Genomic DNA, 57,508 nt, shown 5'->3' on the forward strand with positions numbered 1-57,508 from the left:
TCGATATTTCGTTTATGCCGGATCCCCATTCGTTCTCTGATCACGACGTCAGCGGTCATTTTTAATTTAATTGTCTAGAACAAACGAGGGGCTGAGAAAAACTTTTGCTTTTTCTCAGCCCCTCGTTTGTTCTTAACTTTTCATAGAGCAATCACGCTCCTAGTGCCTAAGTCGGAGTGCGCTGCTTTTCCCAGCTTTTTGTTTTATTTCCACCAATGCCGGCTGACCATGAAGATGGCTGAGATTGCCATCAAAATGAGGGTGATGATGATGGTGAACACCCATGAATACTGGCCATTGGCGAGGGGGAGTTTGACGTTTTCCCCATAGAAGCCAGAGACGATAGTCGGGACCGAGAGGACAATGGAGTAGATGGTCAGATACTTCATCGTCTGGTTCAGGTCACTGTCGATCACCTTACTGTAGGCATTGGAGACCCGTTCAGAAACATCCGAGGTCATCTGGGCCATTTCCAGCCCCTGCTGTGCTTCGACAATGACGTCATCAAGGTCGTTATTCTGCCGGGTCGACATCTTGGGAGCATAGCGACGCTTGAATTCCTCCAGCAGGGAGACATTCCCCTTGAGCGAGGTCAGAATATAGACCAAGCCGGTTTCAATTTCCATGAACTCACTGATCGCCTTGCGTCCCGTTCGCCGTTGCAGGTTGCGCTGAATCTGCTGCCGTTGCTGGTCCACCCGTCGCAGGGGACCAAAGTAGTTGGTGGACAGACGGTAAAGAATCGGGAAGACCAGGTTGAGTTTGTCGGTGATCGGAGCCCGCCGCTTCAGGATCCGCAATTGGTTCGCAATGATTCCGTTGACGAAGTTGGTCTTAGCGTTGGTGAAGGTGATGATGTTGTTTGTCGTCAGCATGATCCCGATCGGAGCGGTCTGTGGAGCGGTGACGGCGTGGGTGGGCACGTAGACGTCAAAGATCAGCAGGGTTACCCCAGCGTCCGGGTCAACTTCGACCCGCGCCTTTTCGTAGGGGTCAATTGCGTAGTCAAGCAGTTCCTTGGTAACCTCATACTTCTTGATCAGGTCTTCACGCTCACGGGGGAGTGGTTCGAAAACACTGATCCATTTACTGCGGTCGTTAATTTCTTCGGTACTCAACAACGCAATTCACCTTCTTCTTTCACAATCTTATACTTACTATTCAACTCTTTTTGCCCGGAAAAGTAAAGGCGGCCTAGCAAGGCAAGGTAAAATGCTGGCGTATTTCCCGGGAAATAAATTAGAATAGAGAAAATATTTGATGGGAGGAATGAGCTGTAATGTGTACCAGTATCTATCAAGTGACCCGCGACCACACGCATCTGTTGGCCCGTACCATGGACTGGCCGGTCCTGGCCGTCTCGCCCCTCTTCGTACCGCGCCACTTTCGCTGGGCGACCGCCTTCGACCACCGGGTGTATGAGAACCGATATGCGATGGTCGGCGGGGGCAGTCTGTCTGCCGACCGGATTGACGTCTCGGACGGGGTTAATGAGCACGGCCTGATGGCGCAGAAACTGACCTTTGACAACGGGGCCCGCTACCAGGATGCGCGTCGGGCCGGTAAGGTGCAGCTGGCCGCTTACGAATTCATCTTCTGGGTGCTCGGCAACTTCCGGTCGGTGCAAGATCTAATTAACCACCTGGATGAGGTGGAACTGATGAGTGAGCAGAATAGTGATACCAAGTACGGGAACCCGGAGCTCCACTTTGCCCTGGCCGATCGCACCGGCCGGATTGTGGTGGTTGAGCCGAGTCAGACCCCGCTGAAGGTGATCGACAATCCCCTCGGAGTGGTGACCAATAGTCCAGATTTTGACCGACAGCTAGCCCAGATGGAACGTTACGTGGAATTCACCCCAGAATTTGAGCACGGTCGGGTACCGCTCAATACCCCCCGGGTAACGACTGGTCGGCTTTCGGGGAAGACCAACCCGCCTGGTTACTACTCACCAAGCGCCCGCTTCGTCCGGGCGGCCTACCTGAAGGAACGGTCTGACGTCCCGGCCGATGAGGCAACCGGCCTGATTAGCGAATGGCACCTGCTGGACAGTGTGACTGTCCCGCAGAATCGGCGCCACCAGCGGACCTACTCCGTTTATCGGGCCGTAACGGTAGCAGAGAGTCGTAGCTACTACTTCCAGTCCTACCACCGGGGTGATATCACCAAACTCCAGCTGACCGACGACATGCTCGAGTGGACCAAGCCTAAGGTCTATCACGTGCCGGATCGGCTGACTGTCCGGGAGGTGAAGTAGATGTCTGAAACGATTCGCTGGCACCTCACCGAAACACTGCCGGAAGATCAAATAACGTGTTCGCTACGGGACCTGTTGCATCAACAGTGGCTGCTACCCGACCGGCTGATTCATTATCTGCGTCGGCGTCAGCACGTCTTAGTAAATGGCCGCTACCAGCCGGTTAATGAGCCGGTTGCTGCTGGGGACCGGGTGGAGATGTTCTTCGTCGGGGATGAGGTACGCACCCCGGCTGCCAACGATTACCGCCCCACCGAAGATCCCCACCTGACCGTCCTGTTTGAGAATCGGGACCTCTTGGTAGTCAACAAGCCGCAGGGGCAGAAGAGCCACCCCAACGAGGAAGGGGAAACCGGGACGGTGATGAACGACGTGGCTGGCTACTTGGCTGGGAGCAACGACGGGGCCTACATGGTGCACCGCCTAGACCTCCAGACCAGCGGCGCCATGATTGTTGCCAAAAACCCGATTGTCGTTCCGGTCCTGAACCGGCTGATTGCCGATGGCCGGATTCACCGGGAATACGTAGCGGTGGTCGAAGGGCGCCTGGAAGGGACCGGATGCTGGGACTGGCCGATTGGACGGGACCCCGAGGATCCGCGGTGGCGGGCGGTGAATGGTCTGCATGCCCAGCCGGCTCGAACCTATTACCGGAGCCTGGCTGCGAACGACCAACGTTCTTTGGTTCAGTTGCGACTGGCAACGGGGCGGACCCACCAACTCCGGGTTCACCTTGCCCACAGTGGGCACCCGATCGTCGGGGACCCGATTTACAACCGGGCTTCTGCTGAACAGATGCTCCTTCATGGGGAATGCCAGCGGTTGGTAGTCCCGTTCACTTTTCAAAAACTAAAAATAGTGGCCCCTCGACCAACATATTTCGAAAAATATCTGGTAAAATACAAGTTGAGTTAGGTAGATAAAAATTTATTCAAAGGGGGACACTAATTGTCACTTTTAGAGAAGTTATATGGACCGTTCTTTGATCCACATAACTGGGCAACTGTCATCACATCCGGCCAGGACTGGCTCATTATTTTTTCACTGGTAATGATTGAATGTCTGCTGTCGGTCGATAATGCGGTCGTTTTAGCTGCCCAAACACGAGTACTACCGACGTTAAAGGAACAAGAAGAATCATTGTTCTACGGAATCTGGGGGTCCTACCTCTTTCGTTTCCTGATCATTGGGGTGGGGACCTACCTGATCAACTTCTGGGAGATCAAGGTCATCGGGGCTGCCTACCTGATGTATCTGGTCTACCGCTTCTTCCACAATAAATTCTTTGGCAAGCGACCGATGCGTAAGGTCCGCAACCGGGCCACCAGCCTGACGGGGCGGAAACGCTTTTGGTCGGTTGTGGCCCAGATCGAATTCATGGACATCATTTTCTCCGTGGACTCCGTACTGGCCTCACTGGCAATTTCACCGAATCCGGTGATTGTCTTGATTGGGGGCCTGATCGGGATTGCCTGCATGCGAGGGGTCGCGGAGATTATCATGCGTTTGATGCGCAAGATTCCGGAGCTGGAACCGATGGCTTACGTGCTGATCTTTATCATTGCAATCAAGCTGTTCCTGACGATTCCGGCCATTGACGTTGAGATTCCGGCCGACATCTTCGGGATGTTCATGCTGGCAGTATTCGTCTTGACAATTATTATCCACTTTGTTCGGCGTAAGCCTAAGCAGAAGGGGGAATAACGGATGGCAATTGAGGCGACGGCGACCGACTTTGACCAGCAGGTGATCGGCCCGCTGACGGTCGTTGACTTCTGGGCCCCGTGGTGTGGTCCCTGCAAGATGATGGATCCCATCATGGAGAAGCTCGAGCAGACATACGGTGACCGGATCAAGTTTGTCCGGTTCAACGTGGATGGCAACCAGGAGATTGCCCAGCGTTACCACGTCATGAGTGTCCCGAGCCTGGTCCTGTTCCGCAACGGGCAGGCCAAGGAAAAGGTGACGGGGGTCTACCCGGAAGCCAAGCTGGCCCACTACTTTGAGCGTAAAATTGCGGAATAATTGTTTTGAATATTAATGAAAAGCCTTCAGCGGTAGTGTGCTACTGAAGGCTTTTTGTGTTATTTTGAGAATTGAATTATTTAACGTTTATCAAATTGCGACCTACAATAGAAATAAGAAGGGAGCGGTGAAGTAATGACAAGCAAGGATTTGATGACCATCATGAAGAACAACCACGTCAAGATTGACCAGGAGAAGACCGGGGAGTGTGCCGACGTTTTTGAGATCGATCACCACCGGTTTGGTTACCTGGACCGGTACGGCAACCTCTACCTCAACGAGTACGGGGAGGAGAAGTCGCGGCCGTTAAGCCTGGGAAAGACGTTCTTTGGCAGGTGGATCCACCGGGCTGCGGAAGGCTTTCGGACCAACCTTCGCCGCCTTGATAAGTGGCAGGTGGCCTGATTTGAATTAAAATAATGCACTAAATGATAGAAAAGACCCGCGCTGGAAATTACTCAGCGCGGGCCTTTTCTGATTAATCCTCAAAGTATTGGTACAGCCGGTCGACGGTCAGGGCCTGCTTTTCTGCTCCCGAGAAGTCCGCCTTAATCTGACCATCCTTGAGGACGATCAGCCGGTTGCCGTAGGTGAGGGCATCTTCCAGGTGGTGGGTGATCATCAGGGCGGTCAGGTGGTCGTGGGTGATCCGTTCATTGGTAGCGTGCAGGAGGTTCAGACTGGTGTGCGGGTCCAGTGCCGCCGTGTGTTCATCCAAGAGCAGGATGTCCGGCCGCTTCAGGGTGGCCATCAAAAAGCTGAGCGCCTGCCGCTGCCCACCGGAGAGGGCTCCGGTCGCAGTAGTCATCCGGTTTTCCAGCCCGTTGTTCATTGTCGCGGCCAGCTTAGTGAAGCGGGCCATGTTGGACTTGAGCTTCCGGAGGACCAGGTGCCGGCGTTCACCACGCTTGGTGGCCAGGAACATGTTTTCGGCAACGGTCATCCGGGGGGCGGTGCCGAGTTTGGGGTCTTGAAAGACCCGGGCGAGGAAGGCCGTCCGGTCTTCCTCGCTGGTTCGGGTAATGTCCTGGCCGTTGTGGAGAATTTGGCCGTTGTCGGCCCGCAGGTTCCCGCCAATTACGTTGAAGAGGGTCGACTTCCCAGCCCCGTTAGTTCCGACAATCGTGATGAAGTCCCCGGCGTTGATCTGGAGGTTGATCCCCTTTAAGATCATTGTTTCGTTGGCAGTCCCTTTATTTACTAGGGTCTGTACGTTTTTAAGTTCCAAAATTGGTTTATTCATGTGGCCGGACTCCCTTCAGAATAGGTTTCTTGATGTTGAGCCGCTGTTCAAACTGCGGGATCATCATGCAGATGGCGAGGACAATGGATGAAATCAGGTTGAGATCGTTTGCGGAGAAGCCGAGCTGGAGCACTGCCAGCAGGATAATCCGATAGATGATACTGCCGAGGGTCACGGCCACCAGCCGCTGGTTCAAGGTCAGTTCGCCGAAAGCCACTTCACCGATGATGATTGATGCCAGGGCGATGACGATGGTCCCAATCCCCATGTTGATGTCGGCGTAACCGTTGTTTTGCGCGATCAATGCCCCGCAGAGACCGACCATCCCGTTGGAGATCATCAGCCCGATGATTACCATCTTATCGGTGTGAATTCCCAGAGACTTGGCCATCGTTGGGTTGTCCCCGGTGGCAATGAAGGCTTGACCATAATCGGTGGCCAAGAATAGGACCATCAGGATGGTGACAATCACGATGACGATCAGGCCAAGGGTCACGCTGTCAAAATACTGGGGAAGATTGCGGAGAGCGCCGTTAAAGAGGGTCGGCTGGCCCAGCAGGGAGATGTTGGACTTGCCCATGATCCGCAGATTAACGGAGTAGATCGCGGTCATGGTCAGAATCCCAGCCAACAAGCTGGGGATCTTTCCCTTAGTGTAAAGCAGGCCGGTGATCAACCCAGCAACCATCCCGGCCACGACGGCGAGCAGGGTGGCCAGCAGCGGATTTACCCCGTTGGTGATGGCGGTCACCGCGGTGGCGGCCCCCAGGGGGAAGGTCCCTTCAACCGTCATGTCACAGAAATCGAGGATACGGAAGGTCAGGTAGAGGCCCAGGCCCAGGAGTGCCCATAAGAGCCCCTGACCGATTGCGGAAACGACGAGATTCATTTGTAGATCACTCCTTCAGTTTTTGCTTCGTGTTCAAAGTGCTTAGGAACGTTGAGGCCAAGCTTGCGGGCCTGCTTGAGATTTAAGACCGGCTCACCGTGGTGGACAAACTGAATTGGCATGTTACCCGGCTTCTTGCCCTTCAGGATCGCGACGGTCATCTTGGCGCCGCGGACCCCAAGATCATATTGGTTAACGCTGTAAGTGGCGACCCCACCCTGCTTGACCATCGTACCGGCCGCCGGGAAGACCGGCTTATTGGCGGCGTTGGCGTTCTTGACGAGGGTTTGCATGGCGCCGGCAATCGTGTTATCGGTTGGGACGATGACAGCGTCGACCTGACTGAGCATCTGCTCGGAAACCTGGTTGAGGTCGTTGCTATTGGCAATGGAGTAGGCCTTGAGGCTGATGCCCATCTTCTTGCATTCCCGGACGATCTGGTGGTAGCCAGCAACCGCCGAGGAATCGCTGGAGGTGTAGATCACCCCGAGGGTCTTGAGGTTGGGCATGAACTCCTTAATCAACTGGAGCTGTTCGTTGATCGGCGCCTGATCGGAGACCCCGGTGATATTGCCGCCGGGATGCTGATTGTTCTTGACCAGTCCCGCCCCCTTAGGATCCGTTACTGCCCCGAGGACGATCGGCGTGCGGCTGGTGGAGTTGGCAACCGCCTGCGCTGCCGGGGTTGTGATCCCAAAGATTACGCTGGAGTTATCGTCCACGAGCTTGGCGGCCATCGTCTTGAGGTTGCTCTGATCACCATTGGCGTTTTGATACTCGATCTTGATATTTTTGCCGTTGTGGTAACCTTCCCGGGCCAGCTCATCGACGTAACCCTTGTAGATCTGATCGAGGGCCGGGTGGTGCATCAGCGTCAGCACCCCGACCTTGGGGATGCGCTGGCGGCTAAGCTGGTTGTTCTCGGTGAAGAAGGCAACCCCGAGAAAAACAAAAATAATAGCAATAAAGGTATACATTCTTTTCATCTTAAAGTTTTCACACCTTTCCAAACAAAAAAGCGGGGGCCCACATTAGGACTCTCGCTTTGGTCAGCCAAATAAAAAGTCCGCATGTGGATCCATGCGGACTGAATGCCATTCCAACTTCAGCCGGCACAGATGCAATCTGCTCTCAGGTTGCATCGATGCCGAAACAACCCGAATTACCGGCTTTGCCAACGAGTGTTAACGTTGTGAAGTTGAAATTGGTTCATTGTACTTGCTCCCTTGTCATTTGTTGCACCTAGTATAACCAAGGACAGGGAGACTGTCAATGCTTTTATTAAAATTTTCTAATGATTACTGGTTCATGCTGATGTAGAAGTTTGGCCGGTAGTACTGAATATTACCTTCCTGAACATTCTGACCCGGAGTTGGTGCCTGGATGTAGTTACCGTTACCTTCCGCGATGGCGACGTGGTATGGAGCACTTTCCGTTCCCCAGAAGTAGAGGTCCCCGCTCTGGGCGTTTTCAACGTCGTACTTGTGCTGCCCCAGATTGGTCTGTTGGTAGGTGGTCCGGTAGTCTGAGCCTAAGTTGTAGGAATATTGAACCAGGCCGGAGCAGTCAAAACCGCTTGGCGTGTTACCGCCCCAGACGTAAGGAACCCCGATCATTGATTTCGCAGTGGCCACGGCGCTTGAAGTGTTGGCACTTGTAGTATCGCTGGCACTGTTAGTAGCAGTCTGGGCTGGTTGCGCGCTTGATTGGTCGGTGGTGTTGTAGCTGGCTGCCGTTTCTTCCACCGTTCCGTATGAAATAGCGTAGCTGCTCATGGATTGAAGGGCAGCGGCAGAGTTGGCTTCGTAGCTGGTTTGACTCGTGGCTGCACTGGTGGTGTTGGTTGCAGTCGCAGCAGCGAGGTTGCTGGTGATAGTCGCACTCAGTGGCGTAGCCAGGTCGAGGTCGACTGAACTGGTGCTACCGCTCGTCAGGTTGATCGAATTAGCACTTAGCGGGGATACCGAGCTGTCGCTGGCAGCCGTAGCATCACTGGCGGCAACAGTGCTCGTCAGGCTTGCTGAAGAAACACTGGCAACCGTACTGGTGGCACTAGCGGCCGCGGTGTTGTCCGCAACGGCGGCGGTATCACCGGTTACCTGGCTGACGGCGCTGGTAGCGGAGTCAGGGATGATCAGCTGTTGGCCGACCTGAATGAAGTTAGGGTCAGCCAGCTGGTTGCGCTGGGCGATAGCGTCAACAGTGGAATTGTACTGTTGGGCAAAATTCCAAACGGTGTCACCTGATTGGACCTGCACCTGGGTGTCGGCACTAGCACCGGTAGCGATGGCCAGGGCACCGGCAGCACCAAGGGTTGCGATTAATGTTTTCGATACAATTGCTTTTTTGATAATAATTCACTCCTAAAATACGTTGTACATCTTTTTAGTACAATCTTAACTATATGGGGATAATATGAAAATAATATGAAGAGAATCTGAAAGAACAACGATGAAAATTGTCAGCAGATTGTAACAAAGAGTACCGATTGCTGGAATGGTGCGCTTTGTGATACCATTGATCACAGTTTATTTATATAAGATGAGGTGAAAATAATGGCAGTGTTAGATGTTGAAGGCCTGACGATGAGCTACGCCGACAAAAAACTCTACGAAGACGCCAGCTTTCAATTGGAAAAACACGAACATATGGGGATCGTTGGCCAAAACGGGGCCGGCAAAAGTACCCTGATCAAGATTCTGATCAGCAAGGTCCTGCCGGTCGACGGCAGCGTTAAGTGGCAAAAGGGTGTCAAGATCGGCTACCTCGACCAGTACGTCGATATTCCGGCGGGGATGACCCTAATCGAGTTCCTGCACACGGCCTTTCGGGAACTCTACCAGCTAAACGACCAGATGAACAAGTACTACGCCGAGTACGCCGACAAGATGGATGATGACTTGCTGACCAAGGCGGGACGGATCCAGGAAAAGCTCGACGCTAACAACTTTTATGAGATTGAGACCCGGATTGAGCGGGTAATGAACGGGCTGGGCCTGACTGATATTGGCAAGGACCATGTTGTCTCTGAGATGAGTGGCGGTCAGCGTTCCAAGATCATCCTGGCTAAGATGCTTTTGGAAAATCCGGATGTCATCCTGCTCGACGAACCGACCAACTACTTAGATACTGCCCATATCGAGTGGCTGATCGACTACCTCAACGACTTCGATGGGGCAGCGATGATCATCTCCCACGACTACGATTTCTTGGAGAAGGTTACGAACACCATCTGTGACGTTTCATTTGGTAAGATCACCAAGTATCGGGGAAGCTTCCAGCAGGCAATGCGCCAGAAGGAAGAACGTAAGGAGGCCCAGGAACGGGAGTACGAAAAGCAACAGGTCGTAATCGAAAAGGCGGAACGCTTTATTCGCAAGAACAAGGCGGGATCTAAGTCGACCATGGCGAAGTCCCGGGAGAAGATGCTGGCCCGGATGAAGAAGATCGATCCGCCGGCCGACAACCTGAAGGCGACCTTCCATTTCCCGTACGAAAATACTGGTTCGGCCAACGCGCTGCGGGTTGAGAAGCTGTCCGTCGGCTACGGTCGGCCGCTGCTGGCTCCCGTGACCTTCTCGATGACGATGGGCGAAAAGCTCCTCTTCACCGGGTTCAACGGGGTTGGAAAGTCCACTTTGATCAAGTCGATTTTGAAGAAGATTCCCGCCCTGGCTGGGACGGCGACCTTTTCACCATCGGCTAGGATCAATTACTTCGATCAGGACCTGGTCTGGGACGATCCGTCGCTGACACCGTTGCAGACCATCCAGAACATGTTCCCAACCATGCAGCCGCGGACGATCCGGACGAAGCTGGCCCGGGCAGGAATCAATGCTGCTAATACGATGAAGCCCCTTCAATTGCTTTCCGGGGGTGAACAGACGAAGGTCAAGCTGGCCATTCTGGAGTTGACCCCATGTAATTTCTTAATCATGGACGAGCCGACCAACCACCTGGACGATGAAACTAAGGAAGGGCTGAAGAAGGCCCTTCAAGAATTCCCTGGTAACTTAATCTTGGTCAGCCACGAGGAGAGTTTCTACACCGGATGGCTGGACAAGATCTTAAACGTCGAGAAGCTGAGCCTGAAGTCATAACGGGAGGGAACCATGCCCTATACTATTTCGGAAATCATTGTCCTGTTCTTCACCTACTCGGTAGTGGGGTGGTTATGGGAAACGTTCTATTGCTCAATCAAGGATCATCACTTCGCCTACCGGGGCTTTTTATTTGGCCCTTATTGCCCGGTGTACGGGTTTGCGGTGACCACGATCCTGATTGCGACCTACCGGGTTCAAAATAGTCTGGTACTCTTATTCTTGGTCGGAATTGTTGTTGCCACCATCTTTGAATATGTGGCGAGCCTGTTTTTGGAAAAGGTGTTTCACATGAAACTTTGGGACTACTCCAAACTTTGGGGTAACTTGCAAGGTCGGGTGGCACCGGCGATCTCGCTTTTCTGGGGAATCGGGATAGTTCTGCTGGTCCGGTTTATCCAACCCTTCATCCAACGGGTGATCAACTGGGAAGAGGCTCATACGCACGGAATGCTGGCGCTCTTGGTTGTCCTAGTGATGGGAACCGATACGATTCTGACGATCATCAGCGTTCGCCACTTCCACACGACTACTCAGCAATGGGAGCAACGGTCGGTGGCCTACCGGGAGAAGCTTAAGCAACGATTGGCCAGTGCCCTGCCTGATGAGCGGCCAGGCCTGATCCAACAATTGGATAACTGGCATACAGACCTGGTAAAGCGACGTGAGGAGTTGCACCTGCACCGGCTGAACTGGAATGAACGGCGGCTGGTTAAGAGCTTCCCAAGACTTAAGGTGCTGGACGCTAAGCACTTTGATGAACTGAAGAAGGACCTGCTGAAGAAAGAATAGTTAATGATTAAAAAGCGAAGTTTTCGTGAAGATCTCACCAAAACTTCGCTTTTTTGCTGGGAAAAAATTATAATGAGGGAACCAAACGAATGGAGGCGAATTTATTTGAAAAAACGCCGATCAATAATTATTGCTGCAGCCCTTGGCATCATCCTCGTTGTTACCCTCACCTTGGGAGCCTTTGAATTTAACGAGCGGCCGACGACTACCCACCACCGCGAGACCCACTCGTCTAAGATCACTGTCAAGCAGTTCGTCAAGCAGGTGGCCCCTGCCGCCCAGCAGGAGCAGCAAAAGTACCACATCCCGGCCAGCATTACGATCGCCCAGGCCGGCATCGAGTCCAATTGGGGACGGAGCAAGCTAGCATACAAGTACAATAATCTCTTTGGAATCAAGGCTAACTCGAAGAAAAATCGGGTGCGGATGTACACGACCGAAAACATCAACGGTAAGAACAAGGAGGTTAAGCAATACTTTCAGGTTTACGATAGCTGGAGCGCTTCGATCAAGTCACACACCTACCTGATCGTACGCGGTACCGCCGATAATCACCGGCGCTTCCGCGGGGTGCAGAAGGCTAAAAACTACAAACAGGCGGCCTATGAGCTTCAAAAGAATGGGTATGCGACTGACCCAGACTATGCAAGCAAGCTGATCTATGCGATTCAAAAGTTTGACCTCAATAAGTATGATAAATACTAAAAAATGACGATCACCGAAATGATGATCGTCATTTTTAGTATTTAGTTGAGATCCGTCTGTGGAGAGGACACCCGTTGACGGCGGAACCAGTGGAAGAGCAGGCCAACCACCGCACCGACAAGTGCTGGCACCAGCCATGACAGTCCCATTGCGGCAAGCGGCAGGTGGGCACGCCAAGCAGCGACGGTGAGGCCAAATTGACTTTGGCTAACGACAGCTGGGAAGGCCACCACCATGTCACCGAGTGCCGGTACGACCGTGAACAGGACCACAAAGAGGTAGACAACGCCATCGCGATGGAAAAGCGGTGAAGCGACGGACAAGAGGATCAGGACCATTGCCAGTGGGTAGAGGAACATCAGCATTGGCGTTGACCAAGCGATGATCTGGTCAAGGCCGAAGTTGGCGGTCAAGAATGAGGCCAGGCAACTGAGCGCTAACCAGGTGTGGTAGCTAACCTTTGGGAAGTGCTTGTGGAAGTCTTGGGCAAAGGCGGCAACCAGACCAACCGCGGTCGTCAGGCAGGTAACCGTCAGCAGGAAGGCTAAGACGACCTGACCGAAGGCACCGGCGTAGGCATTAACCAGTTGGGTGAAGGCCACCCCGCCATCTGCGGAGACCTTGAACCGGCCGAGGGACATTGCCCCGAGGACGATCAGCAGGACGTAGATAACGGCGATGGCAGCGACGGCGAGGACCCCGGACTTGGCGACGACACGGGAGACGTCACTGGCCCGGCGCTGGCCCATAGAGCGAACCGCCGTAACGACGGTGACCCCAAATGCCAATCCGGCTAGGGCATCCATCGTGTTGTAACCTTCAAGGAAGCCGTTGACCAGAGCGTGGTGGACGTAGGTAGTCGTTACTGGTGCCACAGCAGGGTTACCAAGCGGGCTAGCAAAAGCAACTACGAAAACCAGGAATAACAGGGCTAAGAAGACGGGATTCAAGACCTTGCCGACATTGGCCAGGATGTTGTTTTCACGGTAAGAGAAGGCAAAGGCAGCCAAGAAGAATAAAGCCGAGAAGACAAAGAGGGCAACCGTCGTGTATTGCTTAGGCAAAAACGGTGCCACCCCGACCGTGAAGGATACCGTTGCGGTCCGGGGCGTCCCGAAGAGGGGACCGATGGTGGCATGGATGAGGACCATAAATACCAGGGCAAAGCCAGCACCGAGCGGTCGGCCGATGTCATAGACCCCCTCGGCCCGGGTAACGGCGACGGCGAGAACAGACAGCAGGGGAAGCAGGACCCCAGTGACTAAGAAGCCCAAGGCGGCGGTTCCCCAGTGGGCACCAGCCAGTTGACCCAGGTGGAGCGGGAAAATCAAGTTCCCGGCTCCGAAGAACAAACCAAAGAGCAGTGAAGCGACGACGAGATACTGTTTCCACGTTAATTTTCGTGATGTGAGATCTTGCATAAGACTCTTCCTCCTAAGAATAGAAAATTAGAAATAATTGCTTGATCACAACAAAAAAGTCCCTTAACCAAAATTACTTTGGTTAAGGGACGCCTTAGCGTGGTACCACCCTATGTTCGTACCGTCATCGCTGACAGTACCTTCCACGTACGGCCGATCTTCGGCGATACGCTGACACGATAATGGGTGTAACCACCGGAACTTACTGGATTTAAGAACCGGACTCGAAAGTGATTTTCACCGGGCAAGCTGAACTGTCCCCTCACACCGAAAAACGGGACTCGCTGAAGCTGCTTGCTGGGCTACTCTTCTTTCTCATTGCGATCGAATAATTAAATTGTTGTTTATTATTCTAATGATTTACTCAGAAAAGTCAACATGAAATTTGAATTTTTTAATTTTGGCTAATTTTCTCACTGGAAGCAGCGTAGGCCGGGTCGCCATTAAGGGCCCGGGCCACGGCACGTTCTACTGCGGTATTGGAGGTCACGTTGGCGATGGCCAGCGGTTTTTCGTAGCGCTTAGCATGGTGGTTAGCCAGCTGACTGATTCGATGGTGGATAGCGTCGATGCAGACGATGACGAAGTCGGCATCGCGGATCTCCCGCTTGAGTTTGCTGCTGGAAACCTTCTCTTCAGCTGAAGCATCGAGACCATGGAAGACCCCGTGGTGCTTGGCGATGACGGGCTTGAGCCCTTGGACCTTGTCACGCACCCCGGTGATCACCAGGACAGTCCGCTGCTTGAGGTCGTAATCAAGCTTCTTTTCGTAGTCGTGTTTTGTGTTGGAAACTTTCTTGACGGTCTTAGGCTTGGCCGGTTGCCGGGTGGTGTCGTAATCCTGCTTTTCATGAATCCAGCGGATGCTGCCGGCGTTGGCATCCTTGAGGCCGTTGCCGTGGTCGAAGTAGGCGAAGTCGATAACCATGCCGGCTTTCAGGTCACGGCCTGGGTACTTGAATGGATCAACCACCACAGTGTTGGCTGGGGCCTGGTCCAGGATGGAGTCGCCCTTCATGGTGTTGGCGATTTGGAGAACGTCGGAGCCGGGCACCGGCCGCAGTTCGGCGTACTCGATCACGTTGATTTTAACTGGTTCGTAGTCGTCGAGGCGGTCACTGGTTACCCGGCGAATGCTAGGCAGCCCGCGGACCAGCTGGTGGGGGTCGAGTTCAACGATGTCACCATCTTCAACGGGGAAGTGGAGCTGGTGCAGGATGGCCTCTGAGTAGTAGCGGTGGTTAATCTCGGCCCCGCTCAGCTTCCGGTGAACCAGGTACAGGTTGTCGGCCGCTAACCGTTCCTCAGCACTGATTTCTTTGGGGGCTTCTGGTTCCGCTGAAACATGGACCCGCGGCGTTTTTTGCGGAACGTCAGTTTCACCAGGCTGGTTGGATGGCCCCGTCAGCAGGGAGTGGAGCGTCCGGCGCGCCGCGGGTGAGATCGGCTGCTCATTGCGTTGGCGAGCTTGGTAGCGCCGGTGAACGGGTTTCTTCTCGTCGTGCTGGGGAGCAGGGGTTGCGACCGGCTCGTCGTAGTGATTAAGAATATTGATGACGGTGGAGAGACTGCGCAGGGTCTGTTGGAGACTGTGCTGGTCGGCACCGGTATTTTCAAGCAAGGTGATTAATTCTTGCCGATAATCGTAAATCTTCATACTGATCGATTCCTTTCAATTCATGACTATCTCAATAATACCAAGATGTCCACTAGATGTCAGTTCAAACGGTCATCCGGGCAGTGAAACGACGGAAAAATCCTGTATAATGGCTGTAGGATAAACTTTTGATAAGGATGAGGCGAGTAGAATGGCAAGACGAACGATAAAATTATTTTCCCATAATGACCTGGATGGCTTCGGTGCCCCTCTGTTGCTGAAAACCGTCCAGCCGATCATGTTTGACGATGTTGAATTTGACATGACCAACTGCGGGGCCGGGCGGATTGACGATGAGTTTGCTCGCTGGATGCGGACCCCTGAGGCCAGTCGCTTCACGGATGTTTACATCATGGACATGACGCCCGACAGCGAGTACACCTTCCAGCAGCTCAACGCCAACTTCGCCAATCACTGGCTGGTATTTGACCACCATGAGAGCGAGGAGGCATTGCGTAATAAATACGCTGCTAACAGTGTGACGGCGGCCGATGACAAAATCAACCCGAGTGCCACCAGCCTGGTCTGGGACTGGCTAAAAAAGCAGCTGCACTTTAATGACCTGCCGAGTTCACGGCAGGATGAGTTGGCTTACCTGGTTGAACTGATTCGGGCCTATGATACCTGGGATTGGCAGAATGATCCGGATATGAGTGCTGAGGAACGGACAGCGGCTGATAACCTTGACCAGCTGTTTTGGTTCTACCCACTTCAGGATTCAGAATCGTTTGTTCAGGATGTTTTAGCAGCGGGCTGGCCGAAGTACCAGCAGGCTAACCAGTTGTTGATTCATACCTTAAATGAGCGGCGGACGAAGTACTTGAAGAGTCACCTCAAGGATCTGATCAAAACGACGATTGCGGGGCATAAGTTTGGGGTGGTCTACGCCGACGATTACAAGTCCGAGATTGCCCATGAATTGTTGGAACAGAATCCCGATGTAGATGCTGCTTTGGTTGTGAGTCCGGTCAGTGTTTCCCTGCGGAGCAACGGAAAGTTGGATGTTGCTAAGTTTGCCGAAAAGTACTTTAACGGTGGTGGTCACGCCGATGCTGCCGGTGGTCGGTTAACCGTCAATCCGGTTCAAGTTGGGGAGCAGGCCGTAATTGACGACCTTACTCAGACGATCAAGAACCAACAAGAAGAGCAAGAGTCCACGGAGAGTACGCTGGCTGATAATCTCGATCCCGAAGTGGCTGCCAAGATGGCGGCCCTGTTTAAGAAGCAGGATTAGTAATTTTAAACGCAAGAAGGTGCCATTCAGGACAACTAAAATCCTGAATGACACCTTTTTCATTGGGAAGGAGCATCAGTTCATGGGGTAGGGAACCAGGTGCAACCGGCCGTGGATGTACTCCCCCAAGAAGATGTCTCGAACATCATTATAGCCGGCTTGGGCGACCTGGTTTCTGACCCACTCTTCATCATGGTGGATCAGTTCGAGGACGTCCTGGTTGATCCGCCCGTCATTGATCAGCGGGAAACGGATATTTTCCTCATCGTTCTCGATTACCACGAGCTGACCGTTTTGTTCTAAGACTCCGCTTTTGACCCGGCTGACCTCGTAGATTCCCCGGCTACGGAGCTGGAACATCAGGTCGTTGGCCGAAATTCCGGCGCGGATGCAGTTGTTGACCAGGACCTGACCGTTGCGGATCAGCAGCTTAGGTTGCCCATCGACGACCCGCTGGACCAGAGAATTATGCTCCTTAGCAAACTTCACCACGAAGACAATCAACGTCCAGATCAGCAGGACCATGATGAACTGTAGGACGGTGATGTTGCTGTTGTAGATAATCCCGCCGATGATTCCCCCGAGGACGTAGTTTTGGACCTGGTCGATCGGGGAGGTGGGTGCCAGGGGACCCTTGCCCAGAATGTTAATTTGCAGGATTAGACAGAGCATCCCGAGAATAAACTTGATTGTGATTAAACCGTAATCCATCTGGATGCCTCCCTAGTCTTGAATGTTGACGCGATGATCGACGACGTGGGTCCTGGTGAGGGTATAGTTATCCTCATTGGGGCTGAAGTTGACTCGGTAGTCCTGCTTCTTAAAGCGGACGATGATCCCATCGTTTAGGGTCGTTGAGTTGACCAGCACCTGGCTGGGCTTGAGATGGTGGTCGCGGGCAACCGCCCGGATGAAGGGGCGCATCTGCGTCGACTGAAAGTACTGCGCCTGGCTCTTTTCCATGTTGGTCACCTGGAGGCCGCAGAAGATGAGCAAAAGCAAGAGGATGATGATCCCCAGGTCGCGGTACTTAGTCTGCAGCTGGTGGTGGAAGTAGTAGAGGAGGGTCCCGAGCAGAAGGACGAGGAGGGTCAGAATGATCGTGTAATTGATCAGGGTGTCAAACTGCTGGTGGGTGGCCAGGTAGTGATCAGTGTAGAAGGTCATAGTACTAGATCTTCAGCAGGTCGGCAGGGGTGGTCAATGGGAAGTCCGCGTTTTTGATGGCATCCGGATTGGCGGAACCGTAGAGGGCCCCGGCAAACTTGATCCCAGCGGCCTTGGCAGCCTTGAGGTCATTGATGGTGTCACCGACGTAGACAGAGGTTTCTGGATCAGCGCCCATTTTGTCAATTGCTGCCAGGATCGGTTCCGGATCCGGCTTGTGCTTGCTGGTATCGTCCGAGGTGATTACGGTATCAAAGAGCTTGGCAAAGGCAAACTGCTGCTTGAAGTGATCGTACTCCGACTGGAGCTTGGATGTGGCAACCGCCAGATTTTTGCCCTGGTCGGCCAGCGCTTGCAAGGCCTCCGGGATGCCGGGCAGGATCTTCGTCCGGTCCTCACGCTGGTAGGAGAGGGCAAACCATTCCTTGACCATTGGAGCAATGTCCTCTTCCTTGACCCCGAAAATTCGCAGGGCGTCGACCCCGGTGATCCCGAACAGGCGGTGCATGGTTTCTTCTTCGTCTTCGGGAGCGACGTGGTAGCCGTGCTTGCGGAGCGTCTGGATCATTGCTGGCATATACATGTCGAGGGTGTCGATCAGGGTACCGTCGATATCAAAAATAAAGTTTTGCATTTTCTTCGTCATTAGGGAGCTTCCTTTCGTTCAATGAACATTATTAAGTCAATTGTAGCAAAAAAACGTGGTGGCTCAAGGCTGAGCTGCCACGTTTTTAGTTTAGTTAGATTTCGCATTCGTCGTGCGTTGCCGCTGGAAACGGATCAGCTTGTCAAATTCCGTACACAACATGATCAAGGCTGAAATGATAATCACTGCCAGCCATTCGAGCGGGCTGATCCCCGCAACGTGGAAGGCTTCCTGCATGAACGGCACGTAAGTGAAAATCAACTGGAAGACAATCAAGAGGGCGATTACTCCCCAGGCCTTACCGCTGATTGACTTGATCTGGCCCAGACCGTACTGGTCGGTCCGGATAGAGAAGAAGTAGAAGATCTTGCTGATAACGATGGTGTTGATCATCATGGTGGTAGCGTTAGTGATACTAGAACCGGAGCCCACGAACCACTCGTAACCGATCAGCGAGAAGATCGCGATCAAGGCGGATACGTACCCCATCTGAATCAGGTCGTGCCGGTTCATCAGCCGTTGGGTAACCGGCCGCGGTGCACGCTCCATGATCCCCTTTTCGGCCCGTTCGAAGACGAAGGCAAACTGGATCGTGATGGCAGCGATCAGGTTGATCCATAACAGCTGCACCGGCATTAATGGCACTTCCTGTCCAGTCAGAATGGAGAAGGCCACCACCAGCCCTTCGGAGAATGAGGTTGGCAGAAGGAAGAGGATACTCTTCTTGATGTTATCATAGATCCGCCGCCCTTCCTTGATAACGGCAGACATCGTCGCAAAGTTGTCGTCACCGAGGATCATGTCCGCGGCATCCTTGGCCACGTCGGTCCCCTTGATTCCCATGGCAACCCCAATGTCGGCACGCTTCAGAGCGGGAGCATCGTTGACCCCGTCCCCGACCATGGCGGTCACCTGCTGCTTGTTCTGCAGGGCCTCGATGATCTCGAGCTTGTTCTGCGGCGTCGTCCGGGCAAAGACCTGGGTATTCATGGCGACGTCACCCCGGTCCTTCTCGTCTAAGGCGTCCCACTCAGCGCCGGTGATGGCGTGGATTGGGCCGTTCGTCAAGCCGAGCTGCTTACCGATTGCCCGCGCGGTCTGTGGGTCATCACCCGTGATCATCTTGACGGAAACGCCCGCCTGGTTCATTTGCTTGAGGGCCGCAATGACTTCCTCACGCGGGGCATCCTGCAGGGCAGCCAGCCCGAGGAGGTGAATTCCCTGGTAGAGGTGGTCATGTTCAACCTCCATCAGGTTCTTACCCTTCACTGGCTGGTAACCGACGGCGATGACCCGCTTACCCTGCTTGGACCATTGGTCAACTCGGCCTTCCCACTTCTTGAGGTCGAAGTGCGGGTCTTCCTTGGCAGCCATTTCGAAGAGTTTGTCCGGCGACCCCTTAACGAAGATCACCTGCTGACCGGTCTGAGAATCCGCCGTCAGCTCCGCAATGTAGCGGTAGTCGGAATCAAACGGCAGGAGGTCGATGGCCTTGTACGGGGATTTGAAATCGGCACCAAAGGCCTTGTGGTAGAGGGTCAGGAAGGCCCCATCGGTTGGTTCCCCGTTGATGTGCCACTTGCCATCCTCCTGGCTTAAGACCGTATCGTTAGCCTGGTAGCCGGCCTCCACAAAGAGCTTGAGCTGGTCCGTCAGTTCGGCCGGTTGACCGTCCTTCAAAATCTGGCCATCTGGGGCGTACCCGGTTCCGGTAACCGTGTAGTGATTGTCGCCAACCCAAAGCTCGATCGCGGTCATCTCGTTCTTGGTCAGGGTCCCGGTCTTGTCGGTCGCAATGACGTCGACGGAACCCAGTGTTTCCACGGCCGGCATTGACTTGATGATGGTCTTATACTTCTTGGCCATCTTGCTAACCCCAAACGCCAAAATCACGGAAGTCGTGGCTGGTAAACCTTCTGGGATTGAACCCACTAGCATGGCAACCACGGCCAGCGCCAGGGCAGGCAGGGAGTAGATCTGGAGAATGAAGCCGACGATGAAGACGATCACGGAACCAGTGATGGTGATGTAGGAAACCACCTTACCAACATGGTCAATTTCCTGTGTCAGCGGCGTCTTCTTCTGCTTGATGTGAGCCACTTCCTGGGAGATCTTCCCAATCTCGGTGTTCTCGGCAGTGGCTATCACAACCCCGATTCCACTACCACTGGTAACCATGGTTGAGGCGTAAGCCATGTTGACTCGGTCGGCCAACGGCACGTTGTCGTCAGTGAGGGCCGTGTCGGTTTTGATCACCGAGTTGGTTTCCCCGGTCAGGGCCGATTCCTCGATTCGGAGATTGTCGGCCGAAACGATCCGCAGGTCAGCCGGCACATTGTCCCCGGCTTCAAGGAAGACGACATCTCCCACCACCAGGTTGGCGGCATCGATGTCCTGTCGCTGACCGTCACGGTAGACGGTCGCCCGCGGAGCCATCATCTCCTTGATCTTTGCCAAGGCGTTGGCCGCGCTGGTTTCCTGGAAGTAGCCGATCAGCGAGTTCAGGACCACAACGGCGGCGATAACGATAGCATCGGTGTAGTGACCGATTAGAATGGTCAAGACCGTTGCCACCAGTAAGATATAAATCACGATGTTGTTGAACTGCCGCAGGAAGATCTTCCACTTTGGCGTGGGCTTGACCTCCAAGACATTGGGGCCGTTCTTTTGTAGCCGCGCCTGGGCCTCCTGTTGACTTAGTCCAGCTGTGAACTTTGTCAGGCCGTATTGTTGCTTTATCTCGTCCTTTGTTAATTGGTAATCTTGTCTCATTTTTCACCCTTTTTCCAAAAAATCCTTAGTAGTAATAGAGCCAGGTTCCTGAAACTAATACCCCATCAGGAACCGTCATCAGTGAAGCCAAATTGTTTTTTACTTTAATCAGTCCTTCTTATTTTTCGTAAGAATATCATACCATATTTCACATGCTGAAATAGCGAAGTTAAGGTATTTTTAAGAATTAATTCACAAGCGTTTTAAAAATAAAACAGCTTCTTTTCTGCAGGAAAAGAAGCCGTTAAAAATTACTTGTTGAAGGTATTATTTTCCACCTGCCGGATGAAGTCGGCGAGGTGCTTGTAGTAAACGTCTGGGTTGTCGACCATGTGGTGGTGACCACCTTCTGGCGTGGTGACGAACTTAGCGTTAGGAATCAGTTCGGCCATCTTCTTTCCGGTAGCCAGGGGCATCGATTCGTGTTCCCCAAAGGTGATCAGGGTTGGCGTCTTGATCTTCTTCAGCTGGTCGCGGAAGTGCCAGTCCTTCAGCTTCCCGGTGATGACGAATTCGTTGTCGCCCTGGAAGACGTTGTAGACCGCGTCGCCGCCGAGGTCCTTTAAGTGGTAGAGCTTTGATGGCTGGCGCCGGTCAATGTAGTTTTCGTTCATGACCTGGACGTATTCCTGGTACTTTGGGTTGCTGTAGTCGTTATTAGCCTCGCACTGCTTCATGAAGGCCACGGCCTGTGGAGAGAGGGTCTTCTCGCGTAAGGCGTTGATGTGGTCGACGTATTCGTCGATCTCATCGACCATTGATGAAATGATGGCACCCTTGAGGTGTTGACCGTACTTGACGGCGTACTCCTGAACCAGCAGGCCACCCCAGCTCTGGCCGATCAGGTAGAAGTTATCCAGACCGAGCTTTTGCCGAACTTCTTCGACCTCGTCTAGGAAGTAGTCATAGGTGAGGTACTTCTTGGCGATGGCGGGGTCGGAGTAGTCGGGCTGGTCGGAGTAGAGGGAACCCAATTGGTCGTACATCGTGACCTGGACATTGAGTCCTTGCTTAGCCAATTGCTCAGCAGCATCTTCCCAGTATTCGTGGTTGCCGCCGGGACCGCCGTGCAGGGCGAGCAGGTGGATATCCCCTTCGCCCTGGGTGTTGGTCCAGAGGTGGTAGCCGTTATCCAGCGTTAAAATCTTGGTTCCTTGTTTCAAATCTCATTCTCTCCTTAATATTTACTAAGCGAATATTAAGATTATTCTAACGCAGATCCGCAACTTAGTTCAAGTGATTAACGCCGGGGACCGTTAAAATAGCGTTTTCAAGGCTAATTTGGTAGTTGATATCCTCGTTGCCCTGCAGGGTAAATGCATAATCGGTTGCATAAATAATCAGTCCCAAGCGGTGGCCAGCAACCAGCCGGTGGAAGATTGGTTGAAGATCAAAGGAAACGTTAACCAATTCGTGGGGATTCAAGGGATCAACTGTTGCCGGGTCGTGCCGATTTTGCAGGTTGATGTGGCCTCGGGCGATCACCTTGTAGTCGGTAGGCTTCTTTTCTAAACGGAACTCGCGGAGGTCGTCGCTTGCCCAGTGGTAGCCCAGCCGGAGTCCACCGCGGTTGATGATCACGGGGCTGGCGGTGAGTCGCCGGTCTGTTCCTAAGTCGATGAGTTCCGCACTGAGCAGGCCGTGGTCGCTGGAACTGGCAACGGCTAGACTGACCCGTGGGGTTCCCCGCAGTAGGAGATCGTGTTCGACCGCCTGGGAGGTGAAGCGGTGGCTGAAGCGGCCTGGATCGGCGAACAGGGCTGCCTGCCACTTAGCCGGATCCTTGCACCATGCCTGATAGGTAGCGTCATCGTGGTGGTCATTGAAGATGACGTCCTTGGCGACGTGGACATTGCCATCGATCAGGCTATTTTCATCCATGTGAAGGGTCAGGGCTTGGCCAGCCGTCCAGTGGTCATAAGCCGTCCAGGTCTCGGGCTGGGCATTGTCTTGGACGAGGACCTTTGGGAGAACCTGGTCAGCTTGGTTGTCGATATCCCAGAGCTTGTTAGCTAGCCAGAGGTTAACCATCTCAGAGAAGTCGAGTGACTGGAAGGCGTTGATGTAGATGTGCTGTCCCTGGTGGAGGACTAATTTGCTGGTGACGGGCAGTTCTTGTAGGGCATCGTACAGGGCCTTAACGTTGCTAGGCTTAACGTTGGTGTCGTTTAAGCCGTGGACCATCATCACGGCCGCCTTGATCCCCTTGATGTCCTTGCGGTAGTTGCGCCGGTCCCAGAAGGCGTTGTAGTTTCCCGTCTGCCGGTCCATGGCTTGAGCCAGCTGGTGAATGTATTTATCATAGGTTGGCTTGATCCGGGCAAAGTCAGCGGGGCGCTTGGTTCGGCTGAAGGTCTCGTCGGCTAGGGTATCGGCGTCTTCACCTTGGAATCCCCCGGCGGCCCGGACTAGGCCGTTTTCCCGGTAGTAGTCGTACCAGCTGGAAATGGCGGCCTCACTGATGATGGCCCGCAATCCAGGAACGCCCGTAGTGGCAACGGCGGTGGCCAGGGTCCCGAGGTATGAACGGCCGGTCATGGCGACGTTGCCGTTGCACCAGTCGGCATCGACGGTGATCCCGCCGGTCCGGTCAGTGAAGGCCCGCCGGTCGCCGTGGAGCCATTCTACAACGGCCTTCATCGAGTCCGTCTGCTCTGGGGAGCCGCAGGTCTGCAGGCCGTCGGAATCCTTCGTCCCGATGCCGGCGGCGTAGACAATCGCGTAACCGCGGACGGCCAGGTAGTTGTTGAGAGTGTAGGCGGGGCTGTCACTGAAGTGCTGGGTTGCCTGCTGGGCGTGTCCCGTCACGGTCCGGTGACTAAATTCGGTTGGGAAGGTCATTTCAACTGGTTCGGTTTGTCCTGCTTCTTTGTGGGTGATCGGGTGGTTAACCTTGTGGGTGGCCTGGTCGCCCCACTCGTCGTTGGTACCCTGGTTGTACGGGCTGGCGGTAAAGATGGCGGGAACTCGCAGGCCATGGCTGGATTCAATCGGCCGGATGATCTCCGCCTTGACGAGGTCGGCTTGGCCATCGAAGTCGGTGTCCATGTCGGTCTCAACGTAGACGACCTCCCGGATGAACTGAGCGGGGTCGAAACTGGCCAAAGGTTTACCGTTGAAGAAGAGCGGCTTTTGGTCGGCCGGCAGCTGGTAGGACCAGGCCAGAAAACCATCCGCGGTCAGCTGGTCAACGAAGATCTGCCCACCCTTCCCACGGGTGTTTAAGAGGAGGTAGTAGGCACTGGCGACGTCCCGTGCGGTCCACTGATCATGTTCTTCCGCTGGGAGACCAAACTTGTGCCAGGCCGCTAGCGGGTCGGCGAGTTGGAAGTCGACGCCGGGTTCAAAGCCTAACAGCTGGAGGGCAAGTCGGTAGAAGACCGCATTCGTCAGTGCTTGGTCACTGGTAAACCAGTCATCGAGGGCGACGGTCGGGGTAGCCAACAGGTCATGGAGCCACTCCTTGCCGGTTAGTGGCATGGCACAGGAGAGGTGGGTGCGGACCAGGAGTGTTTCAAGCAGTTCCTTAGCGCCCATTGTGGCCTGCTCATCACCTTTGAGCAGGCGGAGTTCTTTGAGCTCGGCCTGCCGCTGGGCGGGGCTGGTTGGTGCGATACTGAATTGGTTGATTTTCATAATAAACACCTCGCAAAGTTTTCTATCCTTATTATCGCACTGATGGCGAAATTAATCAGTTTTGGCGGGCGCTTTTCCGGCCCAGAAAGGGTATAATTTATCTGTTTGCAAAGTTTTAGATAGGAAAGATGGTGAGCAGCAATGAGCAATAACATCATGGAGTTTCGGCATGTCTCTCAGCAGTTCGGCGATAACGTGGTCCTGCGCGACATTGACTTTGAGATTGAGGCCGGCAAATTCTACACCCTGCTGGGTCCATCCGGCTCCGGGAAAACCACAATTCTGCGCCTGATTGCCGGCTTTGACCAGCCGACCAGCGGTGATATTTACTTCGACGGGCGGCGGATCAATGACGTCCCGGCCAACCGCCGCCAGGTCAACACGGTCTTTCAGGACTATGCTCTTTTTCCGCACATGAACGTGGCGGAAAACGTGGCGTTCGGCCTGCAGATCAAGGGGGTTAAGAAAGGTGAGATTGACCAGCGGGTGAAGGAGGCCCTCCACCTAGTTCAACTGGATGGTTACGGCCAGCGGGAGATCACTGCCATGTCCGGTGGACAAAGGCAACGGGTAGCGATTGCCCGAGCGATCGTCAACCGGCCAAAACTCCTGCTCTTAGATGAAGCCCTGTCCGCCTTGGACCACAAGCTGCGGGTACAGATGCAGACTGAATTGCGACAGCTTCAACGGCAACTAGGAATCACCTTTATCTTCGTCACCCACGATCAGGAAGAGGCGCTGGCGATGAGTGACCAGATCATGATTATCAACGACGGGACGATCCAACAGAGCGGAACCCCGGTCGACATTTATGATGAGCCCTTGAACCACTTTGTCGCCGACTTTATCGGGGAGAGCAACATTGTCCCCGGCGTGATGAAGGAAGACTACCTGGTGACGATCGATGGCCAGGACTTCGAGTGCGTCGACGCCGGGATGCGGCCTAATGAACGCGTCGAGGTGGTGATCCGGCCTGAGGACCTGGACATCACCACGGTTGATCAGGGCAAGCTGACGGTCACCGTCGACACGCAGCTCTTCCGGGGCGTCGATTACCAGATCACCGCCCACGACCAGCGCAACCACGAATGGCGGATCAACTCCATCCACAAGACCACGGTGGGGGCCCAGGTTGGTCTGGCCTTTGACCCAGAAGACATCCATGTGATGCGTTACAACGAAAGCGAGGAGGACTTTGACGCCCGCCTGGATAGCTATGAGGAGGACGACTGATGCGGCAGAAAGTACTCTTCACCCTTCCTTATACGCTCTGGATATTGCTCTTTGTGATCGCCCCGCTCGTGCTGATCTTCTACCAATCGTTCTTCAACATTGATGGTCAGGCGACCCTGAGCAATTACGCGACCTACCTGACCTCGCGGGTCTATCTCAAGATGACCCTCAACTCGGTCTGGTACGCCTTTTTGATTACCCTGGTAACGCTGGTGATCAGCTACCCGACCGCCTACGTCTTGAATCGGTTGCCGAACAAGCAGTTCTGGCTTCTCTTGGTGATCCTGCCAACCTGGATCAACCTCCTACTGAAGACCTACGCCTTCATCGGCCTCTTCAGTCAGACGGGGACGGTCAACCAGTTCCTGCGCTTTGTCGGCCTGGGCAGCCATCAGTTGTTGTTCACCGATGCCAGCTTCATGTTTGTGGCGGCCTACATTGAGATCCCCTTTATGGTCCTGCCGATCTTTAACTCACTGGCTGAGATCAGCCCGTCACTGATCAATGCCAGCAAGGACCTCGGGGCGAGCCAGTGGCAGACCTTTACCAAGGTTGTCTGGCCGCTGTCTTTACCGGGGGTCAAGGCCGGGATTCAGGCCGTCTTCATCCCGTCGCTCTCCCTCTTCATGATCACCCGGCTGATCGGCGGAAACCGGGTCATCACCCTGGGGACCGCGATCGAGGAGCACTTTTTGACCACCCAGAATTGGGGAATGGGCTCGACCATCGGGGTGATCTTGATCTTGGCAATGTTTCTGGTCATGTTTGTCACCGGTGAGGGCCGGCAGAAAGGAGGTCACCGCGGATGAAAAAGCACCGTTTTACCTGGGGCGGCCTGTACCTGGCCCTGGTTTTTGTGATCCTGTATGCCCCGATCCTGTATCTAATGATTTTTTCCTTCAGTGCCGGCAAGACGATGGAGAAGTATCACGGCTTCTCCTTCCAGCACTACGCGGACCTCTTTGCCGACGGGCGAATGATCACGATTGTTATCAATACCCTGATCGTGGCCCTGCTGGCGTCGCTGATTGCGACCATCATCGGTACGATAGGAGCACTGATGATCAAGAATAGCCGGGGAACCTGGCGTAATAGTCTCATGTCCTTGAACAACGTCCTGATGGTTTCACCAGACGTCATCATCGGGGCCAGTTTTCTGATCTTCTTCACTGTCCTCGGCATTCGGCTGGGCTTCATGTCGGTCCTGCTCAGCCACATCGCCTTTTGTATCCCGATCGTAGTGCTGATGGTGCTGCCCAAGCTCAACGAGTTGTCGCCGACCCTAGTCGATGCCGCCTATGACCTGGGGGCTTCGCGTTGGCAGGCCCTCTCCCGGGTCGTTCTGCCGGCCATTGCGCCGGGGATTTTCGCCGGCTACTTTATGGCCCTGACCTATTCGCTGGATGATTTTGCCGTGACCTTCTTTGTCACTGGGAATGGCTTCTCAACTTTGTCGGTGGAGATCTACTCCCGGGCGCGGCAGGGAATCAACCTGGAGATTAACGCCCTGTCAACCCTGATGTTCATCGTCTCGCTAATGCTGGTAGTCGGTTACTACTTCATCAGCAAGCATAGTGGCCGCCGCAATCGGATCGTGGCCGTAAAGGAGGGGGATGCCCAATGAAAAAGCTGTTTGCTGCCATGGCGGGGATCCTGGCCCTCTGCCTGCTGCTGGCCTTTGGCGAATACGCCTTGAACCGGCGGACTGACCAGGCCGGCCGGCGCACGGTTACCATCTACAACTGGGGGGACTACGTTGATCCGGCCTTGATCACCAAGTTTGAACACCAGACCGGCTACCACGTCGATTACGAGACCTTCGACAGTAACGAGTCGATGCTGACTAAGATTCGCCAGGGTGGGACCAACTATGACCTGGTGATTCCCAGCGAGTACACGGTTCAGCGGATGAAAAAGGAGCACCTGATTGCGCCCCTAGACCACCGGAAGTTGCCGAACCTGCGCTACATCGATCCCCAATTCTTGAACCGGTCCTTTGATCCGGGCAACCGCTACTCGGTGCCGTATTTCTGGGGGACGCTCGGGATCATCTATAACGACCAGATGGTGGACGGGCGCGACGTCCAGCACTGGGCCCAGCTGTGGAACCCGCGATTGAAGAACAACGTGATGCTGATCGACAGCGCCCGGGACGTCTTCGCTATGGCCCTGATCACCCAGGGGGACTCGGTCAACACTACCAACTATCACCAGCTCCGGCGAGCCCAACGCCACCTCAAGCAATTGACTCCCAACGTCAAGGCGGTCATTGCCGACGAGATGAAGATGTATATGGAACAAAACGAGGCGGCGGTCGGGGTGACCTACTCGGGGGATGCCCGCGAGATGATGAGTGTCAACCACCACCTTCACTACGTCGTACCGAGTGAGGGAAGCAACATCTGGTTTGACAACATGGTGATTCCAAAATCTGCCCGGAATAAGAAAGCTGCCTACCAGTTTATCAACTTCATGCTACAGCCTGCCAACGCGGCGCAAAATGCCCGTTATGTTGGCTATGCGACCCCTAACCGAAAGGCCAAGCAATTGCTGCCTAAGAGCGTGACTGAAAATCGGGCGTTCTACCCGCCACAAAGCACGATGAAGCACCTGCAGACGTATCGCGACCTGCCGCTGCACGTGTTGGGCGAGTACAATGACCTCTTCCTTGAGTTTAAGATGTTTGCCAAGTGACCTGAAGCTATTTAAGTGGCCCCATATCCAACTTCTTTGGATGCGGGGCCACTTTTTTCACTGCCTGTTTTACAATATTTCAAAAAGACTTGAACAAATGTAAAACGAGTGCTACAATCATTTTGTAAACAAAGAGGAGGAATTAATCATGGAATTTAACAAGTACATCGACCACACCTTATTAGCACCCGACGCAACTGAAGAACAGATCGACACGGTCATCAAGCAGGCCATCGACAACCACTTCCACACGGTAATGGTTAACCCATACTGGGTTGCCAAGGTTCATAAGGCGCTGGCCGGCACTGATGTTGTTACGGCATGCGTGATTGGTTTCCCACTCGGGGCCAACACCACTAAGATCAAGGTTGCCGAGTCCGAAGATGCCATTGAAAATGGGGTTGATGAACTCGATATGGTGATGAACATCGGTGAAATGAAGTCCAAGCACTACGACAAGGTTGAAGAAGACATCCAAGCCGTTGTTGACGCTGGTCACAAGGCGGGCAAGGTTGTTAAGGTCATCATCGAAAGCTGCCTGTTGACTGATGATGAGATTACCAAGGCTTCTCAGATTGTTGCCAAGACTGGTGCTGACTTTGTCAAGACTTCCACTGGTTTCTCTACTGAAGGGGCAACGGTTCACGCCGTTGAACTGATGGCTGCTGCAACGAAGGGTACGAACACGGCAGTTAAGGCTTCCGGTGGTATCCACTCTGCTGAAGAGGCACAAGCAATGATTGATGCTGGTGCTACCCGTCTTGGGGTTAGCCACAGTATGAAGGTTATCGGTAAGGAATAATTAAGTAAGAAGCTGGGAAAAGTGGTTGGATTGCCAACCACTTTTTAATTTAAGAACGAGGTATTAGATGGATACAAAGCATCAAATTAAGCAGGCGGTAGCGATCAGCCGTCTCTACTACCTGGAAGGGGCGACCCAGGCGCAGATCGCCAAGAAGCTGAACCTCTCGCGGCCGACCATCTCGCGGGCCCTCCAGTATGCCCGGGACAACAACATCGTAAACATTCAGGTGACCGATCCCTTGAGCAATGCTGATGACCTCAAGGCGCAACTGCAACGTAAATACCGGCTTGATGATGTTGTGATCGCCGACGTAGGGCCGGCGGGTAATTATCAAGAAGACCTCGACCTGCTGGGGCAGGCCGCCGCTTCTTATTTGCCGCAGATCATTCAAGATAACGATACGATTGGAATCAGCTGGGGCCGCACTCTGGCTTCCGTGGCCCGCCACCTTCAGCCAAGCGAACGCAAAAACGTGCAGGTGGTCTACCTGAAGGGAACGGTCGCCAACTCGACCCATAATAACTTCGTCGTTGAGGTAACTAAGCACTTCAACGCCTGCTATCATACCCAGGCGGAAATTCTGCCGCTGCCCGTAATCTTCGATAATGAGGAAATCAAGAAAATGGTCGTCCAGGATCGCTTCATTCATAGCATCCTGACCGCTGCCCAGCAGGCTCAGGTCGCCCTCTTTACGGTAGGAACGACCGCGCCGGATGCCACCCTGTTTGAACTCGGCTACTTGACTAAAAAAGAAATCGCTGAGTTGCAAAAAGAGTCGGTCGGGGACATTGTTTCCCAATTTGTTGACGCTGGCGGTAAAATTGTTGATCCGGCGTTGACCGCTCGGACGGTGGCCCTGCCGATCGAGCAGATGAAGGAAAAACGCCAGGCCGTACTGATCGCCGGCGGAATGGCAAAATTGCCGGCAATCCGGGCTGCATTGGCTGGCCGATATGCTAACGTCCTGGTGACCGATGCTAACGTAGCGTTGCACCTAATTGAGGACTAATAAAAAAGGCTTCGAGGATTTCCCGAAGCCTTTTGCTTAGTTATTCTTATTCAATTTACTGTGCCGGTAACCGTAGGCAAAGTAGATAATGATTCCGATGGTGAACCAGATTCCCGCACCGATGTAGGTGGTCTTGGACAGCTGGGTCATCATTCCCAGGCAGGCCAAACCAGAGAGGATTGGCAGGACTGGGTAGAGCGGCACCTTGAAGCCGCCCCGGTTGCCGATATCCTTCCGGCGGCGCAGGGGGATGATCCCGAACGATACCAGGGTGAAGGCAAACAGGGTCCCGATGTTGACCAGACTGGTCAATTCATCCAGTGGCACCAGGCCACCCATGATGGCAATGATAATTGAGACTACCCAGAGGGCAATCTGTGGTGAGTGGTGTTTTTCATCGAACTGGGCTAGCTTGGAAGGTAATAGCCCGTCACGACCAATCGCGTAAACCAACCGGGAGCTGGAGTAGATCATGGAGATCATCATGGTGAACATCCCCACGAGGGCCCCGATGGACAAGAGGTCGGCCAGCCAACCGTGGTGGACCAGCTGCAGGGCGTAGGCGACCGGGTTAGCGACGTTTAGCTTAGTGTACTTAACCATCCCGGTAAGGACGGCGGCCACACCCATGTAGAGAATGGTAGCGATCACCAATGTCCCAATGATCCCGATCGGCATGTTTTTCTTTGGATTTTTGACTTCAGCGGCTGAACTGGAAACCACGTCGAAGCCCAGGTAGGCAAAGAAACCGAGCGTGGCCCCGTGAATGACACCCTTGAAGTGGTAGGGCATGAATGGGTGGTAATTGCTTGGCTTGATGAAGAACAGGCCCACCCCAATAAAGATCAGAATAATTGCTAGTTTCAATACCACGGCAAAGTCATTGATCCGCATCGATGATTGCATCCCGTGAGCGAGCATCAGCGCGATCAGCAGGACAATCGCCACTGCCACGATGTTGACGTAGGTGCCGTGAGCCGGATCGAAGGGACCGCTTAAGGCCTTGGGCAACTTAAGACCAAACGAATTAATCAGCGAATTAAAGTAGGCCGCCCACCCGGTAGAAACGGTCGCCACCGCGAGCATGTATTCCAGGACCAGGGCCCAGCCCAATAGCCAGCCGAAGAATTCACCGAAGACAATGTTACCGTATGAGTAGGCACTCCCGGCGACGGGAAGTGCTGAAGAGAACTCCGCATAACACATCGCAGCGAGGGCACAGACGATCGCGGAGAGGAAAAATGATAAGGTTACTCCTGGACCAGCTGATTGCGCGGCGATTGTTCCGGGAAGGATGAAGATCCCCGTCCCAATCACCGCTCCAATGCCGATCGCCATTAAATCTTTAGCGGTCATTGACTTAACGAACTTCTGGTCCGCCCCCAAGTAACGGTCAAGACTTTCCTTACGGAGAATGTTTAAGCCCATCGCTAAACCACCTTTCTTTGTTATAATAAAACGTAGTGCCTGAGTGCACTATTTATCTATTAATAATAACCAGCAATTAGATTAAAAGTCAATGAGAAAATTAAGACTAACTTAATAATATTAACCATATTGCTTAAGGAGAGGATTAGTTATGGCAATCGAAGTAACGAGTGGTGCAGTAGTATACCGGCGCACGGACTGTGGCATCGAATACCTCCTACTGGAGAGTCAGAACAAGGGCCACTTCTGGGGTTTCCCCAAGGGGCACGTCGAGGGAAACGAAAGCTTAAAGGAAACCGCTGAACGGGAGATCCGTGAAGAGACCCAGCTGGTATTACCGATCGATACGAGCTTCCACGTCTACACCGAGTACGACCTACCAAACGGCAACCGAAAGCAGATGACCCTCTATACCGCTAACTTAACCGATCATGAGGATATTCACCTCCAGGCTGAAGAGATCAAGAACTGCGGCTGGTTTAACTACCAAGATGCCCGGGAACGCCTGACCTACGATAACCTCAAGCAGCTGCTTGATCAGGTTAACGACCATCTGACGAAGTAGTTAAGTAATAATGGATAAAAAACACGTTTTTATTATTTGTGGGGCGGCCGGCTCCGGGAAGACAACGGTGGCCAACTACCTGCGTGAACATTACAATATGCACCGGGTGATTACCCACACGACCCGTGCGCCGCGGCCGGGTGAGCAGGATGGGGTTGACTACCATTTCGAAGACGATGCTTCAATGGCCCGCCGCCATTTATTGGAAAAGGTAACCTACGACGGCGCCCAGTATGGTTCATCCTACGAGGGCCTGGAAGAAGGCTGGCAGAACGGTCAAGACTGCGTGATCGTCCTGGATACGGCTGGGGCACTGACCTACCACCGAGAACTGGGCAGCCAGGCGGTGATCGTCTTCCTGACGGTTTCGAAAATGACTGTATTAGCTAAGCGGATGACCCAGCGTGGCGACCAGCGCAGTGCTATCGAGTCACGCTTGAGCAGCAAGGAATACCGGCGGGACCTTAATTTGCCGACGGAACTAGCCGGAATTGCCCACGTGATTACCAACGACCAGTGGAATGCGACCTGTCAGAAAATCGATCAGTTGGTCGGCAAAATAATGGCGGGTCCAGACAGTAATTAGAATAAAACGACTAGATAGGAGGAGTGATTGTGCAGGAATTGGTTGAACGGGCTCAGGAGGTCTTAAAAAAGCATCACCTGCGCTGGACCAAACAGCGCAAGATGATGATTACGGCGGTGGCCGAGGACCCGACTCGCTATGTTGACATCACTAGTGTCGACCAGTACCTGCGGCGTGCCTACCCGGGACTCAGCCACAACACGATCTACCGTAATTTTAAAGAGTTTGAGGAACTGGGAATCGTTGAGTTGCGCCAGCATGATGACCAGATGCAGGTCAAGTACTGTTGTGATTCGGTCCACCACCACCATTTCATCTGTGACCGGTGCGGCCGGGTTCAGGAAATCAAGATGATGCCCATTGATGACGCCTTTTTTGAGCGTCAGCTGCCAGGAATCAAGATTACCGGTCACAGCTTTGAGTTGCATGGGATCTGTGCCCAGTGCCGTGCAAAGGAATTGACCAACAAATAATCTTCAATTTTCCTTAACACTTTTTACTACAAAAGAGTGTATGATATTAGCTGAGAAAAGGAGAATAGCAATATGGCAGGAAAAATTCCACCTTTAGTAACCCCCTTTGCCCTGGTATCACTAGTTTTGGCACTGGGGGCAACCAACGTGGTTGTAAACAAGACCACTCATACCAACGAAGGGGCCAAGGTTAGCCGGGTTTCTTCGCAACGAACGGACGAATCCGTGTCAGGTGACAGTCAGAAATTTTCAAAAAATTCCAGTCGCGATGACGATGACGATGCTAACAGCAGTTCTGCTCAGCAACGTAGCAATAACGATAATAATCAGACTACAAAAACGAGCAACTCCAACAACGATAACGACGAAGACAACACACAGACTAACGAAAATACTAACCGGTCGACTGGCAATACCAATCAGGGTAGCAGCCAGACTACTAAGAGCAACCAAACGACTGGAACCACCGGCGGCACGCAAAGCAATACTGGCGGTAGCAATACCAGCCAGGAAACTGGAACCACTGGCGGTACTACGACTACGCAGAGCAACAACCAATAGGAGGTGTTGAATTAATATGTTTAGTTTCCTTGATATGATTAATTCATCACTGAGCTACTTCAACTTGGACGCCAAGCTGAAGAGCCGGATATATATCGGAATTGCGAGCCTGGGGGACATCTACCTGGTGTACGTTACCTTCCGGCTGTTCATGAACCACGTCTGGTTACGGGGGTTCCTCTATCTGCTGGCAGTCCTCGCAATCACTTACTTTCTCTACCTCAACTTCGTCTTCTACTTTCTTGGCAAGACTTCGCAACTGGACTTCTTGTCACCACGCTTTGCCAAGATCACTGGCCAGAAGTTTGAAACCTCAGGCAACACCACTCAGCCGTCCTTCAAGGCCCAGCAGCAGCTTGCCCGGGATTTAGCTAATAACTCTAACGGGGTGTTCAATGGTGCGGATACCATTCCGGCGGTAGTGGCGATTGATGACCATGAGCAGCGTAATCTCCAGGAAGTCGTTGACAGCCTCTTGGAACAGGGGATCTTCGTCAACAACTACAGCGGGCTCAGTGATCAGGAGATTGTTGAACAATACGCCCAGACCAACCAGCCGATCCCAGCCCTAAACGCTGGCTCGGTGCCGCCGTACTTTGAGCTGGTCCATGATCCGCTCCGGCACCGACTGGAAATCTACATCGGGATGAACCAGATGGAACGCCGGGCGGTTGGCCATATTGTCAAGATCGGGCTGACTGATGCGGCAACGGCCCATCACCGCTATCAGATCTATCTAGCAAATCTAGCCGTAGTTGGCGGCCCGAACAAGATCCCGGGCCGCCGGGGGTCGACTATTATGACGACGGCTGATTACGGGTTGAATGCTCAGGTCGCTTATCGTGAGCGCCAAAAAGAATAATATAAAATTGCAAAGTGAATTCTTTAACGAGGAATGTTAAAGAATTCACTTTTAATTTATAAAAATAATTATATTGAATGGCTGGAAATAAGAAAATCCTTTGTAATCGTTTTCGCAATGTGGTATTATACACATCGTTGTTTTGGTAAAGCGGTTTACTAAAACGTTAAACCGCAAAAAATATGGAGGATTGATTTGCAATGAAAAAGACTGGAATTATTAATTCAGAAATTTCCGCTGTTGTTGCCAACATGGGCCACATGGACTGGCTTTCAATCGGTGACGCCGGAATGCCGGTACCATTCGGAACTAAGAAGATCGACTTGGCACTCGACAAGGAACTGCCAAGTTTCATCGATGTGTTGAAGAACGTTTTGAAGGAAATGAAGGTTCAAAAGATCTACCTTGCTGAAGAGATCAAGGACCAAAATCCTGAACAATTGGCAGCCATTAAGGAAATTCTGCCGGACGTCGAAGTTGCCTTTGTTCCCCACAGCCAGCTGAAGAAGGACCTGGCCAAGACCCATGCCTTCATTCGGACTGGTGAAATGACACCATACTCCAACATCATCTTGGAATCCGGCGTAACTTTCTAGGAGGTCAATCATGGATAAAGCTAAAAAGCAAAGCTGGGAACAGCTGCCGAACGGTTACCTTAGCCGGACGCCAATGTTTCAATTCGTTATCTTATGCTTAATCTTCCCGTTATGGGGAGCGGCTGCCAGTCTGAACGATATCCTGATCACGCAGTTCAAGACGGTCTTCACTCTGAACGATACGGCCACGGCCTTCGTGCAGAGTGCCTTCTACGGTGGTTATTTCCTGATGGCTATTCCAGCCTCAATCTTGATCAAGAAGACATCCTACAAGCTTGCAATTTTAACTGGTTTGTTATTCTACATCATCGGTTGTGGGATGTTCTTCCCGGCTTCACACGTGGCCACTTACAGCATGTTTCTGGCTGCTATCTTCGCCATCGCGATCGGTCTGAGTTTCTTGGAAACCAGTTGTGATACCTACGCCACAATGTTCGGCCCACAGGCCACTGCTAACAAGCGGCTGAACATTGCTAACGTCTTGATCCCGCTTGGGGATATCATGGGGATCGTCCTCGGTAAGTACCTGATCTTCGGTGAGGGTGGTAACATTGCCGACAAGGTTGCTAAGATGTCCAAGGCTGAGGCAGAAGCCTACAACCAGCATCTGTTGCAACTGACCCTGCGGCCATACAAGTACATCCTGATCGTTTTGATCATCATCTTCATTGTCCTGGCCGTAACTAAGATGCCACGGGCTAAGGCCCTCTCAACCGGCTCAGCAGAAGCTCAACCAAAGCTGGGTGAGACCTTCAACTACCTCTTCCACAACAAGCGGTACATGAAGGGGGTTCTGTGCCAGTTCATCTACGCCGGAATGCAGACCACGGTTTGGTCCTTCACCATTCGGCTGGCTTTGCGGCTTGATTCTCACATCTCCGACTCCGCAGCTTCAACCTTCATGATCTACAGCTACATTGCTTGGTTCTTCGGTAAGCTGGTTGCCAACTGGTTCTTGGACCGCTACTCCATCACCAAGGTGCTGACTTGGTTCTCCCTGTTGGGGACGATTTCTCTGGTCGTAACCTTCACGGTGCCAAACATGACGGCCGTTATCGCTGCCATCACGACTAGTTTCTTCTTCGGTCCAGAATGGCCAACGATTTACGCTCACACCCTGGATCAAATTCACGAAAAGAAGTACACCGAAACCGGTGGTGCCTTCATCGTGATGTCGCTGATCGGTGGGGCCATCATCCCTGCTGTTCAGGGACGGGTATCTGACCTGAGCGGCTCCATGCAGTTCTCATTCATCGTGCCAGCAATCTGCTTTGCCCTGATCACTATTTACTTCTGGACGGAGCACCGTTGGGAAATGCAGCACCCTAACGAAGTTCACGATGGTGAATAAGATTTAATCAAAAATACACTAAAAAACACTGTTCTGGAAGATTTCCCTCCCCAGAGCAGTGTTCTTTTTTGCAATTTTATATTTGGTTACTTGCGTTCCTTGAATTCGCCCTCAACGACATTGTCATCATCCTTGGCATCGGCATCAGGCATGATCAGCCCGGCAACCAGGTAGATCAGGCCGACTGGGAAGAACCCGGTCATGACCAGGAGGACGAGGGCGATCAGTCGAACGATGGTGGGGTCAACGTGGAAGTAGTTGGCAAGACCGCCACAGACCCCGAGGAAGACCTTGTTCTTAGACTTGGTTAATTTCTTTTTCATAGTCAAAACCTCCAATCCAGACGGTATCAATAACTACTTTAATTATACCATTTCTTTAGGCGAAGTACTCGTAACGCAACTGGTAGTGTTCAGGGTGACCAGGACGCAAGGCAATGTCACCAAACTGTGAGTGGTGGGGGGCATCTGGCAGGGTCTGCCCCTCAAGTGCGATGGCGAACCAGCTTCCGGCAGGACGGTTGTAGTCGCTGACCTTAAGTCCGTTGGCGGTGTAAATTACCAAGCCGTTGCGATCAGAGTACATCTTGATCTTGCGGCCCGTGGCGGCGTCCATCAGTACGGCGACGGGTTCGTGCGCCAGCCGGTTGCTTGGCAGGACCACAAAGGCGTCGTCGAAGCCGCCTTCCGGATTGTGTTCCTCTTGCAGGTGTTGGAGGGCGGTCCCGAGGACGGTTGGGTAACGGAAGTCAAACGGGGTGTTCTTGTTCAGAATTTTCTTACCGGTTGGAATCTTATTGTCATCTAATTGTAGGTGGTAGGTAGAATTGAGACTCAGAACGTGGCCCTGGATTGTCTTGGCCTCGCCGGACAGGTTCCAGTAGGTGTGGCTAGTGGGGTTAAAGAGGGTCTTTTCATCGGTCTGACCATCAAAGTCGATCGTGACGCTGTTATCGTTGGCCAGGGTGTAAGTGATTTTGACATCTTCCTTGCCTGGGAAGTGGTCGGTGGTTGTGTCAATGCTGGTGGTCAGGATGGCCTGCAGCTTGTCCCCGTCCTGTTTAGTTTCTACCTGGTAGAACTGCTGGGAAAGCCCGTTGGCGCCCCCATGGAGGAGGTTGTCAGCCTCGTTGGTGGGGACGCTGTATGATTGACCGTCGATGTCGAACTTACCGTCGGCGATCCGGCCGGCAACCCGCCCGATGATCCGCCCGGCATAGAGGCTGCCGTGCTCGATGTATGGATCAAAGGTGTCGGCGGCCAGAAGGAGGTTGACGCGGCCGCCCCGCGTGTTAGGAACCATGTAGGCCTGCCAAATCCCCGCGAAGTTGAGGACACTGATGCTAACATTGTTATCGTTGGTCAGGGTGTACTTCATGACATCCTGGTTGCGGTATTCACCGAATTTTTCCGTTGCAATCTTCATGATCAAACGCCTCCTGCATATTTGCTTTCACTTGCGATTGTAGCATATTCCCCGGGATATCCATTGCAATTTAGCCAATTCTAATCTAAATATAGGATTTTCATGCATATTGCGACAAAATGGCCAGTTCCTCATTGTAGTAAACGATATCTTGCAGTCTGACACAATCCTGAACAAGTGTCTTATACAAATACAAACATTCTTAAAAAACTCTGTTGTTTAATATTAGAACGTTATATAGTATTTATGACAAAAAAGCAACAGAAGGGAGGAATAGTTGATGCGCGTTACACGGACAGTTCGGGATTTCCAGAATGCACTGTTGGTTTTACTGGAAAACAACGCCTTTGATCACCTGACGGTTGACCAGATCTGTAAGGAGGCCCTGCTGCACCGTAGCAGTTTTTACCGCTACTTCAATGATAAGTACGACCTGTTGGAACAAACACTGAAAACCAAGGTTGTGCAGATTGTTGACAGCGGGGACTCAGAGGACGACATTCTTCAGCACTTTATTCTTTATATTGATCAACATCGGAATGTAGTCCGGCACCTGGCGGCCAGTGATTCACGCAGTTCACTTTACTCCGAACTGCTGCAGATCTTGACGCAGATTTTTTTGGAACGGCGCGAACAGGATAGCAAGGACCCGGTCATCCAGGCCTTGCGGAAGTCGGATAATCCGGAATTGCTGGCTTACACGATGAGCGGCTCAATCTTAGGCGGCTTTCAATGGTGGCAGAGTAAGAACTACGACGTACCAGTTGAAGAGGTCACTAATTTTGTCCGGGAGACCGTTCATACGCTTTCCGAGCGTCAATAAACAACTAGTTAATTAGAGGTGAAAAGAGAAAATGTGGGAAATGATCAAGCAGGAGTTTAGGAACATCTACCATAATAAAATCCTGCTGATTTCGACCCTGGTAATCTGTGTTATCCCCTTCCTGTACAGTATCTTCTTCCTGAAGTCGGTATGGGACCCCTATGGGAACACGCAGGACTTGCCAGTTGCGGTTGTCAACAAGGACATCCCGGTTGAATATCAAGGACGCAAGATGGATGTTGGGGATCAGACAATCAAGAATCTGAAGACCAACCACGCCCTGAAGTGGGAATTTGTTTCCGCCAAAAAGGCGCAGGATGGCCTGAAGGGACGGAAATACTACACGGTTGTCACTATCCCAAAGGACTTCTCTAAGAACGCGACGACGGTGCTGGACAAGCATCCGAAGACGATGAAGCTCAAGTACGAGACCAACGACTCTCTGAACATGATCGGTGAGGTTATCTCCCAGATGGGGATGCAAAAGCTGAACACCAAGATCCGGGCGTCGGTTACCAACGCCTACGCTTCTGCCATGTTCAAGGAGTTGCACGTCGTTGGCGCGGGGATGACCAAAGCCGCCAATGGTGCCAAGCAGCTCGATAGTGGAATTGTCACGTTAAACAACGGGGTTAACCAATACGTGGCCGGGGTCAGCCAGGTCAACAACGGTGTCCAGGAGATGCGGGTTAAGGTTGCCCCGCTGACTGCGGGTGCCGCCCAGCTGGCCAGCGGTAGCCAAACGCTCGCCAACGGAATCCAACAGTACACTGGCGGGGTTGGTATGCTCGGCGCTGGGGTCAGCCAGTTAGTTGCTAACTCCGGGGCCTTGAACAGCGGTGCCGCCCAACTTCAATCTGGGGTTGGTCAGTTTGCCGGCGGGGTTAACCAGCTGAATGCCGGCCTGGGGACGCTGGATAGCAACAGTGCCGCTCTGCAAAAGGGTGGTGCCCAGCTCGCCGGTGGTGCTGGCCAATTAGCAAGTGGTGCTAATAGCTTAGCCAATGGAGTTGCTGGTGGTACTACCCAGCTGGCCAACGGTGCTAACCAGATTAACAGTCAAGTAACCAGTTCCCTTAGTGGAATCAATACTGATGGAATTATGAGTGCCTTGAACCAGGCCGACCAGATGAAGGGCAGCATTGCCCAGCTGAACACGGCTCTTGGTCAGGCCAAGACGTCACTGACTCAGGCTTCTGCCGCTGCCGGTAAGCTTAACCAGGCCAGCGGTGCCATTAGCAGTGCTCAAGGCGAACTCGGCAAGCTGAGCGGGGTTGCCGGCAACGATGCCAAGATTGCCGCTACGGCTGGCGCCCTGGCCCAGAGCACGAGTGACGATAAGATTAAGGGCCAACTGAACGAAATTGCAGGGATGGCTAAGTCCAACGCCGAGACTATTCAGGGGATGTCAGGCGCCCTGCAACAAATGAATGCCCTCAGTGGCAGTCTGAAAGATCTGCAATCGCAACTCGGTAACCTGAGTAACATGTCAGGCACCATCGACCAAGCCACGACGGTGATGAACCAGGCCAACCAGCTGCTCGGTCAGCTGGATGGCTACAAGGGAACGGTTAGCGGCCTTTCAACTAACATCAACGCTCTGCGGGAAGGCACCGCGAAGTTGGCTGCTGGTGCTAACGAGCTCAATAGCAAGGCAACTGCCGGTGCCAGCCAATTGAACACCGGTGCTAGCCAGCTGCAATCTGGTGCGCAAAGTGCCCAGGCCGGGATCAACCAGTACACGGCCGGCGTGCACACTGCCGCAGCCGGTGCCGGTCAATTAGCTGCCAACACCGGAGCTCTGCAATCCGGTGCCAACCAGCTCGCCGGCGGTGTCCGTCAGTACACGGCTGGGGTCGGTCAACTGGGCAGCGGGATCGGCCAGCTCAACGCGAATAGCGGCCAGCTGAATTCCGGTGCAATGCAATTAGCCAGTGCGCTCGGTCAGCTCAACAACCAGATTCCAACCCTGGTTGCTGGGGTCAACCAGTTAGCTGCCGGAACCCAGCAGCTTCAGGACAACTCACCAGCCCTGATCTCCGGAATCGCCCGGTTAAACGCCGGTGCTGGTAAGCTGGCTTCCTCACTAGGCAAGGGGGCTAAGACCATTAATGGGATCAAGCCAACTGCCCGGACGGCCAAGATGTTTGCCGAACCAACCCAGCTCCAGCACAAGAACTACAGCTACGTACCAAACTACGGTCACGCCCTGGCTCCTTACGTTCTGTCTGTTGCCCTCTACGTTGGGATGCTGGTCTTCAACTTCGTCTACCCAATTCGGCGGATCGCGGCACCAGGCAAGTCGGCAACCGCTTGGTGGGGTAGCAAGGTTGTCATCGGCTGCACGGTAGCGACCGCCATGGCCGTGGTCGAAGATGCGATTATGATGGCCTGTGGATTGACCATTGACCACGTACCGACCTTCTTCCTGACCACGATCTGCTTCGGGCTAGCCTCGATGGCGATTGTGATGTTCCTGTCGATGACCTTCGATAACCCTGGTCGTTTCCTGGCCATGGTTCTGCTGATGCTGCAACTCGGTGGATCGGGTGGGACCTTCCCAATGGAAGTTACCATGAAGTTCTACAACGTGATCCACTGGTTCCTGCCAATGACCTACTCCATTCAGGGGTTACGGCAGGCCATCAGCAGTGGCTTGGGAGCGCACTACGCATTGTTCTGCAACTCCGTCCTGTTAGGGATCGCTGTAGTCTTCTTCCTCCTGCTGTGGGCTTCGATGATTGGGATTCGTTCTCATACATTCAACCTTTTCCCGCGGCTGGACAAGAACCAGAAGTTCCTCGATAAGATGGAAAATGATGGTGGTATCCAATCCGATAAGGAAAACAAGTAATTAAAGAAAAGAACCGTTTGGGACTTTAAAATCCTAAACGGTTCTTCAGTTATAAATAGCCTTTCTCGTGCTTAGTGCCAAGGAATTACCATTATTCTAGATGCAATACTGGGTGACGCCTGATAAGTTCGGTGTTATCCTATATAATGAAAGAGCTTTCAGAAAAGGAATGAGTTTTATGAAAATTATCATGTATGGCACCGGAAACGCCGAGCGTGAGTATGTTAAGGAATGGATGGAGCAGACTGGCAACGAGGTCAAGATGGTGACTGAGCAGCTCAACGCCCAGACGATCGACCTGGCCCAGGGCTTTGCGGGAATTTCAATCCAGCAGACGAAGCCGCTTGGGGATCCGGCCTTGTACCAGAAACTGGCTACGATGGGGATCAAGCAGCTGGCGACGCGGACGGCCGGTTTTGACATGATTGACCTGGCAGCGTGCCGGGACAATGGCCTCGTTGTTACCAACGTAGCCGTCTACTCACCACGGGCCATCGCGGAAATGGGCCTGACGCACGCAATGTACCTCCTGCGCCACATCGGTGAGTACACCAGTCGGATGGAGCAGGGGGACTTTCGCTGGAACCCTGAGCTGATCAGCAATGAGATCTATAACCAAACGGTCGGCATCATCGGTCTGGGCAACATCGGCGGGGCAACCGCTCAAATCTACAAGGCCTTGGGTGCCCGGGTACTGGCCTATGATCCTAATAAGAACGTTGAAGATGCGCCATTTGTGGAATACACCGACCTCGATACGATCATCAAGACTGCCGATATCATCTCCCTGCACACCCCACTGCTCCCAAGTACGCAGAACATGCTAGCGGCACCGCAGTTTGCGGCGATGAAGAAAAATGCGATCATCATCAACATGGCCCGGGGTGGCCTGATCAACACCGCCGACCTGATTGAGGCCCTTGAGAATAAGGAGATCGCGGGGGCCGGCCTCGATACCCTGGCGGACGAAACCGGCTTCTTCAACCAGAAGGTCGCAGTTGACAGCCTGCCAAGCGATTACCAGCAGCTCCAGGCCATGCCAAACGTGCTAATCACGCCGCACGTGGCCTTCTTTACTCAGACCTCGATCCGCAACATGGTCGAGATCAGTCTGAATGACGTTGTCAGGGTGGTCAACGGGCAACATTCCCGCAATGAAGTGCGGATTTAGAATAGGAAAGCCGGTTATGAAATGGTTAACGATCCATTTCATAACCGGCTATTTTTTGAAGGTTATTTGTCCTGATGACCATTGATTGAGGCGGTGGTAATCCCGTCAGCGACCGGGACGCCTTCTACAATTCCGTGTTCAAAGGCGTGTTGCTCCCCAAGTTGGCAGATGTGTTCAACATCCTCGGTTACCTGCAGGGTGCCAAGGTAGTCACCCACCGTGTTGCGGATAGCGTAGTAGCGGATGAGGGTCCGGTGACCATTCATCACCTGTGGCGATTCAACCATATCTTTTTCTCCGCTCCGGAGAAGGCTGATAACCTTCTTGACCATTGGAACCACCCGCTGGGGATGACAGCCAAGAACCGAATGGGTGAGCCGCTGTTGCAGACGGTCGTCATCACGCCAGGGATTTGGTGAGTACCAGATGTATTGATCGTCGGCGTTAACGTAATCGAGCTCGTAGGGCATGGCCTTAAAGATTGCATGAATGTCTTCCAGCCGCACCCGGCCGGTGGTAAATTGGACAAAACTGTCTGCTTGAAATGGAATGTCTGTCATAGTAGTAGGACCCTCTTTAACAGGAATAGTGTTATCAAAAATAAGAAAAGCTGCGGAAGATGAGTACATCCTTCGCAGCTTCATTTTATCATAACTATGATTTGACCTCGTACTTGGCAAACCGCTGGTAGTCCTGCGGGGCCGCCTCGACCGTCAACAAGGTACCGTCATTTTGGTATTCGGTGTCCAGAATGTTGGAATGCTCGTTGAGGTAGGAGACCACCTGCCCATCGGCAAACGGGATCAGGAGCTTGGCCTGGACGTAGTCTTTGAAGAGGTGTTTGCGGATGATGTCCACCAAGAGCTCTAAAGAGGCGCCCTGCTTGGCTGAAATGACGATCTGGTCATCACCCTCTAAGACAGGGAACTCGATCTCCGTCTTATCGGCCTTGTTGAAGACGTTGACCATCGGAATGTCATGGATGCCGATCTGCTTCAAGGTCTTTTTTGTCGTCTCCATCATTTCCTCGTAGTGGGGATCGGAATAGTCGATCACCTGGATGAGGAGGTCGGCGTTCGCGGCTTCGGCCAAGGTCGACTTGAATGATTCTACCAGCTGGGTCGGCAACTTGCTGACGAAGCCGACGGTATCACTGAGCAGGAACTCCTTCTGGTCGGGCAGGGTCATTCGCCGCACGCTGGTGTCCAAAGTGGCGAAGAGCATATCCTTTTCGAAGACGGTTTTGTCCTCCACCGTACCATAGCGTTTCACCAGGCCATTCATGATGGTGGACTTGCCGGAGTTGGTGTAACCCACCAGGGCGGCCGTCGGAATCTCACTCTTGGCCCGCTGTTTGCGCTTCGTTTGCTCCGACTTGTTAATCGCGGCCAGCTCGTGACGCAGGTGGGTAATCTGGTGTTGGATCGTCCGCCGATCCATTTCCAGCTTAGTTTCTCCGGCCCCACGGTTAGTGAAGCCGCTCCCGCCACCGGTCTGCTGGTCCAGCCGTTGACTGGCGCTGGTCTGCAGCCGTGGCAGACGGTACTGGAGCTCAGCAATTTGGACCTGGAGCTTAGCTTCCTTGGTCTTGGCCCGGGTAGCGAAGATTTCCAGAATCAAAGCCGTCCGGTCCAGGATCCGGCAGCCAGTCTCTTCTTCGAGGTTCCGCAGCTGGCTCGGGGTCAGTTCATCGTTAGTGATGATTGTGGTGGCGTGATTGGCGGCAGCCACGTCACTAATTTCTTGAACCTTACCTTTGCCAAAGTAGGTTGCGGGGTTGGGCCGGTCGATAACCTGATCGACTTGTTGAACAACGTCCATGTGGTTGGCTTGGGCCAGTTCAGCCAGCTCAACCATGGAGTAGTCATAGTCTTCCTGGCCGGTATTCAGGCCCGTGATGATTACTAATTCATCGGATTGTATGTTGGTATCCATTGAAGAGTATTTTCCCCCTTTGTGGATTAATTATTCAGGTATTTCAAGTTTGTTGTAAAAATCAACGTGGGTGGTATCACCGTCCAAGGTTAGCTTGGTGATGCTCCCGTTGCGTGGTGACTCACCAGGATCTATTTCACTAGAGTAATGGGCGGCGATGGAACGGATCGTGGCGCCGTGGGAAACGACGACGACGGTTGAATCATCGGGGAGGGCCCGCAGCCGGTCAAAGCCCTTGTTGATCCGGTTCCAGAATTGAACGTGGTCTTCGGCATCGCCATATTGGTCGGCCGCAGCAATCTTGTCCTTCAACTTGTCAGGACCCCAGCCGCCGACCATGGCCGCAAAGGTGTGGTAGCCCTCGGCACCACCCAGAAAGTCGGCAAATGATGGACCGTTTTGGCCTTCGAATGAACCGAAGAACTCTTCACGGAAGGCCGGTTCGGGAATCGGTTCCGTGATGTCGGTGTTCGGGTCAGCAGCCAGGAGCAGGCGGGAGGTTGCCAGTGTTCGTGGCAGGTCGCTGCTGAAGAGGTAATCGAAATGAACCTTGGAAAGCATCCTGCCGGCCCGCTTAGCATCCTCTTCACCCTTTTCGGTGAGTGGGGCGTCAGACCAGCCTTGGATGCGGTTATAGCGGTTCAAGTAGGTCTGACCGTGACGAACAAAGTAAACATGAATTGCCATGGTACCAAAACTCCTTTAGTTAAACTTAATAAAATCCTGAACCTATTTTAACATGAAATGCCGCGCAAATAGTAGCAAACACGTTCCCTACAGCATGCGGTTTTTCCGGATGATCTTTTGTCGGATTATTTTGATGAGGAAGGTAAACCCGGCAAACGCGAGGGCAGCCAGGATAAAGAGCAAGATGAGCAGCGAGAAGTGGTCGCGGACAAATGGGATCGTACCGAAGAAATAGCCAAATCCACATCCCAGGGCAACCCAGGAGGCTACCCCGACCATGTTGGCAATGGTGAAGCGGTGGAAACTGTAACCCATGATGCCGGAGATTAAGGGGATAAATGACCGGATGAAGGGAACAAAGCGGCCAAAGGCGACCGCCCAGAAACCGTATCGGTCGAGGAAGTTTCCGGCCTCAACCATGCGGGGGCCTTCCAGGCGACGTTTGAGCCAGCGCCAATGGGAGAGGCGGTGACCGATGTAATAGTTGACGGAATCACCGATAAAGGCGGCAAAGAAGAAGACCGGGATCACGATTTCCATCTTGAGGACGGGTTTGACCGCGATGAAGGAACTGGTTAAAAAAACTAGTGATCCGCCCGGAAGCCAGGGAAAGACCACTAGTCCAGTTTCCATAAACACGAGGGTGAAGAGGATGACATAGCTCCACGGTCCCAGCCATTGAAACATCGGAATCAGGGTTTCCGCAATATGGGTCAGAATATAAAAGATGTGGGCCATCCAACCCCTCCTTTCGAACAAAAGATACTACTACTTATTGTAGGCTGTTTGGCCCGCAGTTGCCTAGCATTGCTGCTAAAAATTAAGCAATCCTTTAACCACCCGGCGAAACGTTAACGGTCGCCCTGGCGATGATGATATAATAGTAAGACGATTTTAACGGGAAACATCCCTTAAGCAGAAAGGAAGATATCTGTGGTTGAAGATTCAGTAAGAAAGTATGAACAGAAACACTTAGACCACGTGGTGACGGAGATCAAGAAGGCCGAGGGCAAGGCTGAACAGAAGATCAGTACTGCCAAGCACGACATCAAGGGGATCAATAAACAGATCGACGACATTCACCTCAACACGACGACCTATTCGGGAATGATGGATACGGCGATGTCGTTCCGTGCCCAGCAACAGATGCTGGATGAGCGGCAGAACAGCTGGCAACACGCGGCCGACCACCTGGCCACCCTGCAACGGTTGGAGAAGAAGCCCTACTTTGCCCGGATTGACTTCCTGGAGAAGGGGGCCGCGAAGCCGGAGTCGATCTACATCGGCCTGGCTTCATTTTCGGACCAGCCCGACCACTTCCTAGTGTACGACTGGCGGGCCCCGATTTCTTCTGTCTACTACGAGGGTAAGTTAGGTAAGGTCAGCTACGATACTCCTGTGGGCAAGCAGGAGGTGGATCTGACCTTGAAGCGGCAGTTCCAGATCAAGGATGGAACGATCGTCACCATCTTCGATACGGACGAACAGGTCGGTGACCAGATGCTCTTAGAAGCGTTGGGCAACCACTCCAGCACCAAGATGAAGAGCATCGTGACGACGATTCAGCGGACCCAGAACGAAATCATCCGGGACACCAAAGATGACCTGCTCTTCGTCCAGGGGGCGGCCGGTTCCGGGAAGACGGCGGCGGTCCTGCAGCGGGTTGCCTGGCTGCTTTACCGTTACCGGGGCAACCTGACTTCGTCACAGGTAGTCCTCTTCTCGCCAAACCAATTATTCAACGACTACATCGACCAGGTGCTGCCCGAACTGGGGGAGCACAACATGGTCCAGATGACCTACTTCCAGTTTGCTAATCGGCGGGTCCCACGCCTCCATGTGCAAACCCTGGCCCAACGGTTTGCGGCCAACCAGACGGCTACGGCCCAGAAGATTCAGCGCCTGGTCACCAGCCTGACCTACTTCAAGCTGACGGGCCGCTATGCCCAGCACCTGGGTCATGCCAACATGCGCTTCCGTAACATCATGTTTAACGGCAAGGTCTTCATCAGTAAGGATAAAATTAAGGAGATCTATTACTCCTTCAACAATAACTATAACCTCGGCAATCGTCTGGACGGGACGAAGGAAGCCCTGATCAAGTACCTGAACCACCGGGTGTCCAGCGAGATGCGCAGCAAGTGGGTAGAACAGCGGATCCAGGACCTGAGCAAGGAGGAGATCGACGACCTCTTTGCAAACGAGCCGCGGGAATTTGAAAGTGACGATAAGGAGTACCGTTTCCTGGCCCGGAAGATTGTGATGCGGGCCTTTGAACCGATCAAGCGGGCCATCAATCATAATCAGTGGCTCAACATCAACGGCCAGTTCCTCCACCTCCTGCGGGTTACCCCGAAGTTGCTCGATCTCAGTGAGTACGGCCTGACCGGCGACCAGTGGCAGGAATACGCTGACCAGGTAAAAGAGGATCTGAAGAAGGGCGAAATCAGCGCCAGCAACATCACAATCTATCTCTACCTTTACGACCTGATCACCGGGCGCAAGGGGCAAAGGGACATTCGCTACGTCTTCGTGGATGAGGTCCAGGACTACGATGCCTACCAGCTTGCCTACCTGAAGTACCGTTTCCCGAAGGCTAAGTACACCCTGCTGGGGGACCTCAACCAGGCAATTTTCACCCATGCCAACAGTCACTCCCTCTTGAAACAGTTGGGAACGATGTTTGATCCGGAGAAGACCAAGGTGGTCCAATTAACCAAGTCCTACCGGTCAACTAAGCAGATCACTGACTTTACCAAGCACCTGCTGGTCGACGGGGAAGCCATCGAGGCCTTTGACCGCAACGGCGACCTGCCCCAGGTGGTGGTCGATTCCACACTGGATAAGAGTGTCGACACCGTGGCGGCTACACTGAAGAAGTACCAAGATGAGCACGATGCGGTGGCCATTATTGGTAAGAATCTTGCTGACTGTGAGAGTTTATACCAGGAATTGGAGCGGCGAAATGTTAAGACGACCCTGATTCGGACAGAAAACCAGCGCCTGGTCAAGGGCCCAATCATTGTGCCGTCCTTCTTGGCCAAGGGGCTGGAATTCGACGCGGTGATCGTGTGGAATGCTAATGATGAAGAGTACCATGGCGACGATGAGCGTCAGTTACTCTACACGATTTGTTCCCGGGCCATGCATGCCTTGACCCTGACGGTGACCGGTACGCCGACCGCGCTCTTGGACGGGGTGCCTAAGGACGAGTACGAGTTAATTAAACATTAAGTAATGTAAGATGCCCAGCACCCTTTGCGGTGCTGGGCATCTTTGCTTATTCAGCTCCGGCACGGTAACGGGGAAAAGTTTCTAAAGCAATTTCTAAACTTTTTTGAAAAATAAACCAATTATGATTGCTATCGCGGGTAATAGTGTATTATTGTTAGTATTGATCTTTTTTACTGGAGGAACAAACATGAAAACAGCGTTGCAGAAGCTACGACGCGGCTTGAACACCAAGCTCGGGTTCTTTCTGCTCGTGGTGCTCTTGTTCTGTATCAAGAGCTATTGGGCATATCAAAATGAGTTTAACCTTGGTGTTAAGGGGAGAATGCAACACTTCCTGCTCGCGTTCAATACAATTCCGGGTGCCTTAGTCTTCCTAGGAATTGCGCTGTACTTCCGGGGCCGGCTGTCGTATTGGCTGATGATCATCATCAACGCCTTGCTATCAACCTGGCTCTTTTCAAACATCTTATACTACCGTGAATTTTCCGACTTCATCACCTTTAACGTGATCAAGGGATCGGGGGCGGCTTCCAATAACTTAGGGAAGAGCCTGATGGGGATCATGCGGCCCGAGGACTTCCTCGTGTATGCCGACGTGATCATCCTTGCCCTGATCCTGCTGTTCCACATTATTAGAGTCGATATGCGGTACTTCAAGGTTCGCTATGCGATGACGATCACAATGCTCGGGCTGGTGCTGTTCGGCGCCAACCTGGGGATGGCTGAGAAGGACCGGTCGCAGCTTTTGACCCGGACCTTTGATAACAATTACATCGTCAAGTACCTGGGACTGCAGGCTTACACGATCTATGACGGGGTGAAGACGACTCACAACAGCGTCGTCAAGGCCCGGGCCAACCAGGATCAGCTGAAGCCAGTGCTGAACTTCATCCATCACAACTATGCCGGACCAAATGTTCAGTACGAGGGGGTTGCCAAGGGGAAGAACATCTTTGTGATCCACCTGGAAAGTCTCCAGCAGTTCATGATCGACTACAAGCAGGACGGCCAAGAGGTCATGCCGAACCTGGACAAGCTTTACCATGCCAGCGATACCCTGGCCTTTGATAACTTCTTCCACCAGGTTGGTCAAGGAAAGACTGCCGATGCCGAAACGATGCTGGAAAACTCCCTCTTTGGTCTGCCCGAGGGGTCCGCGATGGTAACCGACGGGACCACCAACACCTTCCAGTCCGCTCCGGCCCTCCTGCACCAGAAACTGGGCTACACGACGGCCTCGTTCCACGGGGACGTACCGAGTTTCTGGAACCGGGACAACGCCTACAAGTCATTCGGCTACCAGTACTTCTTCAGCAAGCAGTACTTCCCGAAGACCAAGGACTACGATGCCGGTTACGGGATGAAGGACAAGATCTTCATGAAGGAGTCGGCCCACTACATCGAGCAGCTGCCGCAACCGTTCTATGCCAAGATCATCACGGTTACCAACCACTACCCGTACATCCTGGATAAGCAGAACAAGGATATTGAGGCTTGGAAGACCGGGGACGATACGGTGGACCCATACGTCCAGACCGCGCGCTACTTGGATGAGGCCCTGGGTGAATTCTTGGACTACCTCGACAAGTCCGGCCTGCGCCAGAACAGTGTCCTGATCCTGTATGGGGACCACTATGGGATCTCTAATAACCACCAGCCGGCGATTGCCCAGATCCTGCACAAGAAGAAGCTGACCAACTACGACCTGGCCATGTTCCAGAAGGTACCGTTCATGATTAACATGCCGGGCCTCAAGGGGGGCATCGACCACACTTATGGTGGGGAAATCGACGTCCTGCCAACCCTGGAGGACCTGCTGGGGATCAGTTCCAAGAACTACATCCAGTTTGGCCAAGATCTCCTGTCGCCGGAACGCAACCAGATCGTGCCGTTCCGTGACGGGGACTGGGTAACGCCAAAGTACACCAAGTACAATGGTGACTACTTCTACACCAAGAACGGTAAGCAGATCACTAAGGCCACGGCCAAGCAGAAGGCTGAGTTCAGCAAGATTCAGAAGTACGTCACGACGGACCTCGGTTTGTCCGACAAGGTGGTTAACGGCGACCTGCTGCGCTTCTACAAGCTACCGGGCTTTAAGAAGGTTGATAAAAAGCAGTATACCTACAATCTGAAGAAGAGCCTGCAAAATCTGAAGAAGCAGCAGAAGAAGGAAAAGACCAGTCTGAAGACTGAAAATAATAATCAGAGTACCTTTGATGACTACACGACTAATGCACCAGAGCTGAAGGATTATCCAAAGTTGAATTTCCCGAAGCCGTAAACGTTTATGCTGGAATGTTTTTTTCAGCGATTACACAGCGAACAAGGTTGAAAAACCGGTTCGCTGTTTTTTATATATTCTTGTTGACATATGTAAACGACAGGTGTAGGGTAATAATTGAAATTACAAATGTAAACTAATTCGGACGAGGTGGAAATAATGGGACAAATGTTAGCATTAATTATTGGAGTAGTTTTAATTGTTGCGATTCTATGGTGGTTCTTTGGCAAGCATACCGAAGAGACTGGCAATGCGAGTGTTAACGGCCAGGTTCAGGAGGCCACGGTGGTCGTCAAGGGTGGTTACTCCCCTTCAACGGTTGTCCTGAAGAAGGGGGTTCCCGGTAAGGTTAACTTCGACATGAAGGACTCCACTGCCTGCCTCTCTCACGTTGTCTTCTCCAAGCTGGGGGTCGATGAGGACTTGACCAAGCGTCCCGTGACGACGGTGGATATTCCAACCGATAAGAGCGGTGAATACGACTTTGCCTGCGGAATGGACATGTTCCACGGGAAGGTAATTGTTAAGTAAGCGGTGATAAAGGGGAGCGATGAGGATGGAAAAATCAGTCAGAATTGATGTTAAGAATGGTTATGAACCACAGACGGTGGAAGTATCAAAGGGTGTTACCACTAAGCTGGTATTCAACCGGGCCAATCCGTCCGCGTGCCTGGAGCAGGTACAGTCCACGGACCTGAACTTTGCACAGGACTTGCCGCTGGGGGAGGATGTCGCAATTGCAATCACCCCTGAACATGCTGGTGAATACGAGTATTCCTGCGGGATGGGGATGTTCCACGGAAAGGTGGTTGTAAAGTGATGAAACACCTGACAAGTATCCAACGTTTCTGGATTTCGTTTGTCCTGGTAATTCCAATGTTGATTCAAATGCTGGCGATGCCGTTTCACTGGCACATGCCGGGATACAACTGGGTTGCCTTTGTCACCACCACGCTGATCATGCTGGTGGCGGCCTTGCCGTACTGGACCAGTGCCTGGGCAGCTTTCAAACACCACAATGCCAACATGAATACCTTGGTAGCGATTGGGACCTCGATTGCCTACTTCTACAGCCTATTTGCGATGATCACCAATCGGCCGGTCTATTTCGAGAGTGCGGCCTTCATCGCGGTCTTTGTCCTGTTAGGCGATACAATGGAAGAACGGATGCACAACAACGCCTCCAACGCCCTTAAAAAGCTGTTGGATCTCCAGGTCAAGAGTGCCGAAGTCTTGCGTGGTGGCAAGTTCGTCCAGGTTCCCCTCGACCAGGTCCAGGTTGGCGACATCATTCAGGTCAAGCCAGGGCAAAAGGTGCCCGTTGATGGGGTCATCACCAGCGGGAAAACAACTGTAGACGAGTCGATGATTACCGGTGAATCCATGCCGGTCACCAAGAAAGCCGGCGATAGTGTGGTTGGTTCAACGATCAATGGTGACGGGGCCATCCAGTTTCGGGCAACCAAGGTCGGTAAGGACACGATGCTTTCTCAGATCGTTGAGATGGTGAAGAAAGCGCAGACCAGTCACGCCCCAATTCAAAATCTGACCGACAAGATCTCGGGAATTTTTGTTCCGACAGTGCTGATTATCGCCATCGTCACCTTTGTAATCTGGTACAGCTTCCTGGGGGCCACCCTGGTGCAGGCCATGCTATTTGCGGTCGCAGTTATCGTGATTGCCTGCCCATGTGCCCTCGGGCTCGCCACCCCAACGGCGTTGATGGTTGGTACTGGTCGGGCCGCTAAGATGGGGGTGCTGATCAAGGATGGTCAGGCTCTGGAAGAGATCAACGATGTTCAGACCGTGGTCTTCGACAAGACCGGGACCATCACGGTCGGCAAGCCAATGGTCACGGATGTCGTGGGTGACCGGCAACGGGTTCTTACGGTGGCCGCTAGCTTGGAAGCGGCATCTGAGCACCCGCTGGCCAAGGCGGTCATGAACGCTGCCAAAGAAGACCAAGTTGAGGTTCAACCGGTTACCGACTTTGCGGCGGTTGAGGGTAAGGGCGTCCGGGCCGTGATCGCTGGCCAGCCAGCTTTTATCGGCAATGACAAGCTCTTAGCGGATTATCAGATCACCGCAGAAATGAAGCAACAGATGATTGCTTTGCAGGATGAGGCCAAGACGGTGGTCCTCGTTGGCCTGGCTAAACAAGTGATCGGCCTGATCGCTATTCAAGATGCTCCAAAGCTAAGTTCGGCTTCGGCAATTGCTGAATTGAAAGCACGGGGCTTGAAGACCGTCATGTTGACGGGGGACAACGAACGAGTTGCCAGTGCGATTGCCAAGGAGGTCGGGATCGACCGGGTAATTGCCAACGTTTTGCCAAATGAAAAGGCGGACCACGTCAAGGCCTTAGAGCAGGATGGCAAGGTTGCCTTTGTCGGTGACGGGATCAACGACGCCCCAGCACTGACAACGGCCAACGTCGGCATTGCCATGGGTTCTGGTACTGACATTGCAATTGAATCCGGGAGTATTGTCCTGGTACAAAACGACCTGCGTGGCGTGGTTAAGGCTATCGACATTAGCAAGAAGACCTTCAACCGGATCAAGCTCAACCTCTTCTGGGCCCTGATCTACAACGTCATCGGGGTGCCGATTGCAGCCGGAGTCTTTGTCGGCTTCGGTCTGCAGCTCAGTCCTGAGTTTGCCGCCCTGGCGATGGCATTCAGTTCCGTTTCTGTGGTAACCTCGTCGCTGTTGCTCAACCGTGCCAAGATTGGTGGAAGCGCCGCGAGTGGCCAGGTGGTTACCAGTCACTAATAAATTAAGAAGTTCTCCTGACCGGTTTCTCACCGGTAAAGTCCCGCGCCGGGTGCAAAGTCGGTGTTCGGGGCTTTTATTTTGCACCAATGAATAGTATAATCATTAACCATACATGTTAACGTGAACAATAAATAAAAATTATAAGAAGAGGATAGATAATGAGAATTGGAAAAGTAATTGCGGTTGTGTTAGTGATGGTCGTCGTATTCATGGGAAGTGTCGCCGCTAGTGCCAGTGTTGTGCATTCCCAGCAGGGACAAGCGCCAACCAGTACCTTTGTCAGCAACATGATCGGCATTCAGCAGCAGATGAGTAAGGCACCGATGGAATAATAATGCATTCACGGTGAACACAAAAAGGACCATGGCAGAATTTGTCATGGTCCTTTTTAGTGGTGTTTAGTAGTATGCACGCATCTCGTTAGCGAGCATAATGAACGGGCCCGTTCCCTTATGGTCGTTAACCACAATCGGCTCACTCATGTAGTAGGCAAAGGAGCCGTCCCGGTGGTTCGGGCCGCCGAGGCCGCCGACGTGGGCAATCTTATTGACGTTGACGTAGCCCTCGTTGGTGATTGAGATGAACTGTTGAAGGGCGTTTTCCCAGCCCTTCTTGAGGAAGGCCTGCCAGTCTTCTTGGTTTTCGAGGTAGCCCATCCGCAGTGACTTGGCGATGGCATTTAGGATCATCAGGCTCCCGGATGATTCAAGGTAGTTCATTGGCCGGTCCCCTTCGTCTGGAATCTGGTACCAGAGGTTAGTGGCGGGGTCCGCAACCTTTCTCAAGGCGTCCAACAGGTTCCGCAGGTTGGTGAGGATCTGCTGGCGGCCAGGGTTATCTTCGGGGAGGTATTCCAGGACGTCCGTCATGGCCATTACGTACCAGCCAATACTCCGGAGCCAGAAGTGCGGTGAGTGGCCATTTTCCTTGTTTGCCCAGTACATCTCCTTGGACTCGTCGACCGCGTGGTAGCAGAGCCCGGTATGCTTGTCGAGGGCGATGTCGTAGGACTTCGTAAACTGGTGGATGACGTCAGTGAAATCAGGGCCCTGGACGAAGTAATGAAGGTATTCGGCGTAGAAGACGTCACCCATGTAGATCCCATCGAGCCAGACTTGGTTAGGGTAGCTCTTCTTGTGCCAGAAGAGGTCGCTCGGGGTGCGGGGCTGCTTTTGCAACTGGTCAAACAGCCGGTCGAGGACGAGCTTGTACTTGGGATCCTTGGTGATGAAGTAGAGCTTTAAGAGGACCTTACCGTTGTTGATGTCATCAAGCCGGAAGAGCTCTGGGTCGTAACCCTTAACGTTGCCGTCATCATCAATGTAGGTGTCGAAGAAGTGCTTGATGTATTCCAGGTAGCGCTGGTCCTTGGTCCGTTCGTAGACGTCCATTACCCCGTTCAGCATCAGGCCATCCTCGTATTCCCACTTACCCTTGAGGTTAACCTCGGGTTCGCGTTTGAGCATTGTTTCGACGGCTTTGCCGGCCCAGTCGTCGGCGGGTGTTCCATATTGTTTAGTCATAGTTTCACTCCTCAGATATTGGTTGTTAAGTTCTGGTTGTTTTGATTGTGGAAAAGGATGTCCTCCTGGTTGCCAACGACAAGGAGGTCTCTTAGCTCACAATTCTTGGTGTTTTCGATGAAGAAGCCGCACTGGGCCAGTTCTGGTGCATCGGCGAACATGTCCGGTGCCGCGGGGGTGGCAGCGGGATCCAGGTAGAATGAACTGCTGGTGATGTGGACATCCTCGATCGGCATCTCAGGCAGCCCGTAGATTAGCCCGGCACAGGACCGAACGTTCTGGGCATTGATGTTTGAAATGCGGACGTGCTTGATTGCCGGGGTGATTTCACTGACCGGGTACGGGTGCTTGTCCCAGACCAGCTTCTCCTTGCCCTTGTCACCGCAGAAGTAGTAGAGATTCATGACCACGGGAGCAAGGACCCGGTCCATCACAATGTTTGAAATGATGATGTTTTCGATGATGCCGCCGCGTCCCCGCCTGGTCTTGAAGCGAATACCCCGGTCCGTGTTGGTGAAGGTGCAGTTGTTGATGGCAACGTTACGGATATTGCCGCTCATCTCACTGCCTAAGACCACCCCGCCGTGACCGTGGAGCATGTGACAGTTAGCGATGATGATGTTTTCGCAGGGAATGGCCTGGTCGGCATCCTCGGTCCCGGCTTTGACGGCAATGCAGTCGTCGCCGACGTCATACTTACTGTTGATGATCCGCAGGTTGCGGCATGATTCCGGATCGGTCCCGTCGGTGTTTGGCGAATCGGCGGGGTTCTTGACGGAGATGCTATCGATCAGCACGTCATCACAGTCGTAAGGGTGCAGGGTCCATGATGGCGAGTTGGTAAAGCGCAGGTCCCGGATCTGCACTCGTTGCGAGTGTTCAATCGACAGCAGGTAGGGCCGGGCGACGGGGACCTGTTTCTTCTTGAGCCGAAATTCATGCCACCAATCACTGCCGTTGCCGTCGATGGTCCCATGACCGTCGATGATCAGGTTGTGCGCGTGGTCGGCGTACAGGCAGGCCCGGTAAATATCGCATTCCCGACCCTCCCAGCGTGACCGGATGACGGGATACGCAGCGCGATCATTGGTAAAAAAGAGGACGGCACTGCTATCAACCGTGAAGTGCAGGTTGCTTCTCAGTTGTAATGAACTGACGGTGAACTGACCACCGGTAAGGATGAGGTGACCACCACCGGAGCGGGCCAGGTCATCAATTGTCTTTTGAATTGTGGTGGTTTCCTTACCGGCAAGTTCTTGCGCCGATAAAGTAACCACACTATCTTCCGCTTGCATAAAGAGCTTCCTTCCCAATTGCAATTTTATCGTGAACATTTTTTTGCAAAAATCGTATTAAGCGCTTACAAACATTCTAAGTCATTTAAGGATATTTAGTCAATGAAATTGTTAATACCTACGCAAAATCATATTATAAATCACCAAATATAATATTTTTTGACGCTCTAAACGTTGATATTAAAGCATTTATTGACAAAAAATCGAAAACGCTTTCAAAAATTCATTGATTAACAAGCAAACCGGTGTATAATTAACCTCGTTGAATGGAAACGCTAACAATACCAATTCCTTATTCAAACTCTGCTATTATTAGTGTTTTGTTTGGAGGTCTAAATAATGACTGCAAATAGTTCAACTGCTGGTTTACCAGCCGGTAATCGTAAGAAACACAAGATTACGATTATCACCAAGCTGGGTTATGGTTTTGGTAACTTCATTGGTGGTGGGGCGCTGTCAATTTCATCTGCATGGCTGCTCTTCTTCTACACCACGTTCTGTAACCTGCCAGTTTGGCAAGGGACATTGATCTTTACCATTGGGACATACCTGGATGTTATTGAAAACCCGTTGATGGGGTTCATCACGGATAACTTCAATAACACTCGCATCGGGCGTAAGTTCGGTCGGCGGCGTTTCTTCATTCTGTTGACAGTGCCGCTGATGTTCTGGTACCCAATGCTTTGGCAGGTCGGCCACTCATTCACTTACTACCTGGTAACGTACCTGATTTACGAGTGGTTCTACACTATGTTCAACGTTCCATACAAGTGCTTACCTGTTGAAATGACGAAG

54 protein-coding genes (1 of these 54 only partly in view) are annotated in these 57,508 nt (G+C 52.9%); 32 read left to right on the forward strand and 22 right to left on the reverse strand.

Annotated features, from left to right (window positions below; translation table 11 throughout):
• Positions 1 to 203 precede the first annotated feature (203 nt).
• Positions 204 to 1,121 (reverse strand): magnesium transporter CorA family protein, encoded by a 918-nt coding sequence (locus ACI31J_RS00125; RefSeq protein WP_439772437.1) that lies wholly within the window; start codon positions 1,119 to 1,121, stop codon positions 204 to 206.
• Between the two features lie 158 nt (positions 1,122 to 1,279).
• Here ACI31J_RS00125 and ACI31J_RS00130 point away from each other — a divergent pair, with 158 nt between their 5' ends.
• The 5 genes from ACI31J_RS00130 (at position 1,280) to ACI31J_RS00150 (ending at position 4,687) form a co-directional block, all read left to right on the forward strand.
• On the forward strand, positions 1,280 to 2,257 hold the full coding sequence (locus ACI31J_RS00130) for a choloylglycine hydrolase family protein (protein ID WP_439772438.1): 978 nt from the start codon (positions 1,280 to 1,282) through the stop codon (positions 2,255 to 2,257).
• Positions 2,258 to 3,172, forward strand: coding sequence for an RluA family pseudouridine synthase (locus ACI31J_RS00135; RefSeq protein ID WP_439772439.1), 915 nt, complete (start codon positions 2,258 to 2,260; stop codon positions 3,170 to 3,172).
• Positions 3,173 to 3,205: 33 nt separating this feature from the next.
• Entirely contained in the window at positions 3,206 to 3,961 is a 756-nt protein-coding gene (locus tag ACI31J_RS00140) for a TerC family protein (RefSeq protein ID WP_439772440.1), read from the forward strand.
• A 3-nt stretch (positions 3,962 to 3,964) separates the two neighbouring features.
• Positions 3,965 to 4,282, forward strand: coding sequence for a thioredoxin (gene trxA / locus ACI31J_RS00145; protein WP_439772441.1), 318 nt, complete (start codon positions 3,965 to 3,967; stop codon positions 4,280 to 4,282).
• Positions 4,283 to 4,417: 135 nt separating this feature from the next.
• On the forward strand, positions 4,418 to 4,687 hold the full coding sequence (locus ACI31J_RS00150) for a hypothetical protein (protein ID WP_439772442.1): 270 nt from the start codon (positions 4,418 to 4,420) through the stop codon (positions 4,685 to 4,687).
• Between the two features lie 73 nt (positions 4,688 to 4,760).
• Here the strand turns inward: ACI31J_RS00150 and ACI31J_RS00155 are convergent, their stop codons facing one another.
• The 4 genes from ACI31J_RS00155 to ACI31J_RS00170 form a co-directional block, all read right to left on the reverse strand.
• On the reverse strand, positions 4,761 to 5,525 hold the full coding sequence (locus ACI31J_RS00155) for an ABC transporter ATP-binding protein (RefSeq protein WP_439772443.1): 765 nt from the start codon (positions 5,523 to 5,525) through the stop codon (positions 4,761 to 4,763).
• A complete protein-coding gene (locus tag ACI31J_RS00160; protein ID WP_439772444.1) occupies positions 5,518 to 6,414 on the reverse strand; it encodes an ABC transporter permease in 897 nt (298 codons plus the stop codon). Before ACI31J_RS00160 ends, ACI31J_RS00155 begins: the two co-directional genes overlap by 8 nt.
• On the reverse strand, positions 6,411 to 7,400 hold the full coding sequence (trpX, locus tag ACI31J_RS00165; protein WP_439772445.1) for a tryptophan ABC transporter substrate-binding protein: 990 nt from the start codon (positions 7,398 to 7,400) through the stop codon (positions 6,411 to 6,413). The genes ACI31J_RS00160 and trpX overlap by 4 nt, the downstream gene beginning before the upstream one ends.
• A gap of 312 nt (positions 7,401 to 7,712) precedes the next feature.
• Entirely contained in the window at positions 7,713 to 8,672 is a 960-nt protein-coding gene (locus ACI31J_RS00170; protein ID WP_439772446.1) for an NlpC/P60 family protein, read from the reverse strand.
• 297 nt (positions 8,673 to 8,969) lie between these two features.
• On the opposite strand from ACI31J_RS00170, the gene ACI31J_RS00175 reads away from it, so the two are divergent.
• The 3 genes from ACI31J_RS00175 (at position 8,970) to ACI31J_RS00185 (ending at position 12,011) form a co-directional block, all read left to right on the forward strand.
• On the forward strand, positions 8,970 to 10,514 hold the full coding sequence (locus ACI31J_RS00175; protein ID WP_439772447.1) for an ABC-F family ATP-binding cassette domain-containing protein: 1,545 nt from the start codon (positions 8,970 to 8,972) through the stop codon (positions 10,512 to 10,514).
• 12 nt (positions 10,515 to 10,526) lie between these two features.
• Entirely contained in the window at positions 10,527 to 11,306 is a 780-nt protein-coding gene (locus tag ACI31J_RS00180) for a putative ABC transporter permease (RefSeq protein WP_439772448.1), read from the forward strand.
• Between the two features lie 72 nt (positions 11,307 to 11,378).
• Positions 11,379 to 12,011, forward strand: coding sequence for a glycoside hydrolase family 73 protein (locus tag ACI31J_RS00185; RefSeq protein ID WP_439772449.1), 633 nt, complete (start codon positions 11,379 to 11,381; stop codon positions 12,009 to 12,011).
• 41 nt (positions 12,012 to 12,052) lie between these two features.
• Here ACI31J_RS00185 and brnQ read toward each other — a convergent pair whose 3' ends face one another.
• Together brnQ and ACI31J_RS00195 are read right to left on the reverse strand one after the other, a co-directional pair.
• Complete coding sequence (gene brnQ, locus ACI31J_RS00190; RefSeq protein WP_439772450.1) at positions 12,053 to 13,432, reverse strand: branched-chain amino acid transport system II carrier protein; 1,380 nt, start codon at positions 13,430 to 13,432, stop codon at positions 12,053 to 12,055.
• A gap of 394 nt (positions 13,433 to 13,826) precedes the next feature.
• Positions 13,827 to 15,089 carry a DUF2325 domain-containing protein gene (locus ACI31J_RS00195; RefSeq protein WP_439772451.1) on the reverse strand — a complete coding sequence of 421 codons (1,263 nt, stop codon included), beginning with the start codon at positions 15,087 to 15,089 and terminating at the stop codon, positions 13,827 to 13,829.
• A 151-nt stretch (positions 15,090 to 15,240) separates the two neighbouring features.
• On the opposite strand from ACI31J_RS00195, the gene ACI31J_RS00200 reads away from it, so the two are divergent.
• Positions 15,241 to 16,323: a DHHA1 domain-containing protein gene (locus ACI31J_RS00200; RefSeq protein ID WP_439772452.1), complete on the forward strand. Its 1,083-nt coding sequence runs from the start codon at positions 15,241 to 15,243 to the stop codon at positions 16,321 to 16,323.
• Between the two features lie 75 nt (positions 16,324 to 16,398).
• On the opposite strand, the gene ACI31J_RS00205 is transcribed toward ACI31J_RS00200, so the two are convergent.
• The 6 genes from ACI31J_RS00205 to ACI31J_RS00230 all read right to left on the reverse strand — a co-directional run bounded on the left by ACI31J_RS00205 (position 16,399) and on the right by ACI31J_RS00230 (position 24,544).
• Positions 16,399 to 17,034 (reverse strand): DUF421 domain-containing protein, encoded by a 636-nt coding sequence (locus ACI31J_RS00205; protein ID WP_439772453.1) that lies wholly within the window; start codon positions 17,032 to 17,034, stop codon positions 16,399 to 16,401.
• Positions 17,035 to 17,046: 12 nt separating this feature from the next.
• Positions 17,047 to 17,490: a DUF3290 family protein gene (locus ACI31J_RS00210; protein WP_439772454.1), complete on the reverse strand. Its 444-nt coding sequence runs from the start codon at positions 17,488 to 17,490 to the stop codon at positions 17,047 to 17,049.
• 4 nt (positions 17,491 to 17,494) lie between these two features.
• Positions 17,495 to 18,136, reverse strand: coding sequence for an HAD family hydrolase (locus ACI31J_RS00215; protein ID WP_439772455.1), 642 nt, complete (start codon positions 18,134 to 18,136; stop codon positions 17,495 to 17,497).
• A gap of 90 nt (positions 18,137 to 18,226) precedes the next feature.
• Positions 18,227 to 20,908 (reverse strand): HAD-IC family P-type ATPase, encoded by a 2,682-nt coding sequence (locus ACI31J_RS00220; protein ID WP_439772456.1) that lies wholly within the window; start codon positions 20,906 to 20,908, stop codon positions 18,227 to 18,229.
• 251 nt (positions 20,909 to 21,159) lie between these two features.
• A complete protein-coding gene (locus ACI31J_RS00225) occupies positions 21,160 to 22,071 on the reverse strand; it encodes a proline-specific peptidase family protein (RefSeq protein WP_439772457.1) in 912 nt (303 codons plus the stop codon).
• Between the two features lie 64 nt (positions 22,072 to 22,135).
• Positions 22,136 to 24,544 carry a Xaa-Pro dipeptidyl-peptidase gene (locus ACI31J_RS00230; protein ID WP_439772458.1) on the reverse strand — a complete coding sequence of 803 codons (2,409 nt, stop codon included), beginning with the start codon at positions 24,542 to 24,544 and terminating at the stop codon, positions 22,136 to 22,138.
• 141 nt (positions 24,545 to 24,685) lie between these two features.
• On the opposite strand from ACI31J_RS00230, the gene ACI31J_RS00235 reads away from it, so the two are divergent.
• The 6 genes from ACI31J_RS00235 (at position 24,686) to ACI31J_RS00260 (ending at position 30,285) form a co-directional block, all read left to right on the forward strand.
• Complete coding sequence (locus ACI31J_RS00235) at positions 24,686 to 25,777, forward strand: ABC transporter ATP-binding protein (protein WP_439772459.1); 1,092 nt, start codon at positions 24,686 to 24,688, stop codon at positions 25,775 to 25,777.
• Positions 25,777 to 26,586 carry an ABC transporter permease gene (locus tag ACI31J_RS00240; RefSeq protein ID WP_439772460.1) on the forward strand — a complete coding sequence of 270 codons (810 nt, stop codon included), beginning with the start codon at positions 25,777 to 25,779 and terminating at the stop codon, positions 26,584 to 26,586. Before ACI31J_RS00235 ends, ACI31J_RS00240 begins: the two co-directional genes overlap by 1 nt.
• Positions 26,583 to 27,401, forward strand: coding sequence for an ABC transporter permease (locus ACI31J_RS00245; protein ID WP_439772461.1), 819 nt, complete (start codon positions 26,583 to 26,585; stop codon positions 27,399 to 27,401). The genes ACI31J_RS00240 and ACI31J_RS00245 overlap by 4 nt, the downstream gene beginning before the upstream one ends.
• On the forward strand, positions 27,398 to 28,471 hold the full coding sequence (locus tag ACI31J_RS00250; protein WP_439772462.1) for an ABC transporter substrate-binding protein: 1,074 nt from the start codon (positions 27,398 to 27,400) through the stop codon (positions 28,469 to 28,471). The genes ACI31J_RS00245 and ACI31J_RS00250 overlap by 4 nt, the downstream gene beginning before the upstream one ends.
• Positions 28,472 to 28,619: 148 nt before the next feature.
• The gene (deoC, locus tag ACI31J_RS00255) at positions 28,620 to 29,273 is read left to right on the forward strand and encodes a deoxyribose-phosphate aldolase (protein ID WP_439772463.1); all 654 of its coding nucleotides are present in this window, start codon (positions 28,620 to 28,622) and stop codon (positions 29,271 to 29,273) included.
• A 67-nt stretch (positions 29,274 to 29,340) separates the two neighbouring features.
• Positions 29,341 to 30,285, forward strand: a complete 945-nt coding sequence (locus ACI31J_RS00260; RefSeq protein WP_439772464.1) for a sugar-binding transcriptional regulator — start codon at positions 29,341 to 29,343, stop codon at positions 30,283 to 30,285.
• A gap of 36 nt (positions 30,286 to 30,321) precedes the next feature.
• Here the strand turns inward: ACI31J_RS00260 and ACI31J_RS00265 are convergent, their stop codons facing one another.
• Positions 30,322 to 31,713: an amino acid permease gene (locus ACI31J_RS00265; RefSeq protein WP_439772465.1), complete on the reverse strand. Its 1,392-nt coding sequence runs from the start codon at positions 31,711 to 31,713 to the stop codon at positions 30,322 to 30,324.
• A 151-nt stretch (positions 31,714 to 31,864) separates the two neighbouring features.
• On the opposite strand from ACI31J_RS00265, the gene ACI31J_RS00270 reads away from it, so the two are divergent.
• The 7 genes from ACI31J_RS00270 (at position 31,865) to fucP (ending at position 36,707) form a co-directional block, all read left to right on the forward strand.
• Complete coding sequence (locus ACI31J_RS00270; protein WP_439772466.1) at positions 31,865 to 32,278, forward strand: bis(5'-nucleosyl)-tetraphosphatase; 414 nt, start codon at positions 31,865 to 31,867, stop codon at positions 32,276 to 32,278.
• 10 nt (positions 32,279 to 32,288) lie between these two features.
• Entirely contained in the window at positions 32,289 to 32,864 is a 576-nt protein-coding gene (locus ACI31J_RS00275; RefSeq protein ID WP_439772467.1) for a guanylate kinase, read from the forward strand.
• 29 nt (positions 32,865 to 32,893) lie between these two features.
• On the forward strand, positions 32,894 to 33,337 hold the full coding sequence (locus ACI31J_RS00280; protein ID WP_439772468.1) for a Fur family transcriptional regulator: 444 nt from the start codon (positions 32,894 to 32,896) through the stop codon (positions 33,335 to 33,337).
• Between the two features lie 72 nt (positions 33,338 to 33,409).
• Positions 33,410 to 33,898, forward strand: a complete 489-nt coding sequence (locus ACI31J_RS00285) for a hypothetical protein (protein WP_439772469.1) — start codon at positions 33,410 to 33,412, stop codon at positions 33,896 to 33,898.
• Between the two features lie 16 nt (positions 33,899 to 33,914).
• Entirely contained in the window at positions 33,915 to 34,760 is an 846-nt protein-coding gene (locus tag ACI31J_RS00290) for a DUF6681 family protein (RefSeq protein ID WP_439772470.1), read from the forward strand.
• Between the two features lie 200 nt (positions 34,761 to 34,960).
• Positions 34,961 to 35,356 carry a D-ribose pyranase gene (gene rbsD / locus ACI31J_RS00295; protein ID WP_439772471.1) on the forward strand — a complete coding sequence of 132 codons (396 nt, stop codon included), beginning with the start codon at positions 34,961 to 34,963 and terminating at the stop codon, positions 35,354 to 35,356.
• Between the two features lie 10 nt (positions 35,357 to 35,366).
• Entirely contained in the window at positions 35,367 to 36,707 is a 1,341-nt protein-coding gene (fucP, locus tag ACI31J_RS00300; RefSeq protein WP_439772472.1) for an L-fucose:H+ symporter permease, read from the forward strand.
• Between the two features lie 86 nt (positions 36,708 to 36,793).
• Here the strand turns inward: fucP and ACI31J_RS00305 are convergent, their stop codons facing one another.
• Positions 36,794 to 37,030 (reverse strand): PspC domain-containing protein, encoded by a 237-nt coding sequence (locus tag ACI31J_RS00305; RefSeq protein ID WP_439772473.1) that lies wholly within the window; start codon positions 37,028 to 37,030, stop codon positions 36,794 to 36,796.
• 55 nt (positions 37,031 to 37,085) lie between these two features.
• A complete protein-coding gene (locus ACI31J_RS00310) occupies positions 37,086 to 38,132 on the reverse strand; it encodes an aldose epimerase family protein (RefSeq protein WP_439772474.1) in 1,047 nt (348 codons plus the stop codon).
• 280 nt (positions 38,133 to 38,412) lie between these two features.
• On the opposite strand from ACI31J_RS00310, the gene ACI31J_RS00315 reads away from it, so the two are divergent.
• From ACI31J_RS00315 to ACI31J_RS00325, 3 genes are all read left to right on the forward strand, one after another.
• Complete coding sequence (locus ACI31J_RS00315; RefSeq protein WP_439772475.1) at positions 38,413 to 38,955, forward strand: TetR/AcrR family transcriptional regulator; 543 nt, start codon at positions 38,413 to 38,415, stop codon at positions 38,953 to 38,955.
• Positions 38,956 to 38,986: 31 nt separating this feature from the next.
• Positions 38,987 to 41,809, forward strand: coding sequence for a YhgE/Pip family protein (locus tag ACI31J_RS00320; protein WP_439772476.1), 2,823 nt, complete (start codon positions 38,987 to 38,989; stop codon positions 41,807 to 41,809).
• Positions 41,810 to 41,987: 178 nt separating this feature from the next.
• Positions 41,988 to 42,980 (forward strand): D-2-hydroxyacid dehydrogenase, encoded by a 993-nt coding sequence (locus ACI31J_RS00325; RefSeq protein ID WP_439772477.1) that lies wholly within the window; start codon positions 41,988 to 41,990, stop codon positions 42,978 to 42,980.
• Between the two features lie 62 nt (positions 42,981 to 43,042).
• On the opposite strand, the gene ACI31J_RS00330 is transcribed toward ACI31J_RS00325, so the two are convergent.
• The 4 genes from ACI31J_RS00330 to ACI31J_RS00345 form a co-directional block, all read right to left on the reverse strand.
• The gene (locus tag ACI31J_RS00330) at positions 43,043 to 43,540 is read right to left on the reverse strand and encodes a PAS domain-containing protein (protein ID WP_439772478.1); all 498 of its coding nucleotides are present in this window, start codon (positions 43,538 to 43,540) and stop codon (positions 43,043 to 43,045) included.
• 94 nt (positions 43,541 to 43,634) lie between these two features.
• The gene (hflX, locus tag ACI31J_RS00335; protein ID WP_439772479.1) at positions 43,635 to 44,915 is read right to left on the reverse strand and encodes a GTPase HflX; all 1,281 of its coding nucleotides are present in this window, start codon (positions 44,913 to 44,915) and stop codon (positions 43,635 to 43,637) included.
• Between the two features lie 30 nt (positions 44,916 to 44,945).
• Positions 44,946 to 45,602: a histidine phosphatase family protein gene (locus ACI31J_RS00340; protein WP_439772480.1), complete on the reverse strand. Its 657-nt coding sequence runs from the start codon at positions 45,600 to 45,602 to the stop codon at positions 44,946 to 44,948.
• 87 nt (positions 45,603 to 45,689) lie between these two features.
• Positions 45,690 to 46,340 carry a DedA family protein gene (locus ACI31J_RS00345; RefSeq protein ID WP_439772481.1) on the reverse strand — a complete coding sequence of 217 codons (651 nt, stop codon included), beginning with the start codon at positions 46,338 to 46,340 and terminating at the stop codon, positions 45,690 to 45,692.
• A gap of 195 nt (positions 46,341 to 46,535) precedes the next feature.
• Here ACI31J_RS00345 and helD point away from each other — a divergent pair, with 195 nt between their 5' ends.
• The 6 genes from helD to ACI31J_RS00375 all read left to right on the forward strand — a co-directional run bounded on the left by helD (position 46,536) and on the right by ACI31J_RS00375 (position 54,227).
• The gene (gene helD / locus ACI31J_RS00350; RefSeq protein ID WP_439772482.1) at positions 46,536 to 48,836 is read left to right on the forward strand and encodes an RNA polymerase recycling motor HelD; all 2,301 of its coding nucleotides are present in this window, start codon (positions 46,536 to 46,538) and stop codon (positions 48,834 to 48,836) included.
• Positions 48,837 to 49,023: 187 nt separating this feature from the next.
• A complete protein-coding gene (locus ACI31J_RS00355) occupies positions 49,024 to 51,120 on the forward strand; it encodes an LTA synthase family protein (protein ID WP_439772483.1) in 2,097 nt (698 codons plus the stop codon).
• A gap of 159 nt (positions 51,121 to 51,279) precedes the next feature.
• Positions 51,280 to 51,651 (forward strand): cupredoxin domain-containing protein, encoded by a 372-nt coding sequence (locus ACI31J_RS00360; protein WP_439772484.1) that lies wholly within the window; start codon positions 51,280 to 51,282, stop codon positions 51,649 to 51,651.
• 25 nt (positions 51,652 to 51,676) lie between these two features.
• Entirely contained in the window at positions 51,677 to 51,940 is a 264-nt protein-coding gene (locus ACI31J_RS00365; protein ID WP_439772485.1) for a cupredoxin domain-containing protein, read from the forward strand.
• Positions 51,940 to 53,892, forward strand: a complete 1,953-nt coding sequence (locus ACI31J_RS00370; protein ID WP_439772486.1) for a copper-translocating P-type ATPase — start codon at positions 51,940 to 51,942, stop codon at positions 53,890 to 53,892. The genes ACI31J_RS00365 and ACI31J_RS00370 overlap by 1 nt, the downstream gene beginning before the upstream one ends.
• Positions 53,893 to 54,053: 161 nt before the next feature.
• A complete protein-coding gene (locus ACI31J_RS00375; protein ID WP_439772487.1) occupies positions 54,054 to 54,227 on the forward strand; it encodes a hypothetical protein in 174 nt (57 codons plus the stop codon).
• Positions 54,228 to 54,293: 66 nt separating this feature from the next.
• Here the strand turns inward: ACI31J_RS00375 and ACI31J_RS00380 are convergent, their stop codons facing one another.
• Together ACI31J_RS00380 and ACI31J_RS00385 are read right to left on the reverse strand one after the other, a co-directional pair.
• Entirely contained in the window at positions 54,294 to 55,418 is a 1,125-nt protein-coding gene (locus tag ACI31J_RS00380; RefSeq protein ID WP_439772488.1) for a glycoside hydrolase family 88/105 protein, read from the reverse strand.
• Between the two features lie 11 nt (positions 55,419 to 55,429).
• The gene (locus ACI31J_RS00385; RefSeq protein WP_439772489.1) at positions 55,430 to 56,713 is read right to left on the reverse strand and encodes a glycoside hydrolase family 28 protein; all 1,284 of its coding nucleotides are present in this window, start codon (positions 56,711 to 56,713) and stop codon (positions 55,430 to 55,432) included.
• A 339-nt stretch (positions 56,714 to 57,052) separates the two neighbouring features.
• Here ACI31J_RS00385 and ACI31J_RS00390 point away from each other — a divergent pair, with 339 nt between their 5' ends.
• Positions 57,053 to 57,508, forward strand: partial view of an MFS transporter gene (locus ACI31J_RS00390; RefSeq protein ID WP_439772490.1) — the 5' end (the start) only. The gene runs 1,116 nt beyond the window's last position; 456 of the gene's 1,572 nt are visible here — the first part of the coding sequence; it begins with the start codon at positions 57,053 to 57,055; its stop codon lies off the right edge, out of view.

It is taken from the genome of Limosilactobacillus sp., assembly GCF_051873075.1.
Lineage (GTDB): Bacteria > Bacillota > Bacilli > Lactobacillales > Lactobacillaceae > Limosilactobacillus.

Excerpts from the sequence above, each read along its gene's own strand:
- ACI31J_RS00135 (WP_439772439.1), top strand. The coding sequence starts at position 2,258 with ATGTCTGAAACGATTCGCTGGCACCTCACCGAAACACTGCCGGAAGAT.
- ACI31J_RS00175 (WP_439772447.1), top strand. The coding sequence starts at position 8,970 with ATGGCAGTGTTAGATGTTGAAGGCCTGACGATGAGCTACGCCGACAAA.
- ACI31J_RS00180 (WP_439772448.1), top strand. The coding sequence starts at position 10,527 with ATGCCCTATACTATTTCGGAAATCATTGTCCTGTTCTTCACCTACTCG.
- ACI31J_RS00385 (WP_439772489.1), bottom strand. The coding sequence starts at position 56,713 with ATGCAAGCGGAAGATAGTGTGGTTACTTTATCGGCGCAAGAACTTGCC.
- ACI31J_RS00275 (WP_439772467.1), top strand. The coding sequence starts at position 32,289 with ATGGATAAAAAACACGTTTTTATTATTTGTGGGGCGGCCGGCTCCGGG.
- ACI31J_RS00340 (WP_439772480.1), bottom strand. The coding sequence starts at position 45,602 with ATGGCAATTCATGTTTACTTTGTTCGTCACGGTCAGACCTACTTGAAC.
- deoC (WP_439772463.1), top strand. The coding sequence starts at position 28,620 with ATGGAATTTAACAAGTACATCGACCACACCTTATTAGCACCCGACGCA.
- ACI31J_RS00245 (WP_439772461.1), top strand. The coding sequence starts at position 26,583 with ATGAAAAAGCACCGTTTTACCTGGGGCGGCCTGTACCTGGCCCTGGTT.
- ACI31J_RS00210 (WP_439772454.1), bottom strand. The coding sequence starts at position 17,490 with ATGACCTTCTACACTGATCACTACCTGGCCACCCACCAGCAGTTTGAC.
- ACI31J_RS00250 (WP_439772462.1), top strand. The coding sequence starts at position 27,398 with ATGAAAAAGCTGTTTGCTGCCATGGCGGGGATCCTGGCCCTCTGCCTG.
- trpX (WP_439772445.1), bottom strand. The coding sequence starts at position 7,400 with ATGAAAAGAATGTATACCTTTATTGCTATTATTTTTGTTTTTCTCGGG.
- ACI31J_RS00380 (WP_439772488.1), bottom strand. The coding sequence starts at position 55,418 with ATGACTAAACAATATGGAACACCCGCCGACGACTGGGCCGGCAAAGCC.
- ACI31J_RS00130 (WP_439772438.1), top strand. The coding sequence starts at position 1,280 with ATGTGTACCAGTATCTATCAAGTGACCCGCGACCACACGCATCTGTTG.
- ACI31J_RS00265 (WP_439772465.1), bottom strand. The coding sequence starts at position 31,713 with ATGGGCTTAAACATTCTCCGTAAGGAAAGTCTTGACCGTTACTTGGGG.
- ACI31J_RS00215 (WP_439772455.1), bottom strand. The coding sequence starts at position 18,136 with ATGACGAAGAAAATGCAAAACTTTATTTTTGATATCGACGGTACCCTG.
- ACI31J_RS00360 (WP_439772484.1), top strand. The coding sequence starts at position 51,280 with ATGGGACAAATGTTAGCATTAATTATTGGAGTAGTTTTAATTGTTGCG.
- ACI31J_RS00315 (WP_439772475.1), top strand. The coding sequence starts at position 38,413 with ATGCGCGTTACACGGACAGTTCGGGATTTCCAGAATGCACTGTTGGTT.
- ACI31J_RS00375 (WP_439772487.1), top strand. The coding sequence starts at position 54,054 with ATGAGAATTGGAAAAGTAATTGCGGTTGTGTTAGTGATGGTCGTCGTA.
- ACI31J_RS00235 (WP_439772459.1), top strand. The coding sequence starts at position 24,686 with ATGAGCAATAACATCATGGAGTTTCGGCATGTCTCTCAGCAGTTCGGC.
- ACI31J_RS00260 (WP_439772464.1), top strand. The coding sequence starts at position 29,341 with ATGGATACAAAGCATCAAATTAAGCAGGCGGTAGCGATCAGCCGTCTC.
- ACI31J_RS00155 (WP_439772443.1), bottom strand. The coding sequence starts at position 5,525 with ATGAATAAACCAATTTTGGAACTTAAAAACGTACAGACCCTAGTAAAT.
- ACI31J_RS00310 (WP_439772474.1), bottom strand. The coding sequence starts at position 38,132 with ATGAAGATTGCAACGGAAAAATTCGGTGAATACCGCAACCAGGATGTC.
- ACI31J_RS00320 (WP_439772476.1), top strand. The coding sequence starts at position 38,987 with ATGTGGGAAATGATCAAGCAGGAGTTTAGGAACATCTACCATAATAAA.
- fucP (WP_439772472.1), top strand. The coding sequence starts at position 35,367 with ATGGATAAAGCTAAAAAGCAAAGCTGGGAACAGCTGCCGAACGGTTAC.
- ACI31J_RS00355 (WP_439772483.1), top strand. The coding sequence starts at position 49,024 with ATGAAAACAGCGTTGCAGAAGCTACGACGCGGCTTGAACACCAAGCTC.
- ACI31J_RS00330 (WP_439772478.1), bottom strand. The coding sequence starts at position 43,540 with ATGACAGACATTCCATTTCAAGCAGACAGTTTTGTCCAATTTACCACC.
- ACI31J_RS00365 (WP_439772485.1), top strand. The coding sequence starts at position 51,677 with ATGGAAAAATCAGTCAGAATTGATGTTAAGAATGGTTATGAACCACAG.
- ACI31J_RS00270 (WP_439772466.1), top strand. The coding sequence starts at position 31,865 with ATGGCAATCGAAGTAACGAGTGGTGCAGTAGTATACCGGCGCACGGAC.
- ACI31J_RS00290 (WP_439772470.1), top strand. The coding sequence starts at position 33,915 with ATGTTTAGTTTCCTTGATATGATTAATTCATCACTGAGCTACTTCAAC.
- ACI31J_RS00345 (WP_439772481.1), bottom strand. The coding sequence starts at position 46,340 with ATGGCCCACATCTTTTATATTCTGACCCATATTGCGGAAACCCTGATT.
- ACI31J_RS00185 (WP_439772449.1), top strand. The coding sequence starts at position 11,379 with ATGAGGGAACCAAACGAATGGAGGCGAATTTATTTGAAAAAACGCCGA.
- trxA (WP_439772441.1), top strand. The coding sequence starts at position 3,965 with ATGGCAATTGAGGCGACGGCGACCGACTTTGACCAGCAGGTGATCGGC.
- hflX (WP_439772479.1), bottom strand. The coding sequence starts at position 44,915 with ATGGATACCAACATACAATCCGATGAATTAGTAATCATCACGGGCCTG.
- ACI31J_RS00195 (WP_439772451.1), bottom strand. The coding sequence starts at position 15,089 with ATGAAGATTTACGATTATCGGCAAGAATTAATCACCTTGCTTGAAAAT.
- ACI31J_RS00200 (WP_439772452.1), top strand. The coding sequence starts at position 15,241 with ATGGCAAGACGAACGATAAAATTATTTTCCCATAATGACCTGGATGGC.
- ACI31J_RS00240 (WP_439772460.1), top strand. The coding sequence starts at position 25,777 with ATGCGGCAGAAAGTACTCTTCACCCTTCCTTATACGCTCTGGATATTG.
- ACI31J_RS00305 (WP_439772473.1), bottom strand. The coding sequence starts at position 37,030 with ATGAAAAAGAAATTAACCAAGTCTAAGAACAAGGTCTTCCTCGGGGTC.
- ACI31J_RS00150 (WP_439772442.1), top strand. The coding sequence starts at position 4,418 with ATGACAAGCAAGGATTTGATGACCATCATGAAGAACAACCACGTCAAG.
- ACI31J_RS00220 (WP_439772456.1), bottom strand. The coding sequence starts at position 20,908 with ATGAGACAAGATTACCAATTAACAAAGGACGAGATAAAGCAACAATAC.
- ACI31J_RS00370 (WP_439772486.1), top strand. The coding sequence starts at position 51,940 with ATGAAACACCTGACAAGTATCCAACGTTTCTGGATTTCGTTTGTCCTG.
- ACI31J_RS00285 (WP_439772469.1), top strand. The coding sequence starts at position 33,410 with ATGGCAGGAAAAATTCCACCTTTAGTAACCCCCTTTGCCCTGGTATCA.
- ACI31J_RS00160 (WP_439772444.1), bottom strand. The coding sequence starts at position 6,414 with ATGAATCTCGTCGTTTCCGCAATCGGTCAGGGGCTCTTATGGGCACTC.
- brnQ (WP_439772450.1), bottom strand. The coding sequence starts at position 13,432 with ATGCAAGATCTCACATCACGAAAATTAACGTGGAAACAGTATCTCGTC.
- ACI31J_RS00205 (WP_439772453.1), bottom strand. The coding sequence starts at position 17,034 with ATGGATTACGGTTTAATCACAATCAAGTTTATTCTCGGGATGCTCTGT.
- ACI31J_RS00325 (WP_439772477.1), top strand. The coding sequence starts at position 41,988 with ATGAAAATTATCATGTATGGCACCGGAAACGCCGAGCGTGAGTATGTT.
- ACI31J_RS00230 (WP_439772458.1), bottom strand. The coding sequence starts at position 24,544 with ATGAAAATCAACCAATTCAGTATCGCACCAACCAGCCCCGCCCAGCGG.
- rbsD (WP_439772471.1), top strand. The coding sequence starts at position 34,961 with ATGAAAAAGACTGGAATTATTAATTCAGAAATTTCCGCTGTTGTTGCC.